Annotated in this window: 63 protein-coding genes (1 of these 63 only partly in view); 54 read left to right on the top strand and 9 right to left on the bottom strand. The window is 68.7% G+C overall.

Translation table 11 applies throughout. The features are described 5' to 3' along the window. The 36 genes from ACFVYS_RS31035 to ACFVYS_RS30860 form a co-directional block, all read left to right on the top strand. Positions 1 to 298, top strand: the 3' portion of a protein-coding gene (locus ACFVYS_RS31035) for a hypothetical protein (RefSeq protein WP_389507406.1). Its footprint begins 317 nt before the window's first position; 298 of the gene's 615 nt are visible here — the last part of the coding sequence; its start codon lies beyond the left edge, outside the window; its stop codon occupies positions 296 to 298. 35 nt (positions 299 to 333) lie between these two features. Further along, the gene (locus tag ACFVYS_RS31030) at positions 334 to 1,521 is read left to right on the top strand and encodes a hypothetical protein (RefSeq protein ID WP_389507404.1); all 1,188 of its coding nucleotides are present in this window, start codon (positions 334 to 336) and stop codon (positions 1,519 to 1,521) included. 18 nt (positions 1,522 to 1,539) lie between these two features. After that, positions 1,540 to 1,734 carry a hypothetical protein gene (locus ACFVYS_RS31025; protein ID WP_389507402.1) on the top strand — a complete coding sequence of 65 codons (195 nt, stop codon included), beginning with the start codon at positions 1,540 to 1,542 and terminating at the stop codon, positions 1,732 to 1,734. Between the two features lie 34 nt (positions 1,735 to 1,768). Further along, the gene (locus ACFVYS_RS31020; protein WP_389507400.1) at positions 1,769 to 2,281 is read left to right on the top strand and encodes a hypothetical protein; all 513 of its coding nucleotides are present in this window, start codon (positions 1,769 to 1,771) and stop codon (positions 2,279 to 2,281) included. A gap of 6 nt (positions 2,282 to 2,287) precedes the next feature. Next, on the top strand, positions 2,288 to 2,881 hold the full coding sequence (locus ACFVYS_RS31015) for a hypothetical protein (RefSeq protein ID WP_389507398.1): 594 nt from the start codon (positions 2,288 to 2,290) through the stop codon (positions 2,879 to 2,881). 126 nt (positions 2,882 to 3,007) lie between these two features. Further along, the gene (locus ACFVYS_RS31010; RefSeq protein ID WP_389507396.1) at positions 3,008 to 4,726 is read left to right on the top strand and encodes a hypothetical protein; all 1,719 of its coding nucleotides are present in this window, start codon (positions 3,008 to 3,010) and stop codon (positions 4,724 to 4,726) included. 22 nt (positions 4,727 to 4,748) lie between these two features. After that, positions 4,749 to 5,132, top strand: a complete 384-nt coding sequence (locus tag ACFVYS_RS31005; RefSeq protein WP_389507394.1) for a hypothetical protein — start codon at positions 4,749 to 4,751, stop codon at positions 5,130 to 5,132. 69 nt (positions 5,133 to 5,201) lie between these two features. Next, positions 5,202 to 7,544: a type IV secretory system conjugative DNA transfer family protein gene (locus ACFVYS_RS31000; protein WP_389507392.1), complete on the top strand. Its 2,343-nt coding sequence runs from the start codon at positions 5,202 to 5,204 to the stop codon at positions 7,542 to 7,544. Between the two features lie 651 nt (positions 7,545 to 8,195). Continuing rightward, positions 8,196 to 8,738, top strand: a complete 543-nt coding sequence (locus ACFVYS_RS30995) for a hypothetical protein (protein ID WP_389507390.1) — start codon at positions 8,196 to 8,198, stop codon at positions 8,736 to 8,738. Continuing rightward, positions 8,716 to 10,323: a terminase large subunit domain-containing protein gene (locus ACFVYS_RS30990; protein ID WP_389507388.1), complete on the top strand. Its 1,608-nt coding sequence runs from the start codon at positions 8,716 to 8,718 to the stop codon at positions 10,321 to 10,323. Before ACFVYS_RS30995 ends, ACFVYS_RS30990 begins: the two co-directional genes overlap by 23 nt. Before the next feature lie 702 nt (positions 10,324 to 11,025). Next, the gene (locus ACFVYS_RS30985) at positions 11,026 to 12,918 is read left to right on the top strand and encodes a hypothetical protein (RefSeq protein ID WP_389507386.1); all 1,893 of its coding nucleotides are present in this window, start codon (positions 11,026 to 11,028) and stop codon (positions 12,916 to 12,918) included. 65 nt (positions 12,919 to 12,983) lie between these two features. Continuing rightward, on the top strand, positions 12,984 to 13,817 hold the full coding sequence (locus ACFVYS_RS30980; protein WP_389507385.1) for a hypothetical protein: 834 nt from the start codon (positions 12,984 to 12,986) through the stop codon (positions 13,815 to 13,817). A 106-nt stretch (positions 13,818 to 13,923) separates the two neighbouring features. After that, positions 13,924 to 14,658 carry a hypothetical protein gene (locus ACFVYS_RS30975; protein WP_389507383.1) on the top strand — a complete coding sequence of 245 codons (735 nt, stop codon included), beginning with the start codon at positions 13,924 to 13,926 and terminating at the stop codon, positions 14,656 to 14,658. 15 nt (positions 14,659 to 14,673) lie between these two features. Continuing rightward, entirely contained in the window at positions 14,674 to 15,735 is a 1,062-nt protein-coding gene (locus tag ACFVYS_RS30970) for a major capsid protein (RefSeq protein WP_389507381.1), read from the top strand. 3 nt (positions 15,736 to 15,738) lie between these two features. Further along, positions 15,739 to 16,092 (top strand): hypothetical protein, encoded by a 354-nt coding sequence (locus tag ACFVYS_RS30965; protein ID WP_389507379.1) that lies wholly within the window; start codon positions 15,739 to 15,741, stop codon positions 16,090 to 16,092. 87 nt (positions 16,093 to 16,179) lie between these two features. Next, positions 16,180 to 16,518, top strand: coding sequence for a hypothetical protein (locus ACFVYS_RS30960; protein ID WP_389507377.1), 339 nt, complete (start codon positions 16,180 to 16,182; stop codon positions 16,516 to 16,518). Beyond that, on the top strand, positions 16,515 to 17,354 hold the full coding sequence (locus tag ACFVYS_RS30955) for a hypothetical protein (protein WP_389507375.1): 840 nt from the start codon (positions 16,515 to 16,517) through the stop codon (positions 17,352 to 17,354). Before ACFVYS_RS30960 ends, ACFVYS_RS30955 begins: the two co-directional genes overlap by 4 nt. Beyond that, the gene (locus tag ACFVYS_RS30950; RefSeq protein WP_389507373.1) at positions 17,351 to 17,737 is read left to right on the top strand and encodes a hypothetical protein; all 387 of its coding nucleotides are present in this window, start codon (positions 17,351 to 17,353) and stop codon (positions 17,735 to 17,737) included. The genes ACFVYS_RS30955 and ACFVYS_RS30950 overlap by 4 nt, the downstream gene beginning before the upstream one ends. Before the next feature lies 1 nt (position 17,738). Continuing rightward, entirely contained in the window at positions 17,739 to 18,182 is a 444-nt protein-coding gene (locus ACFVYS_RS30945; protein ID WP_389507372.1) for a DUF6093 family protein, read from the top strand. Between the two features lie 5 nt (positions 18,183 to 18,187). After that, positions 18,188 to 18,583, top strand: a complete 396-nt coding sequence (locus ACFVYS_RS30940) for an HK97 gp10 family phage protein (RefSeq protein ID WP_389507370.1) — start codon at positions 18,188 to 18,190, stop codon at positions 18,581 to 18,583. Then, a complete protein-coding gene (locus tag ACFVYS_RS30935; protein ID WP_389507369.1) occupies positions 18,583 to 19,053 on the top strand; it encodes a hypothetical protein in 471 nt (156 codons plus the stop codon). Before ACFVYS_RS30940 ends, ACFVYS_RS30935 begins: the two co-directional genes overlap by 1 nt. 124 nt (positions 19,054 to 19,177) lie before the next feature. Next, positions 19,178 to 19,966: a hypothetical protein gene (locus tag ACFVYS_RS30930; protein ID WP_389507367.1), complete on the top strand. Its 789-nt coding sequence runs from the start codon at positions 19,178 to 19,180 to the stop codon at positions 19,964 to 19,966. Between the two features lie 93 nt (positions 19,967 to 20,059). After that, positions 20,060 to 20,587: a hypothetical protein gene (locus tag ACFVYS_RS30925; protein WP_389507365.1), complete on the top strand. Its 528-nt coding sequence runs from the start codon at positions 20,060 to 20,062 to the stop codon at positions 20,585 to 20,587. A gap of 26 nt (positions 20,588 to 20,613) precedes the next feature. Next, positions 20,614 to 20,952, top strand: coding sequence for a hypothetical protein (locus ACFVYS_RS30920; RefSeq protein ID WP_389507363.1), 339 nt, complete (start codon positions 20,614 to 20,616; stop codon positions 20,950 to 20,952). 18 nt (positions 20,953 to 20,970) lie between these two features. Then, complete coding sequence (locus ACFVYS_RS30915) at positions 20,971 to 25,410, top strand: hypothetical protein (protein ID WP_389507361.1); 4,440 nt, start codon at positions 20,971 to 20,973, stop codon at positions 25,408 to 25,410. Then, entirely contained in the window at positions 25,397 to 26,299 is a 903-nt protein-coding gene (locus ACFVYS_RS30910; protein WP_389507360.1) for a phage distal tail protein, read from the top strand. Before ACFVYS_RS30915 ends, ACFVYS_RS30910 begins: the two co-directional genes overlap by 14 nt. Before the next feature lie 7 nt (positions 26,300 to 26,306). Then, positions 26,307 to 27,245 carry a hypothetical protein gene (locus tag ACFVYS_RS30905; RefSeq protein ID WP_389507358.1) on the top strand — a complete coding sequence of 313 codons (939 nt, stop codon included), beginning with the start codon at positions 26,307 to 26,309 and terminating at the stop codon, positions 27,243 to 27,245. Then, on the top strand, positions 27,242 to 28,348 hold the full coding sequence (locus tag ACFVYS_RS30900) for a hypothetical protein (protein WP_389507356.1): 1,107 nt from the start codon (positions 27,242 to 27,244) through the stop codon (positions 28,346 to 28,348). The genes ACFVYS_RS30905 and ACFVYS_RS30900 overlap by 4 nt, the downstream gene beginning before the upstream one ends. Continuing rightward, complete coding sequence (locus tag ACFVYS_RS30895) at positions 28,348 to 30,138, top strand: hypothetical protein (RefSeq protein ID WP_389507354.1); 1,791 nt, start codon at positions 28,348 to 28,350, stop codon at positions 30,136 to 30,138. Before ACFVYS_RS30900 ends, ACFVYS_RS30895 begins: the two co-directional genes overlap by 1 nt. Positions 30,139 to 30,465: 327 nt before the next feature. Beyond that, the gene (locus tag ACFVYS_RS30890) at positions 30,466 to 31,128 is read left to right on the top strand and encodes a hypothetical protein (RefSeq protein WP_389507352.1); all 663 of its coding nucleotides are present in this window, start codon (positions 30,466 to 30,468) and stop codon (positions 31,126 to 31,128) included. Between the two features lie 26 nt (positions 31,129 to 31,154). Further along, on the top strand, positions 31,155 to 32,441 hold the full coding sequence (locus ACFVYS_RS30885; RefSeq protein WP_389507350.1) for a peptidoglycan-binding protein: 1,287 nt from the start codon (positions 31,155 to 31,157) through the stop codon (positions 32,439 to 32,441). Between the two features lie 39 nt (positions 32,442 to 32,480). Beyond that, positions 32,481 to 32,798 carry a hypothetical protein gene (locus tag ACFVYS_RS30880; protein ID WP_389507348.1) on the top strand — a complete coding sequence of 106 codons (318 nt, stop codon included), beginning with the start codon at positions 32,481 to 32,483 and terminating at the stop codon, positions 32,796 to 32,798. 76 nt (positions 32,799 to 32,874) lie between these two features. After that, positions 32,875 to 33,210 (top strand): hypothetical protein, encoded by a 336-nt coding sequence (locus ACFVYS_RS30875; RefSeq protein WP_389507347.1) that lies wholly within the window; start codon positions 32,875 to 32,877, stop codon positions 33,208 to 33,210. A 195-nt stretch (positions 33,211 to 33,405) separates the two neighbouring features. Then, the gene (locus ACFVYS_RS30870; RefSeq protein WP_389507345.1) at positions 33,406 to 33,753 is read left to right on the top strand and encodes a hypothetical protein; all 348 of its coding nucleotides are present in this window, start codon (positions 33,406 to 33,408) and stop codon (positions 33,751 to 33,753) included. A 692-nt stretch (positions 33,754 to 34,445) separates the two neighbouring features. Beyond that, on the top strand, positions 34,446 to 35,492 hold the full coding sequence (locus ACFVYS_RS30865) for a collagen-like protein (RefSeq protein ID WP_389507343.1): 1,047 nt from the start codon (positions 34,446 to 34,448) through the stop codon (positions 35,490 to 35,492). A 514-nt stretch (positions 35,493 to 36,006) separates the two neighbouring features. Then, positions 36,007 to 36,270 (top strand): hypothetical protein, encoded by a 264-nt coding sequence (locus ACFVYS_RS30860; protein ID WP_389507341.1) that lies wholly within the window; start codon positions 36,007 to 36,009, stop codon positions 36,268 to 36,270. A gap of 54 nt (positions 36,271 to 36,324) precedes the next feature. Here the strand turns inward: ACFVYS_RS30860 and ACFVYS_RS30855 are convergent, their stop codons facing one another. Genes ACFVYS_RS30855 through ACFVYS_RS30845 form a run of 3 tightly spaced genes read right to left on the bottom strand, consistent with a single transcriptional unit; the run spans position 36,325 to position 37,852 of the window. Then, a complete protein-coding gene (locus ACFVYS_RS30855) occupies positions 36,325 to 36,783 on the bottom strand; it encodes a hypothetical protein (RefSeq protein WP_389507339.1) in 459 nt (152 codons plus the stop codon). An 11-nt stretch (positions 36,784 to 36,794) separates the two neighbouring features. Next, positions 36,795 to 37,196: a hypothetical protein gene (locus ACFVYS_RS30850; RefSeq protein ID WP_389507337.1), complete on the bottom strand. Its 402-nt coding sequence runs from the start codon at positions 37,194 to 37,196 to the stop codon at positions 36,795 to 36,797. Between the two features lie 11 nt (positions 37,197 to 37,207). Beyond that, positions 37,208 to 37,852, bottom strand: coding sequence for a hypothetical protein (locus ACFVYS_RS30845; RefSeq protein ID WP_389507335.1), 645 nt, complete (start codon positions 37,850 to 37,852; stop codon positions 37,208 to 37,210). A gap of 170 nt (positions 37,853 to 38,022) precedes the next feature. Between ACFVYS_RS30845 and ACFVYS_RS30840 the strand changes: the two genes are divergently transcribed. From ACFVYS_RS30840 to ACFVYS_RS30825, 4 genes are read left to right on the top strand one after another with little or no spacing between them, the layout of a single operon-like run. Beyond that, entirely contained in the window at positions 38,023 to 38,433 is a 411-nt protein-coding gene (locus ACFVYS_RS30840) for a DUF6221 family protein (RefSeq protein ID WP_389507333.1), read from the top strand. Then, a complete protein-coding gene (locus ACFVYS_RS30835) occupies positions 38,430 to 39,464 on the top strand; it encodes a site-specific integrase (RefSeq protein WP_389507331.1) in 1,035 nt (344 codons plus the stop codon). Before ACFVYS_RS30840 ends, ACFVYS_RS30835 begins: the two co-directional genes overlap by 4 nt. Further along, positions 39,461 to 40,108 carry a hypothetical protein gene (locus ACFVYS_RS30830; protein ID WP_389507329.1) on the top strand — a complete coding sequence of 216 codons (648 nt, stop codon included), beginning with the start codon at positions 39,461 to 39,463 and terminating at the stop codon, positions 40,106 to 40,108. Before ACFVYS_RS30835 ends, ACFVYS_RS30830 begins: the two co-directional genes overlap by 4 nt. Continuing rightward, the gene (locus tag ACFVYS_RS30825; protein ID WP_389507327.1) at positions 40,108 to 41,241 is read left to right on the top strand and encodes a hypothetical protein; all 1,134 of its coding nucleotides are present in this window, start codon (positions 40,108 to 40,110) and stop codon (positions 41,239 to 41,241) included. The genes ACFVYS_RS30830 and ACFVYS_RS30825 overlap by 1 nt, the downstream gene beginning before the upstream one ends. Here the strand turns inward: ACFVYS_RS30825 and ACFVYS_RS30820 are convergent. The 4 genes from ACFVYS_RS30820 to ACFVYS_RS30805 all read right to left on the bottom strand — a co-directional run bounded on the left by ACFVYS_RS30820 (position 41,235) and on the right by ACFVYS_RS30805 (position 42,888). Beyond that, the gene (locus tag ACFVYS_RS30820) at positions 41,235 to 41,768 is read right to left on the bottom strand and encodes a hypothetical protein (RefSeq protein WP_389507326.1); all 534 of its coding nucleotides are present in this window, start codon (positions 41,766 to 41,768) and stop codon (positions 41,235 to 41,237) included. The two genes, ACFVYS_RS30825 and ACFVYS_RS30820, sit on opposite strands and share 7 nt — an antisense overlap. Positions 41,769 to 41,787: 19 nt before the next feature. After that, the gene (locus ACFVYS_RS30815; protein WP_389507324.1) at positions 41,788 to 42,093 is read right to left on the bottom strand and encodes a hypothetical protein; all 306 of its coding nucleotides are present in this window, start codon (positions 42,091 to 42,093) and stop codon (positions 41,788 to 41,790) included. Positions 42,094 to 42,228: 135 nt separating this feature from the next. After that, entirely contained in the window at positions 42,229 to 42,378 is a 150-nt protein-coding gene (locus tag ACFVYS_RS30810; protein WP_389507322.1) for a hypothetical protein, read from the bottom strand. A 9-nt stretch (positions 42,379 to 42,387) separates the two neighbouring features. Continuing rightward, a complete protein-coding gene (locus ACFVYS_RS30805) occupies positions 42,388 to 42,888 on the bottom strand; it encodes a hypothetical protein (RefSeq protein WP_389507320.1) in 501 nt (166 codons plus the stop codon). Positions 42,889 to 43,107: 219 nt separating this feature from the next. On the opposite strand from ACFVYS_RS30805, the gene ACFVYS_RS30800 reads away from it, so the two are divergent. The 14 genes from ACFVYS_RS30800 (at position 43,108) to ACFVYS_RS30735 (ending at position 53,832) form a co-directional block, all read left to right on the top strand. Next, positions 43,108 to 43,983: a hypothetical protein gene (locus ACFVYS_RS30800; protein ID WP_389507318.1), complete on the top strand. Its 876-nt coding sequence runs from the start codon at positions 43,108 to 43,110 to the stop codon at positions 43,981 to 43,983. A gap of 82 nt (positions 43,984 to 44,065) precedes the next feature. Then, positions 44,066 to 45,034 (top strand): hypothetical protein, encoded by a 969-nt coding sequence (locus ACFVYS_RS30795; RefSeq protein ID WP_389507316.1) that lies wholly within the window; start codon positions 44,066 to 44,068, stop codon positions 45,032 to 45,034. Further along, the gene (locus tag ACFVYS_RS30790) at positions 45,034 to 46,518 is read left to right on the top strand and encodes a DNA cytosine methyltransferase (protein WP_389507315.1); all 1,485 of its coding nucleotides are present in this window, start codon (positions 45,034 to 45,036) and stop codon (positions 46,516 to 46,518) included. Before ACFVYS_RS30795 ends, ACFVYS_RS30790 begins: the two co-directional genes overlap by 1 nt. A gap of 95 nt (positions 46,519 to 46,613) precedes the next feature. Beyond that, positions 46,614 to 46,946, top strand: coding sequence for a hypothetical protein (locus tag ACFVYS_RS30785; RefSeq protein ID WP_389507313.1), 333 nt, complete (start codon positions 46,614 to 46,616; stop codon positions 46,944 to 46,946). A gap of 46 nt (positions 46,947 to 46,992) precedes the next feature. After that, a complete protein-coding gene (locus tag ACFVYS_RS30780; protein ID WP_389507311.1) occupies positions 46,993 to 47,262 on the top strand; it encodes a hypothetical protein in 270 nt (89 codons plus the stop codon). After that, positions 47,259 to 48,125 (top strand): WhiB family transcriptional regulator, encoded by an 867-nt coding sequence (locus tag ACFVYS_RS30775; RefSeq protein WP_389507310.1) that lies wholly within the window; start codon positions 47,259 to 47,261, stop codon positions 48,123 to 48,125. Before ACFVYS_RS30780 ends, ACFVYS_RS30775 begins: the two co-directional genes overlap by 4 nt. Continuing rightward, a complete protein-coding gene (locus tag ACFVYS_RS30770) occupies positions 48,122 to 48,547 on the top strand; it encodes a hypothetical protein (protein ID WP_389507308.1) in 426 nt (141 codons plus the stop codon). Before ACFVYS_RS30775 ends, ACFVYS_RS30770 begins: the two co-directional genes overlap by 4 nt. Beyond that, entirely contained in the window at positions 48,544 to 48,987 is a 444-nt protein-coding gene (locus ACFVYS_RS30765; protein WP_389507306.1) for a hypothetical protein, read from the top strand. The genes ACFVYS_RS30770 and ACFVYS_RS30765 overlap by 4 nt, the downstream gene beginning before the upstream one ends. 421 nt (positions 48,988 to 49,408) lie before the next feature. Next, positions 49,409 to 49,765 (top strand): hypothetical protein, encoded by a 357-nt coding sequence (locus ACFVYS_RS30760; RefSeq protein ID WP_389507304.1) that lies wholly within the window; start codon positions 49,409 to 49,411, stop codon positions 49,763 to 49,765. A 591-nt stretch (positions 49,766 to 50,356) separates the two neighbouring features. Beyond that, complete coding sequence (locus ACFVYS_RS30755; RefSeq protein WP_389507302.1) at positions 50,357 to 51,484, top strand: hypothetical protein; 1,128 nt, start codon at positions 50,357 to 50,359, stop codon at positions 51,482 to 51,484. Then, complete coding sequence (locus ACFVYS_RS30750) at positions 51,477 to 52,277, top strand: DciA family protein (protein WP_389507300.1); 801 nt, start codon at positions 51,477 to 51,479, stop codon at positions 52,275 to 52,277. The genes ACFVYS_RS30755 and ACFVYS_RS30750 overlap by 8 nt, the downstream gene beginning before the upstream one ends. Positions 52,278 to 52,360: 83 nt before the next feature. After that, positions 52,361 to 53,410, top strand: a complete 1,050-nt coding sequence (locus ACFVYS_RS30745) for a hypothetical protein (RefSeq protein WP_389507299.1) — start codon at positions 52,361 to 52,363, stop codon at positions 53,408 to 53,410. Positions 53,411 to 53,426: 16 nt separating this feature from the next. Next, the gene (locus ACFVYS_RS30740) at positions 53,427 to 53,663 is read left to right on the top strand and encodes a hypothetical protein (protein WP_389507297.1); all 237 of its coding nucleotides are present in this window, start codon (positions 53,427 to 53,429) and stop codon (positions 53,661 to 53,663) included. A gap of 10 nt (positions 53,664 to 53,673) precedes the next feature. Further along, on the top strand, positions 53,674 to 53,832 hold the full coding sequence (locus tag ACFVYS_RS30735) for a hypothetical protein (protein WP_389507295.1): 159 nt from the start codon (positions 53,674 to 53,676) through the stop codon (positions 53,830 to 53,832). 82 nt (positions 53,833 to 53,914) lie between these two features. Here the strand turns inward: ACFVYS_RS30735 and ACFVYS_RS30730 are convergent, their stop codons facing one another. Then, positions 53,915 to 54,571, bottom strand: coding sequence for a hypothetical protein (locus ACFVYS_RS30730; RefSeq protein WP_389507293.1), 657 nt, complete (start codon positions 54,569 to 54,571; stop codon positions 53,915 to 53,917). Positions 54,572 to 54,825: 254 nt separating this feature from the next. Beyond that, positions 54,826 to 55,971, bottom strand: a complete 1,146-nt coding sequence (locus tag ACFVYS_RS30725; RefSeq protein ID WP_389507291.1) for a ParA family protein — start codon at positions 55,969 to 55,971, stop codon at positions 54,826 to 54,828. Between the last annotated feature and the right edge of the window lie 303 nt (positions 55,972 to 56,274).

Below are 56,274 nucleotides of genomic sequence, written 5' to 3'. Positions count from 1 at the left end.
ACGCGCCGTCGACCGGTGGCTGCGCGAAGCCGGCCTGTGGACCCCCGAGCGGGCCGTCGCCGTAGAGGAAGGCGCCCACGGCGACCGGGCCTCTTTCCTGGCTATCAACCCGCACGTCGGGTTCGGCGACAGGGCAGTCGACTACCTCGTCGTCCACGACCTCGCCGACCAGGCCCTGAACACGTGCTGGGAGGCCGTCCTCACCGTCGCCCGCGCACTCCACCGCGACCAGTACCTGACCGGGGACGCCATCGCCGCCCTCGCCGGACTGCCCAACACCCCCCACTGCACCGCCTGACCCTCCACCCGATACGCCAGGAAGGAACCCCGCCCATGCTGTCCACAGTGCAGAACGCGGTCGAGCAGATGCCCGTAACGGCATGGGCCGCCCTGCTCGCCCTGACCACCCTCGGCTTCGGCTACCGCATGGCCGCGAAGTCCCGCACCACCAAGAAGACCCGCGACCCGCAGAAACGGCGCACCCTCACCGGCTTCCTCGGCATGGGCCTCGTCGTCCTCCTTGGCTTCGGTCTCTCCGCCAACACCTCGATCGTCTTTGCCGAAGCCCGCCTCCACATGGTCGCGCCCTGGACCCTCACCGTCGGCCTCGCGCTGGAGGGCATCGTCCTCGGACTCACCGTCTACTCGTGGGCCTTTGAGGACAAGGGCACCGCGCGCGCCGCCTACCTCCTCGTCTTCGCCCAGGCCATCGGCGCCTTCGAGGTCGTCCGGTTCCAGCAGGAAGACATCGGGACCGCGGTCGTCCGCATCGTCGGTCCCGTCATGCTCGCCTACGGCCTGCACAAGCTTCTCGGTCTGGAGACGAAGCTCAAGAAGATCGAGATCAAGTCGGACGGCATCCTGGCCCGCTGGTGGCGTGACCGCCTCAAGCGCTTCGAGAGCCAGCTCGGCATCGGGTCCCGCGGCGCTGACGCGCAGGCCATCAGCCGACGCAACGCCCAGGACAAACTCATCGCCCTGGCCACGCTCGGTAAGCCCTGGTACATGCGGCAGCGCACCTACGACAAGGCGCTGATGCGCGCCGGCGACGCCTCCTTCCACGGCCTCAACGACACCCTGGACGAACTCGGCACCGAGATGCGGATCACCACCCGCATCGACCGCATGGGCGCCTTCAAGTCCCTCCCGGACCGGTCCGAGGCCTACGCCCTGCGCTCCCTGCGCCCCACATTTCGAGGCGAGGGCGCAGTAGGCGAGGCGCCCGACGACATAAGCGGTCTGACCAGCGAGGGCGCAGCAGGGCGCACCACAGGGCCCATCGAGGGCGCGCCCCAGGCGAACCCCGGCGAGGCGCAGGCGCAGCAGAGGCCCGACATGGGCGAAGCCGACCGTCACAGGCTCGCTTACGACCTCTACTTCGACCTCCGCGGCACCGGCCCCGCCCCCTCCCAGAACGCCTTCGAGCGGGCCTGGCGCGACGCCAAGTACGGCCTCAAGACCGACGACATCCGAGCCCTCTACAAGGAAATCCACACCAAGGTCACCGGTAACAACCCGTAACCAGAAGGAGAACCACCGATGGATCAGCGCGTGTTCGGCCCGTACTACGGCACCCCGCCCGAGGGCCGCAGTCCCCGCTCCACGATCGTCATCGCCCCGCCCGCCCTGCCGCGCGCCACGACCAGACGGCAGGACCCGCGGATCACGAAGCGCCGCCTACTGCTTGCTGTACGGCAGCTGACGAAACGCACCGCACCACAGAACCGTCCCTGACCAGTACAAACACCCCACCAGAAGGGAGGCCGACATGGCCCTGGACCAGCAGATCGGACAGCGGACGGCGCCCGCCGGCTCCGCACCCGTACGCCCCGCACCCACCCCGACGCGCAGGCCGGCCCCGGCCTCCCGCCCCGCCCCCGTAGCCCCCGATTACCCCTCCCGCCTGCACCTCCTCATCCCCGCCGGCGTCCGCAACCAGATGGCCGCCCTCGGTCTGTGGCAGAACCCCATCCCGCTCATCCCCTCCGACCACCTCACCCAGACGTTGGCTGTCCTCGAGCGGTACGGCTGGGGACGGTCCCTGGACTTCTCCCCGACGGGACGGATGTGCATCCGCGGCGCCCAGACCCTCCTCGAGCGCACCGGACACGTCACCCCAGCCTCACGGAACCGGGCCGTCGACTACATGCAGCAGACCCTCCGCGAGCACGGCGTCCATGGGCCGTTCTTCGCCTGGAACGACCCGCCCGAGCGCACGTTCGCGCAGGTCAGCAACCTCATCACTTTGTCCGCGCACGCCGCCCGCAAGAACGGAGAATAAGCCCCCATGTCCCCCGAGGAATTCCACAACGAATTCGCCCCCGAATTCGCCACCGAGACCAGCGCATACGGCAACACCGTGTATCCGGTTAAGCCCGGCCTGACCAGGCGCGGAAAGGTTGCCCTGGCTGTCGGCGTCACCGTGATTGCGAGCGGAGGAATGCTGACCTGGCAGCACTACGCCGCGCAGGCCCAGGAGAACGGCCTGAAGTCCCAGGAACTCGCCCTGAAGCAGCAGGAATTGCGCATCCAGGAACTGAAGGAAATCAACAAGGCGACCGCTGCTCAGAGTAAGGAGCAGGAGGCCGAGGAAGCCGACCGGAAGAAGTTTGTCGACGCCTGTGTGCAGGCCGACAAGAGCCTGATCGGCAAGCAGATGGGCGTGAAGTACAGCTCGGTCGTGTCGGACTGCCAGGCCCAGTACCAGGGCGGCGGAAGCAGCGCGGCCGGGACCGACATGGCTTCGGTCGGGTCTGCCGAAGGCGCTGGCGGTGGTGGCGGCAGCAGCATCAACTCCACGGGCCTGCTGGCCATCACGGCCGGCGGCGGGATGCTCATCGCAGTGGCCGCACGCCGCACCAAGAAGGTCAACGCAAAGTAACCGTTGATGTTCATTCCTCACTCACTGACACCGCTGGATGCCCAGGATCCGGGTCTCGTATGACCGGTCGGCCGGGCATCCACGGCAGGAATGAATGAGGAATGAAGTGACAGAGAGTGAGGATTGATGGCGACCGACACGGTCCCCGCAGCGGTCCCCATGCCGCCCGAACCGCCGAACGGGACGCCTGCTGCCACCCACCACAACAACCCCGCCAAGGGGTTCCTCGCGTCGATGGTGGCCCCCGTGGAACCCGCCCGCCCCACCACCTTCGACCTCGCCCCCATCCCCGACACCACCGGCACCGACACAGGCGACCAGGTCGTGGACCGCTCCACCCCCGGCATGTCCTCCGCATCCTTCCGGGACGCCCAGGACGCAGCCCAAAATGACCCGTCCGGGGAAAAGCGGAAAGGCCAGGGATCCATTTGGAAAGCCTGGCTTCTGGCCGGAGCGCAGCGCTGGGCGAAGGGCGGCGGCACCGCCAACAAGCGCCTCGACATGCGCAAGGCGAGGGCCCAGTCACACCAGGTGAAAGAAGCCCGGACGACGACCGTCAACAAGTCCGGCGGATTCCCCATCCGTAATTCCGGTGGTGCCGGTGGCGGCGCGAAGGGAATCGACAGGAAGCCCGGCCCGAATAGCGGCGGAAAAGGACCGGTCAACGCATCGCCAAACCGTTCCGGTGGCGCAGGATCGGGCGGATCCGGAGGCGGCGCGGGTAAGCAGCACGGCACCCAGAAGACGCCCGCTGCGAAGCAGCAACCGGCCGCCAAGCACCAGGGGAAGGGCACGCCCGGCGCGGGCGGAGCTGGCTCCGCAGGCGGGAACTCCGGGACCGGCGCAGGCACGCCCCGTAGCGGCCACGACACCAAGACCAAGACCTCCGGCGGCAAGACCCCCGGGAAGACCCCCGGTGCTGGCAACGGCAACGGACCCCGCAACGGCGCTGGCGGTTCCGGGAAGCAGGGATCGTCCGGGAAGAACGGGACCGCGGGCAAGGACGGACAGTCCGGCACCACTGGATCCGGCAGCAGCCGAACCGCCGGCACCCAAGGCCAGGGCCAGGGCCAGGGCCACGACGCGGCCCTCCACAAGGGCAAGAAGAAGCCCGGCGAGCAGCACGACACCCGGACCCCGCTCGAGAAGACCCGCGAGGCCGGCCACAAGGACGGCAGCACCGTCCGCGACGTCGTTGACCACGTCATGGCCTACGTCGACGGAGGAGTCGACGGCTGGCACGACAAGAAAGACCAGAACGCCAAGGAACACGCCCGCCTCGACAAGGCCTACGACGACCACGCCAAGGGCGGCCGCACCCAGGCCGCCATCGCCGCCGACAAGGAGGACGACGGAGTGTCCACGGACATCAAGCCGCTCACCGTCAAGAAGATCGACGCCAACACCCTCACCCTGGGCACCGACGCCACCCGCCCCACCTACAGCCGCCGCGAGCTGCGCAACTTCAAGCAGTACGAACACAAGCTGGAAGCGAAGGAAGCCGACCTCCAGAAGATCGCCGAAGCGTGCACCCAGCTGAAGCACGAAGCGGAGAACGAGGCCAGGGAGTGCCAGTCCCTCGCCGAACAGGCCAAGAGCGTCGAAGGCGGCGAGAAGCTCCTCACCACCCTGAACCGGCTCGCCGAAGCCGCGAAGAACCAGGCCGCCGAAGCCGGCGAACTCACCAAGAAGGCCCAGCGCGCCGCGGAACTGTGCAAGACCGTCCTCACCAACATCCAGACCCGGTACACGCCGCTGTACAAGGCCGTCGTCGACTCCGACGAGACCAAGCCCGCAGAGCTCCGCTTCTACAACGACAAGGGCGTCTACGCCACCGCCGCCTGACCAGACCCAGGAGACCCCGAACATGTCGACAGACCTGACGTACAAGGCCCTGATGCGGGCCGTGCAGCAAAAGCAGCAGACCCTCGCCCGCAACGCAGAGAACGTCAAGCAGGCCGCGGACACCATCACCCAGCACGCCGACGACACCGCCAAGGACGCCGACATCCTGGGCGCCAAGTCCGTCGACCGCGACTCCGTCGCCGAATGCCAGGAACTCTCCAAGGCCATCCGCGGCGTCTCCGACACCGCCAACACCTACGCCGCGAAGGGCGTCGACACCGCCAAGGCGGCGAAGGCGGCCGCGGACCAGGCCCGCAGCACCCACGGCGGCTTCCAGGAGGCCTTCGACCGTTCCAGCATCACCGGCATCGAGGACGTCAGCCGCGACTGGTTCGAGCAGGAATAACCCCCCGCCCCTCCGGCGGCCCGGACACCCGGGCCGCCCCACCCCACTCGAAGACAAGGAGCCCCACCCGTGTCCACGAACACCCACTCCGCGCCCCGCACCGAACCTGCGGAGCGGGCCGCCGCCCTCGGCCAGACCCTCCTTCCGATCGCCGTCGGCGCCATCGCGCCGATGCTTGAGCCTTCCGCCGCCGCCCTCGCCGGCGGCGCCTACCTGGCCGGGGCAGCCCTCGTGTACGCCAACTTCACCGACCAGCTCGGCAGCTGGGCCGACGACCTCCCCGGCATCGACATCGCCCGCAAGCACCGCGACACCCTCGGCATCACCGCCATCACCACCGGCATGGCCCTCGGACTCGGCACCTTCGGCGGCCCCGAAGCCTCCGACCTCCTCATGGCCGGAGTCACACAAATCGCCACCCACCCCCTGCCCGGCATCCTGTCCCTCGGCTGGTGGGCAGGCGTCGCCCTGATCCCGGTCAAGCTCCGCAACGTCCTCGGACGCAAAAAGACCAAGGCCGCCCCCGCCGGGACCGCCGCATCCCTCAACCACGGGCCCGCCGCCCCCATCACCCTCGCCGACCAGATCATGGCCTCCTGGGACGCCCACATCTCCCACCCCGACAAGGGCACCCACCGCCACCAGATCCTCACCGACGTCACCGTGTACACAGACCGGTGGACCGGCCGCATCATCGCCCCGTCCGGCGCCTCAGTGAACGTCAGCAAAGACGCCGTCTCCTCCGTCTACAAGAAGAACGCCGGATGGATCACCATCCAGCACGGCGACCACGCAGGCGAAGCCCTCATCACCGTCTCCCACAACGCACCCGCCGACCTCGACCCGACCACCCTCGAAGGCGCGTGGAAGAAGCGCGTGGCCACCTCCGGCGGCGCCATGCCGAAAACCCACCTCGAGAAGGTCACCGACGACCCCAACACCGGTGGCAAAGCCGCCTGGGTCGTCGCCGACGACGACATGAAGGGCGCCCTCAAAGCCCCCGACCTCATCGACCTGGCGGGCGACCTCCGTAAATCCCCCCTGCTGATCTCCTACGAACCCAACTCCACAAATGTCCGCAAGGGGATCATCCGCGTCATGGATACCAACCCCCTCGAGACCGGTCACGCCTTCCAAGGCCTCGACTCCATGAAGGCCTCCGCCGGCGGCTGGTTCCCCGTCGGGAAAATCATCTCCGGCCACCCGGCACGCTTCCAAATGTTCGACCCCGCCCTCGGCGCACTCCACATCGTCATCGCCGGCACCACCGGCAGCGGCAAGGGCGGAGCCACCCAGGTCGTATGCCTCGGATACCACGCCAACGGTGCCGCCATTCTCTACGCCGACCCCAAGGGCGCATCCAACCCCGCCATCCCCAAGATGGCCGCCTACTCCGGCCTCCAAAAGCACGGCGCGCTCGGCGCCATGCGCCTGTCCTACTGGGTCCTCCAGCACCGCATCGAAGAGGCCGCCAAGTACGACCTGAAGAACTTCCAGCCCTCCGCCATGCGGCCCTGGTGCCCCACCGTCCTCGACGAAGCCCCCCAGATGCTCGCCCCCAAGGTCCCCAACCGGGCCGAGGCCGTCCACATCGTCAAAGCCGGCGCCGCCCTCGGCCGATCCATGGGCATGCCCTGGGCCCTCATCACCCAGACCATCAACTTGGACCAGATGGGCGGCGAACAGGCCATCCGCGCCAACCTCCTCGCCGGCGGCGCCTGGTTGATCCTGCGCACCGACTCCGACCAGGTCAACCTCGGCGACCTCCCCGACAACTTCAAGGGCATCGACCCCTCCAAGATCCCCGCGGTCTGGCCCACTGAGGACGAATCCCTCATCTACGACCCCGACATCCCCGAGAACGACCCCCGCCGTACCTTCGGCCTCGGCTACCTCGCTGCCCCCGGCGGCCGCCCCGGCATGATGCGCATCGACACTCTTGAAGACGCCACCCCCCACATCCGCCCCGACCTCGTCGCTGCCCCCGAGGACGTCCCCTGGTGGGGCGACGAGACCAAGATGGAGGAGCTCGCCTGCACGCCGCTGCCCGGGTTCGAGGAGAAGGGTGACGGAAGCGATGACGAGGACGCCGGCTCCCGCCAAGTCCTCGCCACCGGCATGACCTTTCAGAAGAAGGAACCCACCGCAGAAGAGAAGATCCTCACCGCGCTCCGCGACGAAGCCGACCCCATCCACCTCGACTACCTCAGCGGCGCCGCCGACATCGACCCCGACGACTTCGAGATCACCTACACAGACCGGCTCGCCCTCCTGACCACCACCGGCCTGAAGGAAGGCACCTTCGCCAACGCCCTCGGCAAGCTTGAGACCGCAGGAAAAATCCACCGGATCGCGGAAGGCAAGGCCGTCCGCGTTGCCCTCGGCCGCCCCATCGGCGACACAGCCGCGTAGCCAGCGACCGAAGCGACCCGCCCCCAGACACACCGGATTCTGGGGGCCGTTGCGTGCACAGGGGATACCAGCCCAGACAGACCCCCGGATCTACGGCAGCATCAGAACTGCACGGCCCGGACAACCGTCCTTGGTTAGCGTCCCCGCGCCCGCCGCAGAGGTTTCGCCCGGGCCGTGCACACCCCGCATATATGCACCCCCACCGGGCATCAGCCCCACACAGCTCGGGGACCCTCCCCCTGGACTCCGAGCACTCCGGCCCTCGCACACCGCCACCCCCCAGGCGGCATGCGAGGGCCGCCCCCATCTCAGCCGTAGTAGTCGTCCGTATACGTCGGACCCGACGGCTCGTCCTCACACCCCTCGGACCGATCCGGCGTCCCATGCATGACCACCAAGCTGTACCCCCGCGGCAGACCACACCCCTTATCCGCCCACTGCCCAGCCATCGCAGTCCACGCGATCAGCACCACCAGAACAGCCACGATCTTGAATGTGCGTGAGGGCCGCCAGCCCCGCTTCTCCGACTCCGTCATGCCGCGCAGCATCCCCCCACCCCCCAGGCAGGGGGAACGCTTCGGCCCAAATCGGCGATCATCTGTGACAAGGCGCGGGGCCTGACAACCACACACGAGCGGGAGCCCCACCGCCATGACCGCTTCCAAGCTGAAGCAAGACGAGACCACCGTCCGCCGCACCAAACTCCTCAAGCTGCGCCGTGAAGGCGTGCGCTACGACGACCAACGCATCCTGGACCTGGGCTACTCGGACAGCGGCAGCGCACGCAAAGACCTCGTACGCGCCCTCAAAGCCCACCGCGACGAGGAAGCAGCCGAAGTCGGCATCTACCGGCAGCAGGAGAACGAGCGCCTGGACGCCCTCCTCGAGGCCGCATGGCCGCGCGCCACCACGCCCAGCCCCGTCTTCGACAAGGAAGGCGACATCGTCGACCACGCCCTGGACATGCGGGCCGTCGACACCGTCCTTCGCCTCATGGACCGCCGCGCCAAACTCAACGGCCTGGACATGCCCGCCAAGGCCGAACTGTCCGGCCCGGGCGGGGGAGCCGTACCCATCGGCCCCGTTGGCATGACCGAACTGCGCAACCTGATCCGTACCGCTGGCGAACCCGACGACGACGTCGACGACCCAGACGACGGCGAGGACACGGATGACGACGGCAACCACGCCTGACCCCTTCCTCGAAGACGACGTCGCCCAGGAAGCCGAGGCCTACCTCCAACTCCGGGACGAATACCGGCGCCTCAACCGGGCCCAACGCTGGCGAATAGCCAGCCACGCCACCGCCGAAGTCCGTGCCGTCATCGCCCACATCGAACGCGAGATGGCCCTCGAACGGTCCCCGGGGTCCATGTCGGCGATCCTCACCGACGGCCGGGAGAAGCAAGCCGCGCACCTGGACCTGATCGACAGGGTGTTCCGCGACATCGCCCGCGGCCGCCCCCGCAAGGTACTCATCACCATGCCCCCGAGGCACGGAAAGAGCCGGCGTGCCGCCCGCTGGGCGCCCCTCTGGTACCTGTCCCGGCACCCCGACCACCGCGTGATGATCGCCTCCTACAGCGCCGACCTCGCAGACGACCACGGCCGATGGATCCGCGACGCCATCAACACCTACGGCCCCGCGATCGGGCTGTCCCTCCACGCCGGCTCTAAAGCAGCCAACCGCTTCGACCTCGCCAACCCCGAGACCGGGGAACGCCTCGAAGGCGGCCTCGTCACCGCTGGCGTCGGCGGCGGACTCACCGGCAAGGGCGCACACCTCGCAGTCGTCGACGACCCCATCAAAGACGCTGCGGACGCCGAATCCCCCACCATGCGGAAACGCCTGTGGGACTGGTGGACATCCGTCCTCAACACCCGCATCGAGCCCGGCGGCTCCATCATCGTCATCCAGACCAGATGGCACGAGGACGACCTTGCCGGACGGATCCTCGCAGGTGAAGACGCATCCGACTGGACAATCCTCGACCTGCCCGCCATCTGCGACAGCGAAGACGACCCCCTCGAACGCGAGATCGGCCGACCGCTGTGGCCGCTCCGCTACGGCATCAAGGCTCTCGAGAAGATCCGTCGCGCGGTCGGGGAACGTGTCTGGTGGTCCCTGTACCAGCAGAAGCCGCGCCCGCTCGAGGGCGGCGTGTGGAAGTGGCCGTGGATCACCGACAACCGGATCACGCCGATGGCGTTCCGCGGCATCGACCTCACCCGCACCATCGTCGCTGTCGACCAGGCCGGCGGTGCAGGCGACACCCACGACGAAACCGGCATCATCGGCGCCGGCCGCACCGACGACGGCAACGTGTACGTCCTCGCCGACCGCTCCGACAACATGGGCGCCGACACCTGGGGCCACGTCGCCTGCCGCCTCGCCATCGAGCTCCAGGCAGACGCCTTCGTCGTAGAGGACAACTTCGGCGGCGACCAATCCGCGCAGATCATCCGCCAGGCCTGGCGCGACCTTGAGCGCAGCGGCGAGACGCAGGGCCTGCTTATGCCGCGGATCATCCCTGTGCACGCCAAGCAGGGAAAGAAGCTACGGGCCGAACCGATCGCGCAGCTCGCCTCCCAGGCTTTGATCCACCACGTGGGCGAGTTCCCCCGCCTGGAAGGCCAGCTCGTCACGTGGATCCCCGGTATGGACTCCCCTGACCGTATGGACGCCTACGTCCACGCTTGCACCGAGCTTGCCGACCCCATGCAGGAAGGCTTGGGAACCCAGCACTACAGCGACCAGCGGCTGCGTGGGCGTAGGTGAAGTTGCCAACGTGGTGAAGTCAACTAGGAGTTGGGAGCGGCAAGTTGCGGGGTCCCAATTGGTATCCGCACTTTGCTCAGTCTGCGAAATGGCAGGTCAAAGCTTTGCAGTCATCGTTTGGCAGTGAAAGTTGCAGGCGTGATTTGGGCCCAGCCAGTTCGTCACCCTTACAAAACCGATGTACATTGGCTGCGTGCCAAAGCATCTCGAGATGCGATGCGCCACACAACGCAGAACCGCCCCCCTGGCTGGGAGGCGGTCCTGGTTTCTAGCGGGCTGCCGGATCTGGGACTAGTGGTGTACCGCCAACTGGAGGTAGAGGTCCAGGAGGCTGGTGATGAAGCACCAGAAGTTCCAGTCCGGCTGTTCGTTGTTCACGTATCGACCTCGCATACGGCCTGCGGATTTGTGATCCGGAGGGGCCGCTTCCTCCGGGCCGCGGCAAACCGGAGGGCCAGAGGGGTCGACGAACTTCGAACGCCTGGGGCTGAGTCTACGTGCTTCCGGCACCCTCTCCGGCACTCCAGGAACGCTGATACGGCCCAAAAGCCGCGTATGCGCCTGAAGATCACCGAAAATGTCCACGTGGAGTAACCCATAGGGGTGAAACCGTGTCCGGTATACGCGCACAGGGAACCATTTCCGCAGCCGCCCGTACCCTGATCTACAGGCGCGGGGCCTGGATCAGCGGAAGGACAGCTGGTGGGCCTCATCTCCGGCCTCAAGTCGGTCATCATCGACCGCTGGTCGACGTTCAACTACAAGACCATCTACAGCGACAGCCTCGGCATGCCCAACCGGCGGGCCTTCCCCGAAGCCGCCGCCACCTGGGTACCCGCCGCAGACGAGCGCCGCCTGGCCGCGTACAAGCTGCTCTCCGCGTACGACAACAACCAGGCTGCTGAGCTCGCCGCGATCCGTGACGGGGAAGACGCCCTCGAGCGCCGGGAGTTCGGCGACCCGTCGATGTTCATCGACACGATCACCTCCCACGTCCTCGGCGACGAGCAGACCCTCACCGTCCCCGGAGCCGAACAGGCCGGCGAGGACAACGCACCCCCCGAGGCCGCCGTCGCGGAACGCGTGCAGAACCTCCTACGGGAGTGGGCAGACGAGGAACTCCTGCCCATGCGCCTGCTCCAGACGGAACGCAAGGCCGTCTCCCTCGGCGACGGCGTCTGCCTGCTCTACTGGGACGCCGACAAGCAGCGCGTCCGGATGAAGACCTTCGACCCCGGCTTCTACTTCCCCATCGTGGGCGAGGACGACGACGGCTCCGACTACCCCGACCGCGTGCACTTTGCCTGGGAACTTCCCGAGGACAAGCAGCGCGACCTGCCGGCCCGGGTCCGCCGCATCACCTACCAACTCGACTGGATCCGACCCCAGACCGCCTCCGGAGTCGACCGCACCGGCCGCGCGGTCCGCGCCCCCGTCATGTCCGACCCCACCGACGACACGCCGGCCCAGCCCCTTCTGTCCCGCGGCGACACCGTCGCCCCGTCCGGCGCGATCACCCGCATGTACCCGTGGTCCGAGCAGCCGTCGTACAAGACCGTCTACCTGACCGACGCCACCTGGGAACTCGGCGACCTCAAGGGCGGCGTGGATGTCGACTCTCTGCCCCTGGACAAGGCCACCTTCGCCACCAACGGCCAGGGCGAAGTCCTCGACCACCTGGACATGCTGATCGATTTCATTCCGGTGCTGCACACGCCGAACACCGTCCCCGAACCCGGGGAGCACTGGGGGCTGTCCAGCCTGGGCAAGGTGATGCAAGTCTTCGACGAGCTGTCCGGCTCCGACACCGACTCCTCCCGCGCCTCCGCCACCACCGGAGCACCGATCCTCGCCATCTCCGGGAAGGCCATCAACGGCCAGCAGCAGTACAGCGTGGCCCCGGGCATGGTGTTCACCCTGGGCGAGGGCGGATCCATGGCGTCCGTCGACACCAGCACCAACCTCGCCGAACTCCGCAACCACATCCACGACCTCCAGGACCGCGCCTCCTCCATCGCCCGCCTCCCCGCCGTGTCCATGGGCACCGCGGACGCCTCCAAGTTCACCTCCGGCTACCAGCTCGAGCTGGCCCTGGGCCCGCTGGACTCCCTCATCTCCGCGATGCGCCTGGCCCGTGACCACGTCGACCGGCTCCTGCCGAAGTTCGTGCAGCGCCTGTTCCAGGCCGGCCAGCACCCGGACTGGATCGGGCTGCCAGTTCTGCCGGCCCGGCTGACGCGTGGCTCCTACACCCCCACCGACAAGGCCGCCGGCCTTCAGGAAGTCATTGACGCCCGCAGTGCGGGCCTGGTGTCCCTGGAGACGGCGATCCGTCGCCTGCAAGAGCTGGGCTGGCCTATCGAGGACGCGGAGGACGAGATCCGCCGCATCGACGCCCGGTCCTTCGAGGACGCCCGCCTCCTTGCCGACGCCCTCAACAACCCCGCCGAAACCGCCGCCTTCCTCGGCCGTGAAGCCCCCGATACGCCCGAAGCCCCGGCCATCGTCCTCCCGGAAACCGCGGACGGCGACACCGTGGAAGACCCCGCGACTCCCCCCGCGGCGGGGGCGCAGGGAAGCAGGGGCAACACGTGACGGGAACTGTGCTCAACTTGGATCTAGGCGCGGGGCCTGGACAGTCCATGGGAGGACTTGCACTCATGCGTCGCCCCGCGCAGCAGAACCTCGGACCGGTCGCCGCCACGGCCTGGGCCCACCCCTACCGCGGTGTGGCCGCCCACAGCGTGTTCTACAACTCCGGCGCCACCACCGTCGACCCGAGCACGGCGCCCGCCCCGGTGCCGTCCCCGGCCGACCTCGCCGCCCGCACCGGGCAGCAGCCTCCCAACCCGGCCACCCCGCCCGCCGCGCCGGGCACCGACCCGGATGACGACAAGGTCGCCTTCACCCAGCGCCGCCTGAACAAAATGATGGCCGAGGAGAAGGAAGAAGGCCGCCGCGCCGCGTACCGCGCCGTCGCCGAAGCCGTCGGCGTGGACCCCGATGCCTTCGACCCCGCCCAGTTCGGTGAGATCTTCAAGCAGGCCGAACAGGCCCGCCAGGAGAAGCTGTCTGACGAGCAGCGCCGCGCGGAGGAACTCCAGCGCCGCGAGCAGGCCATCCAGGCCCGCGAAGCCGCGGCCGTGCAGCGGGAGAAGGAAGCAGCCGACCGCGACCGCGCCACCCGCATCCGGGCCGCCCTCGTCACCCTCGGTGCCACCGGCGCCGACCTTGAGGACGCCGCCGCCCTGCTGCGTGTAGCAGACGACGCCGACGACGCGGCCATCCTGACCGCCGCCGAAGAGCTCAAGGGCCGCCGCGGCGAGATGTTCGGCGCCGGGCCCACACCGCAGACCCTTCCCCCTGCCCCGTCCGGCGGCCCGGCCGGCGGCAACGCGCCCCGCCAGCCCATCGCCGAAAAGGACGCCGTACACAAGGCCGCCCGCAAGAGGGCCGAAGACATGGGCCTGCGCCGCGCCGACCCCGCAGCCTGACCCGACAGACCAGCACCACCGAGGGACCACGCCCTAACCCCCGTGGACGGCACCACACCAGGTGCCCTCACCACACACCCGCGTATTTCGCGAAAGGGGCTACGGCGTGGACATCCAGCCGTACACCAGCACCGAGACGCTCGCCGTCGGCCGCCCGTGGCTCATGAGCATGCTCGGTATCGAAGCCAACGTCTCCGTCACTCTCGACCTCACCGCCTTCGACGAGACCCTCCACTGGACGGAGGCGTCCGCCTACCAGCCCGACCGCAAGCTGAAGTCGGGCATCCCCCTCGGCAAGAACACGACGACCGGCCTGTACGAGCCGTATGCCGCCGTCACCAACGAGGTCCAGACCGCCACGATCACCGGCGGCCCGACGGGCGGCACGTTCACCCTGACCTTCTCCGGCCAGACCACCGCGGCGATCGCCTACAACGCCACCGCAGCCACCGTGCAGACCGCCCTGGAGAACCTGTCCAACGTCAACCCGGGCGACATCAAGGTCACCGGCAACGCCGGCGGCCCCTACACGCTCACCTTCGGCGGCCAGTACCTCGGCGACAACGTCGCCTCGGCCACCGCCACCGCATCTCTCACCGGCGGCACTACTCCCGGCGTCACCATGGCCACCACCACCGCCGGCGGCACCGCCACCGCATCCGACGGCACCCAGACCTTCCGCGGCTTCCTCTTCACCGAGATCGCCTTCCACCTGGGAGCCACCAAGGCCGCCGCCCCGCTCATGGTCCACGGCCAGATCGACGTCGCCAAGCTCCCGGTGGCGTTCGACCCCGCCGACCTTCCGGCCGGCTCCAACTCCCAGTTCGTCTACAAGGTCTGATCAGGAGACACCGACATGCCGAACGACATGCTGGAGCTCCTGCTCCGCGACATCAGCCCGACCGAGATTCAGGCCTTCGCCCGCGCGATCCAGACCCCGGCCGACTACGCACTGACCCTGTCGGTGATGCCGGAGCGGACCATCAACTCCGTCCGCTGGGAGACCCGCGGCACCCGCCGACGGGTCGCCGCCGCCTCCTACCGGGCGTGGGACGCCCAGACGAAGGTCGCCACGCGTGAGATCACGCAGTTCGCGACCTCCGGCAAGCTCCTGCCGCTCGGCCAGAAGTACATCGTGGGCGAGTTCGAGACCATCCTCGAGAGCCTCGACCGCGGCATGGACTCCCGTGACCTGGTCAACGCCGTCTACGACGACGTCGCAGCCCACGTCCTGTCCATCAAGAAGCGCCTCGAGCTCGCCGTGGGCGACCTTCTCGTCGACGGCAAGTTCTCCCTCGTCGGCGAGAACGGCCTCACCCTTGAGGCGGACTACGCCGTCCCGGCGGCGAACATGCCGACCGCGCCCACCGCGTGGACGAACCCGGCCGCGGACATCCTCGGTGACGAGATGCGATGGATCGAGGTCCTGCGCGCCTCCGGTGCCCCGGCCCCGTCCCGCGCCCTCACCTCGTACAAGACCGCGGCTCTGATGATGGGCAACGACTCCTACCGCGCCGCCTACTACGGCTCGGTGTCGGCAGGTACGACGCCCACCGCGGTCCTCGCACCCAACGAGGTCAACGTCGTCCGCGCCCGCTACGACCTCCCGCCGATCGAGAAGTACGACGTCAAGATCGAGCTGGACAACGGCACCGACGTCCGCGCGCTGCCGGAGAACATGTTCTTCCTGCTGCCGCCGAACCCCGCCCAGTGGGCGGAGACCCAGTACGGTCTCACCGCCGACGGCCTGATCCTCTCCTCCGGCGGCAACCCCGCCATCGTCCGGGAAGAGGCCCCCGGCATCGTCGTCACCCGCGGCTACCAGGACGACCCGCCGCAGGTGTGGACGAAGGGCTCTGCGGCCGCGCTGCCGGTCATGTACGTCCCGGACATCCACGTCGCAGCGACGGTGTGGTGACCCATGGCCCAGCTCAACAGCACGGTGTACGTGCAGGACCCGCACAGCCACCAGACGGTCGAACTGGCGGCGGGAACGTCGCCCGAGGCACGTCTGGCGGCCCTGGTGACGAACCCCGCCGCGTGGGTCGACGGCAAGCTTCCCCGCCTCCCGAAGGCGAAGACGGACAGCAAGCAGGAGGGGGACGGGGACCCTACCGGCGACGGCCAGGACGACGCCTCTGGCGACAACTCCGAAGCCTCCGCCGACGCTGACCAGGCCGACCCTCCGGCCAAGAAGACCGCCGCACGCAAGACCGCGGCCAACAAGCCGGCCCGGGGCCGGGACGCCGCTGCGGAGGGCACCAGCGGCGACTAGCGGCGTGCGGGCCCGCCCCCAGTGGTGGGGGCGCCAACCGGGCGGGCCCGCACCCGCACCACCCTTCACCGCCCCCAGGAGGGCCCCGTGGACACAGCCATCCAGGCCTGGCTGGTCTCCCAGCTCGGCACCACCACCGACCTCACCGACCTCGAAACCCGCTACGCCCGCCTCGGTACCGCCCGCGCCGTAGCCATCGAGGTCCTCAATCAGCGTCTCGCTGACCTGCGCGCCCAGGCGTCCACGGTCAACCTGTCCGGCGCCGTCAGTGTCTCCTTTGTAGAGAACATCAAGTCCTACGAGCGGAAGATCGCCCTCCTCGAGACCGGCGAACCCCCCGCCCCCGACGAACCCGCCACCGGCACCGACGACGACGGCACCGTCCTCCTTGGCACATTCCAGCTGGTCGAACGGCGACGCCGATGACCACCCCCGTACGGCGTGGACGCACCCTTCGCGCCCGCCTCCTCGCCTACATCACCTCCGGCGTCGACCGGCTCACCGCGGCCTGGCGGATCCTCACCACCGCCCAGACCAGCCTCCTCAACGCGCTCGCTTCTATCCGGCCCGGCCGCAGCGCCGCCACCGGAGCCCGCCTGCGCGCCGCCATCGCCGTCTTCAACACTTCCCTGGCCGCCTTCAGCCGGGCGGCGATGGTCTTCGCCGAGACGTGGGCGGCCACCGACCTGCCGGTCATCTACCGCGAGGGCGCCTGGACGCTCCTGGATAACGCGGACCGCCGCCAGGCCACGTTCACCTGGACGTCTCGCCACCAGGCCGCCGTGACCACGCTGTCCGCGCAGTACTTCGCCGACATCACCAGCCGTATCCAGGAAGCCGTTCGCCGCGGCCGCGCCTTCCTGCGCGCAGCCCAGGACGCCGCCCGCGCCGACACCAACCGGCTCGACACCGACGCCCTGCGCCGCGACCACCCCCTCGAGACGGTCATCTACCAGCGCAACGCCCGCCACCCCGTGGACGCGTGGGCGCGCGCCGCGATCACCTGGCAGGCCGTCACCACCGCCAACACCGCAGCCGCCCGCACCAGCCTGGACGAGCTCGAAGTGTCGTACGTAGAGATCCGCGACGGCGCGGACTGCGGATGGACCTCCCACGACGACCCCGACCGCGCCAACCGCACCCTGCGCACCGTCCAGGACGCCCTCGCCCACCCCACCAGCCACCCCCACTGCGTACGCGAACTCCTTCCCCGCCTGGACCTGCGCGGCCGCGACGACATCCTCTCTGGAGCCCTGCTGTGACCGACCAGCCCACCGAGCCGGAGGCGCACAGCGTTCGTATCGCCGCGCAGCCCGGGCACGCCACCATCACCGTCGACGGCACCCCGCTTCCCGCAGGCACGGTCACCGGATACACCCTCCAGCACGACATCGCTGGCCAGCTCCCGGTCCTCGTCCTGCACACCCGGCAGCCCGACGGCGTCGCCTTTGAAGGCCTCGCCCGCGTCGCTGTCGGCGTCCAGCGCAGCCCGGGCGAGATCGTCGCCGCGTTCCTCGCCGAAGTCGACCCCGTCCTCCTCGACCAGGAGGCGCTGAACCGGTCCGACTACGGCGGCGGGCCCGGCGCCACCGCCCGCGCCATGCTCCAGACCCTGACCGAATACGCCAAGGGCACGGGGGGCTGACATGGCCGGACTCGACCTCTCCGGAGTCGCCGCCTTCCTCGAAGGCTTCATCCTCCTGGACACCCTGCGCTTCTCCCAGCCCGGCAGCGGCCAGCCCGTCTTCAACGACACCACCGGCCTCTACGAGTACCCGGACCTGGACCCCTTCTGGGAAGGGACCGGCGCTGTGTTTCCCGCCGCCACCACCGGCGGCGTGACCGGTCTGCCGGTGGCGAGCATGCCGTGGGTCGACGAGACCCGGTCCCGATACCGGGCCTTCACCCCGCTCGCCGCGCCCGTCGCGGAACGCGGAATGATCGTCACCGTGGTCCAGGTCCACCCTGGCGGAGACCTGCAACTCCTCAACCGGCAGTGGACCGTGCAGGACCCGTCCGCCGCCGGAACCGTCGGAGCACTGCGCATCACTGGCATGGACCAGGTGCAGCAGACCCGAGAGACCGGGTGACCACCGTGGACCTCGCAGACCTCGCCAGCCGGCTGGACCGGGCAGCCGACCGCGTCGGCCCGGAAATCGACCGCACCATCCAGCAGCAGGGCCGCCTCCTGCGCGCCCTCATCATGGAACGCGCCTCCGGCCGGCCCGGCCCGAACGTCATCACCGACCAGTACCGGCCCTCGTGGAAGCCGGAACCCTTCGGGGTCCCTGACGGCGGAGGAGTAGAAGTCGGCACCCGCAAGCCGCAGGGCCGCCGCCTGGAGTTCGGCTTCTACGACATGACCGACAGCATCGGACGACACTACTTCCAGCCGCCGTTCCCGCACGTCGGACCAGCCGTGAACGAACTCGAAGACGACTGGCCGGTCCCGTTCAAAGCCGCCTGCGACCGAATCTTCGGGGGTGCCTGATGATCGCCCGGAAGCCGGTCACCGCAGCCGTCAAGGCACTGCTGGAGTCCCTCACCACGTTCCCCGTCGGGGTGCGTACCGTGCCCATCGACCCGGACACCAGCAAACCCATATCTCCGCCGTACACGCTGCTGTACCCCCTGGACCACACCATCAACGACGCGACCCTGGCCGACCGGCACACCACCGCGGTCTCCGAGTACCAGGCCACCTTCGTCTCCGGCACCACCCCCGGCATCCCCACCAGCCTCGGAGGAGACGAGCAGGCGCAGTGGCTCGCCGACCGCGGCCGCAAAGTCATTGCCCGGCCAGCCGACGGCAGCCCCGGCTACGCCCACCCCCTCACCATCCCCGGCGTCGGCTGCTACCAGCGCGAGGCCCGCGAGGCAGGGGGAACACAAAACGCTGAGGATGCCATCATCACCAGTGTGATCCGTTTCCGGTTCTTCCTCGAAGAGACCGGCGCCTGACCCCCGGTCAGGGATTCACCGCACCGCGGCGGGACCCCACGCGGACGCCACCATCCAGGTGGCCGCCACACCGACACACGTGTAGCAGGGGTCCCCATCGGCCCCTATCCGCGAGGGGCCATTCATGAGGTTCAACCGCAAGGGCGTTACGAAGATCAAGTTCGTGCCGACGATCGCATCGGATGCGCTGATCCCGACGCGCTCCGAGATCAGCGCAGGGACAGACCTGACCGACGGGGTCCGTTCCATCGACGGATGGAGCCTGGAGAACCAGCCCATCGAGACCCCCGACATGGGCTCCACCTTCGTCTCCAAGATCGACGGCGACGACAGTGCGGCCGACAGCTCCCTCGGCTTCTACGAGGACAGCACCGTCGACGACATCGAGACCGACCTCGCCAAGGGGACCACGGGCTTCATCTGCATCTTCTCCAAGGGCGACGTCCCCGCCGGGAAGGGCCTCGACGTCTACCCGGTCAAGGTCGCCTCCAACTCGAAGGCGTACAGCACGGACAACGAGGCCGCGCAGATCAACGTGGCTTTCGTCATCACCGACCGGCCGGCCTTCAACCAGACCGTTCCGGCCGCGGGCACCGACGAGGTCCAGACCGTCACCATCACCGGCAGCCCCACCGGCGGCACGTACACGCTCACCTTCAGCGGGCAGACCACCTCCGGGATCGTCTACAACGCCACCTCCGGCCAGGTCCAATCCGCCCTCGAGGCCCTGTCCAACATCGCGTCCGGTGACGTGGTGTGCGCCGGCGGCCCCCACCCGGGAACCCCGGTCACCGTCACGTTCGGCGGCGACTACGACGGTGAGGACGTCCCGCAGATGACCGCGTCCGCCGCGTCCCTGACCGGCGGCACCTCCCCGGCCGTCAACGTCACCACCACCACACCCGGCGGCTGACGCTCAACCATCCCCTAGCCCCCGGCCGGGCCCCGGTGTACTTGGGAAGGGCGCCGCGCGCGCCCGGCCGGGCCTTCCCACACGGAGACCCGAATGAGCAGCAACACCTGGGACGAACTCGCCAAGCGACTGGACGCCGTCCCCAAGCCCGTCCAGGAACTGCGCCTGTGCCCCGACCCCGAGGTCCGCGACCGCTACCTGACGGCCAAGAAGGACCACGAGCAGGCCGACAACTACCTCAAGCAGATGGGCAAGGACGCCGACCCTGAGGCCCTCGCCCACGTGCAGAAGGAAGCCCAGGCCGCTGCCGAGGAACTCGCGGCCGCCAAGAGCGCCTACGACAAGGTCACCATCGTTCTGAAGTTCAAGGCCCTCCCGCGCGGCGAACTGGAGAAGCTCCAGAACGCGCACCCCGCCGGCGAGCAGGACGAAGCCAAGGGCGAGGACTACGCCTTCGAGACGTTCGCACCCGCCCTCATCTCCGCCGCGTCGATGAACGAGATGCCCGTCGACTACGCCGCCAAGGCCCTCGACCAGTGGGCTCCCGGTGACGCCCGCGACCTGTGGAACGCCGCCTGGTCCATCCAGCACGCCCGCAGGACCGACCTGGGAAAAGGCTGATCGATGACACCCGGTTTCGTGCCGAGATGGACCTCTGCCGTCAGTACCGCATCCCGCACAGCCACTTTCGCGGCCACGGCGACGGCACCTGGACCGATCTCGACCGGCGCAAAGCCCTCGCCTACGAGGCCTACCTCAAGCAGGTCTGCCCCGGCTGCGGCACCCGGCCCGAGGAATGGGACGAGGTCATGGGCGGCGACGAGGACGCCTACCGGGCCATCACCCACCGGTGCATCGGCTGCGAACTCATCGCCGACAAGACCAAGACCGTCCCCGAAGGCGACGAAGGACACGGCGTGAAAGTCGCCCTGATCCCCGCCAGCGTCCACGCCGCCCTGCAACTTCAGCGCAGCCACCAGCACTAGAACAGAAGGGAGCCCGCGGTGTCCGAGTGGAACCTGTCCGTACGGCTGACCGGCCAGGGCTCCGGACTCGCCCGCACCCTTCGCGACCTGTCCCGCGACGCCGACCGCGCCTCCACCCGCGTCAACGCCCTGCGCCGCGACATCGACCGACTGCGCGCCGACACACGTAACCCGATCCGCGTCCGCATCGACGTCGACGCAGGCCACCTCCGCTCCGACGTTCGAGCAGCACTCACCAGCGCCGGAGCCGGGCAGGGCTTGCGCGTCCGCCTGGACCTCGACGCCGACCACCTGCGCGGCGAAGTCCGCGCCGCGCTGACCACCGCGGGCGCCGGTCAGGGCATGTCTGTCAACCTGCGCCTCGGAAACTCGATGCAGCTGCGCCGCGAAGTGGAAGCCGCGGTCCGCTGGGCGGCGTGGGGCCACCGCATCGAGATCCCCATCGGGCTCGCCGACCCCATGCAGCTGCGCCGCGACGTCTCCGCCGCAGTGCGGTGGGCGTCGATGAACCAGACCGTGCGCGTACGCGTCGTAGCAGACACCAGTGCGCTCACCACTCTGGGAAGCACTGTCGGGGGAGGCAGCAGCAACAAGGCGGACTTCGGACTGAACGGCCTCCTGGGACTGGCCACCGCCGCCATTCCCCTTGTCGCCGGACTGTCCACCAGCCTGGCGCCGTTGCCCGGGATGTTCGCAGCCGGCGGGACCGCGGCCGCCGCGTTCGGCATCGCCATCGCCGGGCAGATCGAACCGCTGTCGCAGGTCGCCGACGCACAGAAAAAGTACGAGGAAGCCGTTCGCGACAACGGCCGCTCCTCCAAAGAGGCGATGCAGGCGCAGCTCGCCTACCAGAAGATGCTGACCGCCCTGCCGCCCGCGACGCAGTCCGCAGCAATCGCTCTGGCAGGTCTGAAGCAGGACTTCAGCGAGTGGTCGGATTCGATGGCCGGATTCACGATGGTCCCGGTCACCAAGGGCATCACCATCCTGGACACGCTCATTCCGCGTCTCACCCCGCACGTGCAGTCCGCGTCCAGCCAGCTCGACAGGCTGCTGACCGTGGCGGGCGGCGCCGTGAACACGCCCGGCTTCGACGCCATGGCCAAGCGCTTCGAGACGTTCAGCGGTCGGCAGCTGGACGAGATGACCGACAAGGTCATTCACTTCATGCGTGTCCTGTCCGAGGGCGACGTAGGCGGCGGCGGGGCCATCCAGGAGTTCATGGCCTATGCCAAGGAGAACGGGCCAGCCGCACGCGAAGCGATCAGTGCGATCTCTGCCGCGCTCGTCACTCTCCTGCGGGGTGCTGCGGAGGCCGGCCCGAGCATGCTGACCCTGGTCACCGCGGCCGCCAAGCTGGTGTCCGCGCTGCCCCCGGAGTTGGTCGGGATCATCATCCAGGTCGCGACCGCGCTGAAGCTCCTCCAGCTGTCCGGCGCCGGCATGGCCGCCCTCGCAGGTGGCGTCGCCGCGGTGTCCACCCGCATCACCGCCCTGACGGCCGTGTCCACGGCAGCGGGTGGCGGCCTCGCCGGGCTCCGCGCCGCGTTCATGTCCCTGGGCGTCGCCGCCCGGACCATGCTCATCGGCTCCGGCATCGGGATCCTGCTGGTAGTCCTGTCGCAGCTGTCGGAGATGAGCAAGAAGGCTCCGCCAGACGTCGACAAACTCACCACGTCGATGCGCTCCCTCGCGTCCACAGGGCAGGCGAGCGGCGAAGCGGCCCGCGTGTTCGGCAAGGACCTGTCCGGGCTCGCCGACGCCTTGCAGAAGGTGAAGGACCCGAAGGGCTTGGACCAGGTCCAGCAGTCCATCGTAAGCTTCTTCGGCACCGACTCCACCCCTATTGCGGACGCCAAGAAGGACATCGACGCCCTCGACAAGAGCCTCGCCGGGCTGGTGAAGAACGGTCAGGCGGACCTGGCGGCGGCCTCCCTGGAGCAGATCACCCAGAGGCTGAAGAAGCAGGGACACTCCGCCAAGGAGATCAAATCCCAACTGGACGACTACAAGTCCGCGCTCGCCGACGCCGCCTTCGAGCAGGAAATGGCAGCCGAAGCCATGGGCGTCTTCGGCTCAGCGGCACAGGACACCCAGTCAAAGCTCGACGCCCAGAAGGCCTCCGCCGACGGCCTCCGCCAGAGCATCCAGGCCCTGAACGACGTCAACCGAGCCGCCGGCAGCGCCATGAGCGCCTTCGAAGAGTCCGTCGACAACGCCATCGCAGCTGCCAAAGACCACGCCGGCACGCTCAAAATGACCAACGGCGAACTCAACCTGGGATCAGAGAAGGCCCGCGAGTCGGAGAAGGCCCTGTCCGACCTGGCCGCCGACACCGACGCCGCGGCAGCAGCGGCCCGGGAGCAGGGCAAGTCGTGGGGCTACGTGCAGGGCATCATGACCCGCGGCCAGAAGACCTTCTCGGACGCGGCACAGAAGATGGGCCTCACAAAGGAACAGGCCGACGCCCTCGCCCAGTCCTACATCTCCATCCCCGACAGCAAGACCACGCTGGTGGAGATGCGCACCGAGGACGCCATCTCCGGCCTCACCTCGGTCATCGAGGCCATCCAGAAGACCCCGGACGCCAAGTCCGTCACGGTCAAGGCCCTCACCGACGACGCGATCCTCCAGCTGACCGAGCTCGGCTTCTCGGTCACCACCCTGAAGGACGGCTCCTTCAAGGTCACCGCGAACACGGCCACCGCGCAGGAAGGCCTGACGTCTCTTCAAGCCGTCCGTGACGGCCTCAAAGACAAGACGATCAAGCTGGACACGCAGACCGCCGACGCGATCACCGATCTCGAGGCAGTCCAGGCGAAGGTCAAGGGCACCAACGGCAAGACCATCACGATGAAGGCGCCGACCGCAGCCGCGCGGGAGCAGCTCACCCTCCTCGGATTCAAGATCAAGGACACCAAGGGCAAGAACGTCCAGATCACCGTCCCGACCGGCACGCAGCGCGCCAACGTGGGCGCCCTCGCCGCCACCATCGCTGGCCTGCGGGACCGCTCGATCACCATCACCACCAGCTACGTCATCAAGGGCAACCCGAACGTCGCCTCCGGCACCTACCTTGGCTCCACCGCAGGCCGATCGGCCGACGGAAACATCTACGCCGGCGCGCGTGTGCAGCGCTTCGCCTCGGGCGGGATGCGCGAAAACCACGTCGCGCAGATCGCCCGCCCACAGCCTGACCTGCGGATATGGGCGGAGCCGGAGACTCAGGGCGAGGCCTACGTTCCTTTCGCCCCGTCGAAGCGGGTCCGCTCCCGCGCCATCACCGAGGAAGTCGTCCGGCGACTGGGGGGCGACCCGGCCAGCATCCAGTGGAACGCCAACGGCTCCGTCACCGACTGGCGCTACGACCCCCAGACCGGCTCCCTGTACTCCCCGTCCGACGCCGGCCAGGCCGGAAACAAGACGCGCAAGGTCAAGGGCAAAGAGGTCGCCTACTTCGATATCGGCGCCGTCGAAAAGAAGATCAAGTCTGCGTCGATGGCCACCAACGCCTGGAACAAGGACCTCGAGAAGGTCGCCGACCGGGTCGGTGGTGACGTTGCCGAGGCTCTCGCCTCCATGGGGGAGGAAGGCCGCAAGCTCGCCGACAAGATGGCCAACGGCTCCACCAAGTACATCAACGACATGGCGTCCGCTCTGCGCAACCTTCAGTCCACGGCCAAAGCCTCCCTGACGGACTACACGCGCCAGTTGACCAAGGCGAACACCCTCAACAAGACGTTCTCCGACAACCTCGCCACCCTCGCCGCGCAGGGCTTCGGCGACCTTGCCGGACAGCTCGCCTCCCAGAACGACGAAGCCGCCCAGCAGCTCGCCGCGGCCGCCGTGAAGGACAAGGGCAAGGCGACGTCCGCAAACGCGCAGGCCAAGGCCGCCAACACGGCCCTTACCTCCGAGCAGGTGTCCGAACTCGTGCAGATCATCGCGGCGATCAGCACCAGCACGACCGGCATCCACGATGTGGCCGGGAAGACGGGTCTGGGCGAAGACGAGATCATCTCGGTCGCCACCAAGGCCAAAACACAGATCACCAAGTCCCTCGGCTCGAGGGCCACCAAGTTCCTCACCGACCTGGGCCGGGCCGGGCAGGGCCTGTCCTACGCCAACGGCGGCATCCGCGCCGGCATGTACGCCACCCAGGGCGGCATCATCCGCTTCGCCGAACCCGAGACCCACGGCGAGGCACTGATCCCCCTCGGGCCGAACAAGCGCCGCGCTGCGATGCCCGTCCTGGCCGACGTCGCCCACCGGTTCGGAGTCGGCATCACGGACGCCGCCGCATCCCGCCCGGTCGTCATCGTCCAGGGGTCCGGCGACACCCACGTCAGCGTCACCGCGGTCCGCTCCGGCGCCACCGCATCAGACATCGGATCGCAGGTCGGACGGTCCGTCCGCCGTGCCCGCAGGGGAGGGGTGGCAGCCCGTGCCGGATCCTGAGCTCGCAGACTGGCAGTACGACCTGGGTGGCGTCGTCATCGGGACGGGCACCAATGTCAACGTCATCGAGACCACCGGCCTGGGCCGTCCACCGGTCCGGGACAACGACGCCGACCAGCCGTCCATGGACGGGATGTTCGCCGGCCCGGACTACTGGGCCGGCCGCCAGGTCCAGATCGATGCCGCCATCAACACGCCCGGACAGCCGGACGCCTGCCACGACGTGATCGCCGCCCTCCAGGCCGCCGCCGATACGGCCGCGGTACGTCTGGTCGGCGGCCAGGGCATGACGTTCCGGCTGAAGCGGCCCGGCCGGCCCGTGAAGCGGCTGACCGGCCGGATGCGGAAGCTCGACCCCGAGTTCAGCCGGGCCATCCACGGCTACGTCCCCCTCGACATCGAGCTTCTGGCCCACGACCCCACGTTCTACGCCGACACCGAGACCACCACCGAACTCCCCCTCGGATGGCTCACCGGCGGCGGCTTCGCCGCACCGATCGTCGCCCCCATCTTCGTGCAGGACGGAACCGTCGCCGCCGACCGGCCCGGCTGGGTCACCAACTTGGGGGACGCCGAGGCCTGGCCAGTCATCCGCATCACCGGCCCCTGCGCCAACGTGACCATCACCAACGTCGCGTCGGGCCGCACCCTTGCCCTGCCCACGCTGGAACTGGACGCCGACCAGTGGGTGGAGATCGACACCCGGCCCGGCTACCGGACCGTCACCTGGGACAACGGCGGCAACGCATCCACCTACCTCAGTCCGGGCTCCCGCCTCGACCTTTTCTCCCTGCCGCCCGGCCAGTCCGAGATGCGCTGGACCGCTTTCGATGCCACCAACACCGCCCGCCTCCGCCTGACCTGGCGCGACGCCTACATCGCCCTGTGAGGACGACATGACCCTCTACCCGGTGCCGATCCTCACCAACGGGGCAACGCACTCAGCCGAACAGTTCCGCGCCATGGTCCAGGACCTCGCCCGCGGCAGCGAGGGAATCACCGCAGGCACCGACCTGAAGGTCACCCAGCTCGGGACCCCGGGCGGGGGCGTGCAGATCGCCGAAGGATCCGCCGTCGTCCGCGGCCGCGTCAGCGCCTTCCAGGGCAGCTACTCCGCCCGCAACCAGGGATCCTCCACCGTCAGCATCGCTGCCCAGGGCGCCGGCTCCGGCCGCTCCGACATGGTCATCCTGCGCGTAGAGGACCCCGAGTACGAGGGAACCCTCGACCCGGCCACCCAGGCGATCAACTACTTCCAGGTCCTCTCCAACGTCTCTTCCAGCGCCACCACCATCCCCGGCGGCCTCACCGGGATCCCTCTGGCCCGCATCGACATTCCCGCGTCCACATCGACCATCACCAACGCGATGATCGTGGACCTGCGGCAGATCGCGAACCCCCGCCGGGATCGCACCCAGTACATTCACTCGCCTACCGGCACTTCCACCGCCATCAGCAACACCAACGGATCCTTCAGCTATTTCTCCAGCGAGGCCGGCTGGAACGTTGCCGTACCGGCGTGGGCGTCCAAGGCCGTCATCACCGTCGATATTGCCCAGCTTCGCTATTCGTCCAACCAGTTCACTGGCTACCTGCGCGCGAACTTCGGCTCCTCGCTCAGCCTCCAGCAGGTGATCCTGGACGACAACCAGACGGGCGTCCGCCGGGCCGCCATGTTCGTCGCCGACACGCTGACACTGCCCGACGCCTACCGCGGCACCACCCAGCTCCTGCGCGCGCAAGCCACCGGCACCACCGGCAACGTCGGCACCGTCACCGTCGACGTCTCCACGACGTTCCGCTACGACGTCGAATTCCAAGAGGCCCCCAGGTGACCGTCACCCCGCCCGTCCGGGTCCTCACCCAGCACGCCCTTACCGGCGAATGGCTGTCCAACAGCCTCCCCGTCATCGACCTGGAGTACGGGCCCGAACTCTCCGGACCGGGCAACCTGTCCGGGAAGCTGTCGCCGCGGCTGGTGTCGTCCAATCCGTCACTGGCCGACCCCGGCACCACCTGCATCTACGTGGAGTCCTCCGACGGCGAAATCCAGTGGGGCGGTCTGGTCTGGCACGGCGAAATCCAGGGGGGCGCCTTCTCCTTCGAGGCAGCGTCCTGGTCGTCCTACTTGCAAAAGCGCTTCGACCTGGACGGAGAACACGGCGGACGCGGCCCCTACGTCAACGCCGACCGATGCGACGTCATCCGCAACGCCTGGGAGTACGCGCAGTCCATCCCCGACGGAGACCTGGGAGTCATCGTCGACGACACCGTCTCCACCTCCACGATCGGCACCCCGGCAGAGCCCTACCACTCCTACTGGTACGACCTGAAGTCCCTGGGCTCCCAAGTCGACGAGATGGTCACCGACCAGGCCACCCCCGAATACACGTGTACCACCACCTGGAACAGCGACAAGAGCGACGTCGTCAAACGGATCCGACTGGGCTGGCCACGCCTGGGACGCCGGCGCACGGACATCCAGTTCGCCTCCGGAATCAACATCATCGAAGACCCCTCCAAGACGATGGCAGGCGACGACTACGCCCAGGTCGTCATCGGAACCGGAGCCGGTGACGGCAGCGCCAAACTGCGGCAGATCTCCGCCGTCCGTAACGGCCGCCTCCGCCTTGAGGCCGGGGCTTCCTTCCCCGAACTGAACGGCAACGACACCCTCGCCCGGCGCACCGACTGGGAACGCGCCTGGCGGCAGTCCATGGGATCGGTCGGACAGGTAACCCTCCGCAACACCGACACGGCCCCCTACGGGTCGTGGCAGGTCGGAGACGACGTCTACACCCGGGTCCACAACGACTGGACCGACTACTCCGGCTGGTGCCGTGTCATCGGCTGGACCATCAAGCCCGCCACGACGGGAGGCCCGCAGGCCGTGATCGACCTGAAACCGTCCGAGATGTACCAGTACGGAGGCGTGTGATGGACATCGGCCGTGAACTCCAGCAGCTACGGGCCAAGCTGGAGGCGATCGAACGCTCCGCCCGGCTCTCCCACGCCTCCCTCGACAACACGGCCATCACCGTGAAGGACGGCACCGGCACAGTCCGGGGAGCGATCGGCATGCAGCCCGACGGAACCATCGGCCTCATCGCCGTCGACGGCCCCCCGCCCGGCGCCCCCACCGCACCGATCGTCACCCCGTCGATCGGTGGCCTGCGCATCGTCTGGGACGGCGCACTCGCCGACGGCACCCCGCTGCCCGCCGACTTCGACCACGTCGCCGTCCACGTCTCCACCAGCCCCGGCTACACCCCCTCCGCGGCCACATTCGTCGGGACCATCACCCGCTCCGGCACCGGCGGTATGCTCCCCGTCACACCCCTGCCGTACGTGGCGCACTACGTCGTCCTGACCGCAGTGAACTCCTCCGGCATTGCAGGCGCAGCATCCGCCGAGACCGCGGCCACTCCGGTCCAGGTTGAAGGGCCCGACCTCACCGCAGGATCCGTCACCGCAGCCGCCATCGAAGCCGGGGCCATCACCGCGGAGAAACTCGAGGCCATCCTCCAGCTCGCCACCCGCATCGTCGCCGGCAACCCATCCGGGGCCCGAGTCGAACTGAACGAGGACGGCCTGCGCGTCTACGACGGTTCGAACGTCCTCGTCATCCAGTTCAACTCCGCCGACGGGTCCGCGGTGTTCACCGGCGACATCACCGGCTCCGACATCAGCGGCTCCACCGTCACCGGAGGTCTGTTCCAGACCGACACCACCGGCGAACGTGTCGTCATCAACGAAGGCGACAACAACGACATCCGCATCTACAACGCCGCCAACACCCTGGTCGGCGTGTTCAGTAAGGACGGCGTTGGATGGAAAGGCACCAACGGATCCGTACTCAGTCTCAACGCGAACGCAACCCTTCCGAACCTCCTCTGGCGCAACTCCACCCTCACCAAGTCGGCTACCATCCAAGCTTTCCAAGACGGCAGCGGAAACATTGCGCTGGAGACGGTGACCAGCAAGTTCGCCGACGGCGGCCCCTACACTGACCTGATCTGGCACCAGTACATGGGCAAGGACGTGGCGTTCATCGAACGCATGCGCGACGACGGCGCTTTCACCACCTACATCGGCGGCGCCCTCTCCCTCGCGCCCGGGTATGCCCGGCTACAACTCAACAACACCGACAGCCCCACGCAGACAAGCAAGTTGTCGATGGAACCCGCCCTCGGGTACGTCGACAACGCCCGCTTCCAGGTCCTCGCCCCCGCATCCAGCAACACCGCTCTGTACGCCCAGGCAGCTACCGGACACACCGGGAACCTGCTTCGTCTCTACCGGGACGCCGATAAGTTCACCGTGGATACCAACGGCAATACCGTCGTCGCGGGCACCGTCCTACGCGAAACAGCCTGGAGCAGCCTCTCCTACGCCACCGGCTGGGCCGGATACGGCAGCCCCTACGGCAGCGGCCGCTACCGCCTCAACACCCGCGGCGGCGTCGACCTCCGCGACCTGATCCGACGCACCGCAGCCACCACCATCGCCAACGGCGAGACCGTCGCCACCCTCCCCGTCGGATACCGGCCCACCACCACCATCCAGTGGAAGCAGCTCGCCGGCGACGCAGGAGGCGTCGTCTCCGTCAACGTCGCAACCACCGGCGCCATCACCCTGACCGGCATGAACGCCGCAGCCATCACCTACCTCAGCACCGGCTCCGGATTCCTCTCCCTGAACAACCACGCCTTCCCCCTGGACGCCTGATCCCGCAAGCCCGCCAATACCAGGGGCAACACGCCGCCCGCACGCCCGTACCCTGATCAGCAGGGCGACCCTCCGCCCTGCACCACCCCCGAGGGACGACCACACCACAGTGGTCCGCAACGCTTCAGACGGCTCTGGGCGCGGGGAGTGCAGGAGTCCGGGCGAGTGCCCGATCTCGACATCAGACGGTATGACGTGACCGGCCCATTCGGCCGGCACCTCGTGCTGGACCCGCGCAGCCTGGCTTACCGGCCGCGCCCTGCCGGCCGCCGTCTACACCCCACCGAGTGGGCACCCAAAATCCCAGTCCTGAATCAGCAGAGCCTGTTGTCCCAGGGCATCCACACCAGCCGCCGGTACATCGGCGTCGATGACCTAGATGCCCTCGGATCCTGCACCGGCAACGCCGCCACCGCCGCCGTATCGATCCTCCACGACACCGCCACCCTCGAGGCCGCCGACCTCGGCACCACCGACCCGGCGGCCGCAGAGCTGTGGGCGATCGACCTGTACGCCGAAGCCACCACCCACGACCAGTGGCACGACCAAACCTGGCCGTCCGTGGACTGCGGATCCTCCGGCCTCGGCGTCGCCAAGGCACTCAAAGCCCGCGGCCTGATCGACTCATACCGGCACGCCACCACCGCAGAGGAGCTCTGCACCCTCCTCCAGACCGGGCCCGTCCTGATGGGGATGCCGTGGCACGAAGACTTCTTCGACCCGCCCGGCCGGACCGCGCTCCTGGACGACCTCCCCAACTGGCAGAACTCTCCCATCGCCGGCGGCCACGAAGTCTGCATCACCGCCCTCGAGCACCTCACCTACACCGCGGACGGCGGGCTCGACTACCCCCACACCATCCTGCGGGTCGTCAACTCCTGGTCAGCGGCCTGGGGCGACCACGGCTTCTTCCGCCTCTCCCTCGCCGCATACCGCGAGCTTCGCAACCAGATCGACCTCATCCAACCCCGCCTCACCAGCAACCGCTGACCGGCGCCCCACGAAGGAGACCCACGATGGGCGAGCCCCGACCCCTCGAGGACGACATAAGCCAGGACCGGCAAGCCGCCCTCCTGACCGCCACCGGCAACGGCCCCACCGTCCGCAACGAAGAAGAGCTCCTGGCCGACAAGTACGGTCCGGCCGACTCCCACGGCGTATACGGACTCCCCGCCGACGACGACGGCGACGAGGTCACGGGCGACCCGCTGGACGACCAGCCGCGGCGGCTCGGCGGAAACACCGGCGGCCTCGAGAAGATGGTCTCCGCCATGGAGACGTGGCTCGGCCTGGGCGAGCCTAACGTCATCCAGGAGTGGTACCGCCAGCGCAACGGCAACGCCTACGCCGGGAACTTCGCCTGGTGCAACGCCACCATCACCCGCGCCGCCTACGACTCCGACAACTACACAGCCGTCTGCTTCGGCATGGACTGGGCGTACACCGTCGCCCATGCGGCCCGCTTCAACACGGACAAGCAGTGGACCGCGATGACCAACGGCATCCTGAAGTCCGGGATTCGCCGCGGCGACATCGTCTTCTTCGACTGGGACGGCACATCCGAGATCGGCAAGATCGACCACGTCGGCATCGTTACCAGCGTTTCCAGCGACGGCAAGTACGTGTACACGATCGAGGGCAACACGGCGAACGTGTGCGCCCGCCGCGTCCGCGTCGTCGCCGACATCGCAGGCTTCGGCCGCCCCAAGTACCCGACCCCCGGCCCCGTAACAGCGGCCACCCCGGCCCGCTACAAGGTCACCATCAACGGCCTCGAATACGGATACGGAGCCAAGGGAGACCACATCACCAAGGTCGGCCAGGCGCTGGTGAAGGCCGGATTCGGCAAGCACTACACCGAAGGACCCGGATCGGCCTGGTCCGACGCCGACACCCGCAACTTCAGCGACTTCCAGAAGTCCCTGGGATACAAGGGCACCGCGGCCGGACAGGACGCCGACGGCATCCCGGGATCGTCCAGCCTGAAGAAGCTCCTCGGCACCCTTCCGGTCAAGCCCGCCGCCCCGGCACCGGCCAAGCCGACCGCTCCGATCTACCAGCCGTACCCCGGCAAGGCCTTCTTCCACGCCGGCCGCTACTCGCCGATCATCACCGCCCTCGGCCGACGCCTGGTCGCCCTCGGCTACGGCCGCCACTACTCCACCGGACCTGGACCGAACTGGACCAACGCCGACCGGTGGAACGTCCGCGACTACCAGCGCGCACAGGGCTGGACCGGCGACGACGCCGACGGCTACCCGGGCCCCGAGACGTGGAAGCGCCTCAAGGTTCCCAAGATCTGACCACCCCCCTCCACCACCCACCCACCGAAGGAACCCGACATGCAGCCCACCCTCGACGCCTCCTACTGGCTCGGCCTCGCCGTCAGCTTCGTCCTGCCGGTCCTCGTCGGCCTCGTCACCACCCGCGTCACCCACCCCGGCGCAAAGGCCGTCATCCTGCTCTTCCTCACCGCCCTCAACGGCTTCCTCGTCGAACTCGGCAACGGCGGCGACGACTACAGCGTCGGATCCGCCGTGATCCTGTCGGCTGTGTCCTTCGTGATCTCCGTGGCATCGCACTTCGGCCTGTGGAAGCCGTCCGGCGTCAGCGGCAAGGCCCAGGACGTCGGTGCCCGCAGCGTCAGAAGCGCGGCCTGACCGTGACCACCCGGCACGCCTGCCGTCGTCTGGCAGCGGCGCAGGCGTGCCCCACCACCAGCAAGGAGCGGCACCGGTGAACGAGCTGTCGGGCGTGACCCTGCTGATGCAGGGCGGGGCCTGGACCATCGTTGCCTTCGTGGTGCTGCTCGTCTTCCGGGGCAATCTCGTACCCCGGGCCGTCCTCGAGGACGTCCGTAAGGACCGCGACGCTCGCGTCGCTGAAGCCCTCGCAGAGCGGGACATCTGGCGTGAAGCCCACAAGGAGAGCGAAGCCGCACGACTGGACGCGCAAGGACAGGCCGGTGAGCTGCTGGAACTCTCCCGCACCGCCTACACGGTCCTGCGCGCGATACGGGGGGAGGTGCCAGGGGATGCGATGGATTCGCCGGTTGCTGCGCCGCCGTCCTGAGCCCGCCCCCCAGCGCCCGGACACGCCTGGCCAGAAGGCCGCAGAGAAGGCGCTCACACGGGCCCAGATGGCCCGCCGGGAAGTTCAAGCCCAGCGGTCGGCGGTATCGCAGGTCGCGTCGCGCCTGGCACGAGAGCGGGAGCGCAACCATTTCGCGGAAATGTTCCGCGACGCCTTCGGAGGGAGGGCTAGCTGATGGAAATGGACTCCGCGCAACTCGCGAACGTCTGCGCCTCGGGGCTGGTCGCCCTGTGCTGCACCATCTTCGCCATCGTCTACCACCTGCACGCGCCCTGGCAGTCCACGCCCGTGGGCCGGCACGTCATGACGTTCACGCTCGCCATAGGGGCACTGGCCGCATACACGGTGCTGGTGTCGGTATGGCCGGACGGCGTGGTCGCCACCGTGATGCGCGTCGCCCGCGTCCTGCTGCTCCTGGCCATCGCAGCGCTGGTGATCCAGCGCACCCGCATGGTTTTGACCGCCCAGCACAACGGCGTCCTCCTCGCCGAGAACGAAACACGCGACGACTCTGCGACCTGAACGGGAGCACGACCATGACCACGGTGACTGGGAAGCTGATCGGAGCCACTGCCGGGCAGCGTACGGAGATGAAGGCCACCCTGGTCGACGTGACGGGCAAGCCGGCCGTCGGTTACGTGGAGAGTGTGCCCGGCGAGGTCGTACGGCCCGTGGTCATCACTCCGGATCCCGATGGGGACTGGACGGTCGAACTCACCCCGAACGAGCTCATCCAGTCCGATGCCGGGGACACTCTGTGGGCGATCCAGGAGGGCCGCGCCACGGACGGCACGCCCATCCGCACGTACGTGTCCGTCCCCGCCACCGGAAGCTACTGGGCCGGATCCATCCGCGCCGACCTCTCCGACACCCAGACCGGTCAGAGCGCCGTCGTCTTCCTCGCCGGGCAATCGGGCCCCTCCGGCCCCCAGGGTGAACCTGGCCCCGCTGGTGAGACCGGTCCCGCCGGACCAACGGGAGCCCAGGGGCCGAAGGGCGACCCCGGAGACCAGGGCCCCGCAGGAGCCACCGGTGCTACAGGCCCGGCCGGGACCACCGGCGCCCAAGGGCCCAAAGGAGACACGGGAGACCCCGGCCCGCAAGGTCCCGCAGGAGCCACCGGCCCGCAAGGACCGACCGGACTGACCGGAGACACCGGCCCCACGGGCTCGCAAGGACCTAAGGGCGACACCGGCGCGACCGGACCGCAGGGGATGACCGGCCTGACCGGCGCTACCGGTGATCCCGGCCCCCAGGGACCCGCAGGAGCCACCGGGCCCCAAGGACCGACCGGCCCGCAACCGGCCCTTGGCGCGGCCGGCGCCGGCGACACCATCGCCCTGAAGTCCACCGACCCGACCACCACCAATGCGCGCACCCCGACCGCCCACGCCAGCAGCCACGCATCCGGCGGATCTGACCCGGTCGCCGTCGCCCAATCCCAAGTGACCGGCCTGACCACCGCGCTCGCCAGCCTTCTGCCGCTTGCCGGCGGCACCATGACCGGCACCCAGAACGCCACCCTGGCCAGCTCAACAACAGTTGCACAGGCCTCCCTTTCCTCCGGCGACACCTTCGACCGGTACCGGCGCGACACCTCGGGACGGCAAGAATGGGGGTCTGGCAGCGCGGCAAGGGACACCAATCTGTACCGATCCGCCGCCGACACCCTCGCCACCGACGACAGCCTCAACGTGGGCGCCAATCTGGCTGTGACGGGCTACGCGCTGGGGCAGGACACTCCCGCAGCTCACGGGGTCGCTGCTTGGTGCTATGACCCGGCGTTGGCGGTCAACTCGACGTCGCTGACCAGCGGCACCCTGTACCTCGTGCGCGTCAACGTCGCTGCCGCCGTCACCGCCACGAAGCTCTACTGGTGGGCGGGGAATTCCGGGTCAGGCGCCGTCGCCAGCCAGAACGTGGTCGGCCTGTACAACTCGAGCGGCACGCTCCTGGCTTCGACGAACGTGGACTCCGCGATCTCGTCGGCCGGTCTGAAGACGACAACGATCACTGGGCAGGCGCTGACAGCCGGGTCGTACTACTGGGTGGCCCTGCTGTTCAACGCTTCGGTGCCGCCGACGCTGACCAGGGCTTCTGGTTGGACCGGTGTGGACGCGGCCGCGAACCTGGGCCTGAGTGCGGCGGGGTTCCGGTTCGCGACGAACGGGACTGGCAGGACGGCACTGCCTTCGACGATCACCCCGGCATCGAATGTGGGGACGGACTTCGCCGGGCCGTGGGCTGCGGTGGGCGCGTGACCGCCTCACGGGTGGGATGACCTGGGGGTCTGTCCTACAACTTTGGGAATCAAATAACTTGATCAAGCTCACGCTTGCGACCTGGGGAAACGTCCCTGGCTGAGGCTGTCCCGCACCCCCGGCAACACTGCTCAACAGGCCTCTCGCACCTGGAAAAGATCTACAGACTCCCGGCCGCCGATCCCTGCCCGGTCGGGCTGGCCGACGGTACGTACGATGGGCTGGTGAACCAGTCGATGCCGGTCCCGCCCGCTCCCGTGTGTCCGCCGGCGCAGGTCGGTCCGTGTACGGGGTGCGGCCATCCCACGCACCGGTACGGGCCGGGCGGGTGCCCGCTGTGCGTGCTGTGCCTCGCGCGGGTGGAGGCGGGGCGGGCGAAGAAGCAGGCTGCGGTCTAAGTCTGCTGCCCCCGGTTGTCGGTGGGGCCGGGTAGCGTTGTCGTGAGTTCGGATCACCCGCAGGCCCAGAGTGCCCGCGAACCCGCCTGGGTGGTCCCGGCACGATGGAGGCCTCTGTGGCCAAATCCAACTTCAACTTCGACGACCGCGCCCTGAAGAAGGCCGTCGCCGATGGCGTTCGCAAGATGGCATCTGATCTGACCAAGGGTCTGAACGCTCTGACCGCTCAGTACCAGGGCAGGCCGCTGGCGGAGATAAAGCCGCAGATCCAGCGAGTGTGGGCGAAGCACTCCGGCGGAGGGAAGGTCACGGATCCGGAGCTGACGCAGTTCGCGGAGCAGATCCAGGCTGGCGGCCGGGTCGAAGTCCGCATGAAGTAGCGTGCGTAATGGTGCCCCGGCCTGCTTTCCTCAGGCCGGGGCACCGTTGTCTGCTCACTCGGTGGTGAGGGTCTGCATGGGGTAGTTCACGGCCCGGGTAGGCGGCGGGTAGTCGGCGTCGGCTCCACCGGTGAGCAGGGCCAGGGACCAAGTGGTCGTGACGTGCTCGAAGGCTTGCCGGGTTCGGTGGTAGTCGTCCGCTGCGGCCTTGATGTATCGGGCGGCGGCTGTGCTGTATCGGGTGACCTCGCTGGTGCAGGTAAGGATGTCGCCGAGCAGCGAGTCGACGGCCAGGTACCACTGGTTGAACATCTGGGCATGTTCGCGAAGCATGTCGCGGGTCATGTCCTGCCCGAACTCGGTCTCGTGCCACCGGACGTGCTCGATGGCCAGGGCGTCGAAGCAGTCGCGGAGGCCGCTGTCGTGGACGGCGGCTTCGTAATCGGAGATGGCGCGAGTCTCGCTGGGCGTGAATGCCTCGGTGCCGTACTCGTAGATGTCCAGGTCGGCCATGGCTGGTGTCCTCACTGCTCGGTGGCTCGGTCGGTCGGCTCCTGGTTGGCGCGCATGGCGGCTTCCTGCCGGGCCCTCGCGTCGCGAAGGGGGGCATCGTCCAGGGGCTCGGGCCGGTTGTTGCGGATGGACTTGCGGAGTTCGTTGACCCTGGCGGAGCGAAGGGCGTCCAGGCGGTTGGCCTCAAACTCATCCGACCGCTTCTTGGTGGCCTCGTCGGCCGGGTCCAGGGCGAGGTTGATGGATCCTTCGGTGCCGTCCGTGTACGCGGTGTACGTGACTTCCGTGACGTCCCAGCTGGTGTCGCCGATATCGGGATCCGCGAACTCGACCCGGTCGCCCTTCCGTGGCACGGCGGGCATTTGCACGGTCCAGTCGACGTGGGGGAAGTGCAGGTTGATTTCGTAGCTCACGGCCGGTGTCCTTACTTCTCGGTGGTCTCGTAGATGGCCCGGGTCTGGGATGTACGGGTCAGGATTCCTGTGGCAGCAATCCTGCGCAGGACGGCGCGAGCCCGCTTGTCGTCCACGCCGTGCCCGGCCAAGCCCAGCGTGGTGACCGTTCGGGTGGCGTCCCACACGCCGCCCTCCTCCTTGACCGCCTTCGTCACGATCTGCTGATGCGTCATCTGGACACGGGTCTTCCGTATCGTCTCCGCCAGATCCTCGACGGCTTTCCGCATCCGCTCCGTCTGTTCCGGGGAGAACGCCCCTTCGTTGATCTGCTTCTCGAGGCTCTCGCTCACCTGCTTGAGCCGGTCGACGTCTGGCAGGGCCTGCGGCTCCGACGGAACGATCATGTGCGGGTATGCGGCGTTGAGGGCTGCGATCACGCGTCGGCGGGCCTCGCCGAGACTGATGCCTTCGGGCAGTCCGGGCCAGGCGGCGTCGAATGCGGCGTCGATGGCTTCGTCGGGGAGGCTGGCCGCTTTCACGCCGGCCGGGACGATGGAGGCGAGGCGGCGGCCGCGGCGGGTGATGTGGGTGATGGTGCCTTCGTAGTGGGCGTCGTCGACCAGGTCGCCGAGTTGGGCTCGGACGTCTTCGATGCCGAGTTCGTTCTCTGCCATGCCCGAACCTTAAGGTTCGCAAGGTTATGGGCGCAAGGGGTTCGCCGGACCTCGGCCCTTTGATGTCGGGCGAGGCCTTCGCGCGGAGAATGGCTCCTGACGAAGAATCTGACGGTCCATGAGGCGCGATAAGCTCACATATCACCAGGGAAGATCAGTAGAATGTGACCATGACTCAGACCGGTGACGACCTGGTGCAGTTCCTGCGCGCCCGCCTGGATGAAGACGAGCAACTCGCCCAAGCAGCCACGCCAGGACCATGGACGCAGTCCGGGATCGGCGACTACGGCTGGACCGTCAGCTTCAGCCAGCCAGGCTCCGGGGTGGAGACCGCCGACAGCGACCAGGGCCGCGCCGACGCCGACTTCATCGCCTCCCACGATCCGGCGCGCGTGCTGGCTGAGATCGCCTCCAAGATGAGCATCCTCACCGACTACACCAAAGAGCAGTGGGTGATGGAGCAGGGCCACCGCACCGGCTGGACCGAAGGCGGCCAGTCCGTACGGGAGTACCTCATCAAGGGGTGGGCCGCGCTCTACGAGAGTCACCCCGACTACCGTCAGGAGTGGCGGCGACCGTGAGCACCGACCGCCTGCCCGCCAGACCCGACGAACCGCTGCTGCTGCCCGAGCAGTTCGACGACGACCTCCGCGCCCGCATCGCCGCCCTCGACGCCGCATCTGACGGACACGCGGCCGACCAGCGCCCCGACAACACCACCCGCGCCTACGAGGGCGACTGGAAGACCTGGACCGCATTCTGCTCCCAGCTCCAGATCCCGCCCACCGCAGCCACCCGCGGCACGCTGCGCGCCTTCGTCGACTACCTGTGGAACCGGGAGAAGCGCGCGTACTCCACCATCGACCGCAAGCTGGCCGGAGTCGTCGTGACGCTGCGGCGGCCGCCGTACAACGTCCTCGTCGACCCCGACGCAACCAGGGCGGCCCGCGAACTCCTGAAGGACTACCGGAAGAAGGCCGACGCAGCGGAGGAACCCACGCGCGGCCGCGGGAAGGCACCCGCCATGCGCCTGGTCGACCTCCGGCTGATCGTGTCCAAATGCGACACCGACATCTTCGGCCTCCGCGACCGGGCAATGATCCTGCTCGGGTTCTCCATCGCCGCCCGACGTGCCGAGTTGGCCGGCCTGCGGCTGCGGAACATCCGCGACGACGAACGCGGCCTCCTGGTCGACGTCCGCGTCTCCAAGACGGAGCCGCGCACCGTTGCCGTGCCGTACGGGCAGAACGTGGCGACCTGCCCCGTGAAGGCCTGGAACGCCTGGCGGGACGCCGCCTGCATCGTCGACCCTGACCGGCACGCCTTCCGCCGCATCCACCACACCGGATCCGTGCAGCCCCAAGGCCTCACCCCGCAGCGCGCTGGCGACCTCATCACCGCGGCCGGCCTGCGCGCCGGGTTCCAAGAACTCTTCACCGGGCACTCCGTGCGCTCCGGGATGGCCACCGAGGCACGCCGTGCCGGAAAGGACCGGAAGGCCATCGCAGCCGTAACCGGGCACGCGGATGGCTCAAAGGTCCTGGACGGCTACATGCAGATCGTCGACCAGTGGGATCCTGACGACAACGCCCTGATTGGAATCGGACTGTGAGCGATGCGCGCACGCTGCACGAGGAATTGGCTCAGGACCTGCTGGACGACATCACGGCCAGCCCGGCGGCAGCCGCCGTGTTCGCCGGTTGGCGTCGCCGATTCAAGGAGGGTGACTACGACCCCGCGTATGTCGCCCGGATCGGTCAGACACAGCGCGATCCTGCCTACTGGCCGCTGGAACAGGTGGCCGCATTCGTGGCCATCCACGCTGGCTTGATGGCCGGCCGGTTCGCTCACGTCGAAGTGGACGTCGGTCACTCTCCAGGACCAGACGCTGATCGGTCGGGCAACGCGGTAAAGCTTCAGGAAGCGCACCCTCTGTTCCACGCGGATCTGGACATGCACCAGAACGGGGCTGACTGCGACGGTTGGCTTTCCTGGGAGGAACCGATTGCCGTCAACAAGTCCAGCGGCCTAGGCCTGGTGACAGGGTGCGGCACCAGCCCGGTGGAAGTCATCATGCACGTGGATTCGCACGGCGTTCCTCTAGAAGTCGGTAGTTCCAAGGCGAGCCGGACCTACCTGCACCTGCTTCAGGAGGACGGCGTAGCCCGCTGGGCATACGGAGACGACCGCATCTACCTGCTGCTGAACGTGCAGCGCGTCCAGGCATGGGCCCGTGGCGCTCAGCAGGCTGCCTGATGAGCGGCCAGCAGTACAGCACGCCGTCGGTGCGGCAGTTGGCGTCGGTGGTGGAGCGCGTCGCGCCGCGGGATCCGGCGAAGTGGGACGGCAGGGAGAAGGCTCCGGGCGCGGGCGGCATCCCGGTCCAGGTGTCGGAGCAGCGGGCCCGGCAGCTGTGGATGGTGGTCGGCATGTACGGGCGGGCGGTGGGCCGGGAGGAGATGCCGAAGCGGGCGTCGCGGGAGTTGGCCCAGCTGTTCACGCCGCCGGCGCTGCGCGCGTTCTGGGCTCTGGCGGTGGCCGGGCAGTTGCGGCACTGGGAGAAGGACGTCGGCAAGGAGTTGCCAGTGGCGTCGCAGCGGGCGGTGCGGGACTGCCTGAAGGTGCTCGCCTCCTTGTCGGTGCCGGATCGCCTGGTGAAGTTGCCGCGGGTGGAGGAGCCGGGGCTGAAGCCGACGGTGGATCCACGGCAGTTGACGGCTGTGTACCGGGAGCTCGTCGACCTGGCGGGGAGCAGTCCGTTGGAGCGGGACGGGCGGGGTATTCGGGCGCAGGAGCGGGCCCGGCTGCTTGCGATGGTGTCGGTGGTGCTGGATACGGGGGCGCGGGTGGGGGAGTTGGAGCGGATGAACGTCGACGACCTGGGCCCGGGTCTGGGGATGGTGCGGGTGGTGCGGCGGCCGCAGCGTGCTGGGAAGGGGTATGAGGAGGTGGCGTTCCGGCTGGGGATCGCGCAGTCGACGGTGTCGAAGGTGATGGCGGGGCAGGATGCGCGGGCGTCGCATCAGCTGGCGCACGACATCCGTAGGGAGGTGGAGGAGGTGCAGGGGGCGGGTCCGCGGGTGGAGCGGTATGAGCTGTCGCATGCGGCCCGGGTGGCGTTGGAACGGTGGCTGGACGTCCGGCAGAGCCTGGTGGCGGACATCGAGGGCGGGAAGTCCGCTCTGTGGGTGACGGTGTTGCAGTCGAAGGCCGGACCGCCGGGGATCCGGATCCGTGCGCAGGGGTTGGGGCAGTCATACGCGCGAGGGGTGAACGTCCTGAACTGGCTGATGGCGGGCCAGCCGGGCTGGGAGCCGCTGCCAGTACGGATGGAGCAGCTCCGGCGTGCGGTCGACCCGATGCCGCTGGAGGACGAAGAGGGTCAGTAGTCCCCGTCGTAGCCGTACATATCGGGGGTATCTCCGCAGCAGGCCGGGCACATGCAGCAGCAGGAATTCTCCCGACCCGTGCATGGACCCGGAAGGTTCACGGCGAACCCGCTGCCGTCCTCGTGCGCCATCCGGCCGGGGCAGTACGGGCCGGGGTCGACGCATTCGCTGATCGCTCGCCGATGCGGTTCGCACCACGTGCGCATCGCCGTGTCCAGTTGCACGTCACCCCAGGCACCGCGATACAGCTGCGCGCGGTCGTCCCACGGGCACAGCGCTTCCACGCCGGGCAGCGGACACGAAGGCGGCCCGACGTATCCGTCGCGGGCGTCGGTGTACCAGGTGCGGCCGTCGGGTGCCCGCCAGTCGATCCACCGTCGTTTCTCGTACCTGGACTGCGCGTTGAACCAGTGCGCCGCCTTCACTCCGCACCGCTGGCACGTCCAGTTCCGCATGATCTCGTCCTGGTGCCCGGCCACCATGTGGTGGTCGCCCAGAAGCCCTTCCAGTTCCGCGGTCACGTACACGATGCTCCTGTAGTAAGGGCTAGCCGTGGGGGTGGCTGGTGGACACGTTCCGCATCCCGCAGACGCCGTTCTCCCAGAAGAGGACCGTTCCGCACACGGGGCAGTGGGGCTCGGGGGTGAGCGGTCCGTATGCGGCTTCCACGCTGGGCCTGGTGGCGGGTCGCATGTCGCCGGCGAACGGGAGGAGTACCACGTCTCCTGCGTAGGTGTAGGGGGTCTCTGCCCACGTCTCGGCGTCCTGGGTGCTGACCCACGGCCAGGGGTTCGGGTTCTCGTGTCCGATCTCGGTGGCAAGGTCGTCTGGTACTTCGACGAGCTGAGGCATGTGGTGCTCCTGGTCTGCGGTTTCAACTGAGGGTAGACCTGTGGTGAGTTGATCGGCTACGCTGCGCGTGCGCGTTCAGAGTGTTTTGAGGCCACTACCCCCAACCCGGGGCAGTGGCCTTCGTCGTACCCGGGGTCAGGTGCTACGAGGCTGCCAGTGCTTGGGATCGTTGCCGGTTCCGCAGCAGGTCGGGCAGTTCCCGGTGTCCGGGTCGCAGTTGGCGCAGCCGCTTCCGTTGCAGTCGGGGTGGGCGCCGTCGCCCTTGCAGGTTCGGCAGTCATACATGGGCGTCTCCTAGGCGGCGAGGTCAGTGTCTTCGGTGGTCAGCTTGCGTCGGGGGCGGTAGTCGGCGTCGTCCTGGTCGCGCTCCAGCTCGAACCAGATGAGGGCGGTCTCGTTGTGGTTGGGGGCGGTCGGGGTGGGCTCGTAGGTGGTGTTGGTCGGGCGGGTGAGGACGTAGCCGATCCTGTGGACCGTGTAACTGAGGATGTCCGACAGGAGGAACTTGCGTGCTGCCGTCATGCCCGTGGTGTCCTCGCCGGCGGCCTTCTTCTGGTCGATCTCGGCGGCGCGCAGGCGGCACATGGCGTGGACTTCGATGTCTCCGCCGCTGATCTGGCCGGTCTTGGAGATTTTCACGGCGGTGGTGCGGAGGTCGCTGATCTCGATGGTCCGCACGATGGGCTCGGTCTCGCCGGGCTTGAGGTGGGTGATGGTGACGGCGTGCTGCCGGTCGATGGCGCGGTACAGGTCAGCGAGGGTCTTGGTGCGGCTCTGGTTCTGGGTGAGCTTCATTGTGGTGCCCCCTCGCTGTGGTGTGGTTCCACCATAAGACATCAACCATTGCAATGCAATGGCGATGCGGGTAGTCTAGTTCCTGTTGGGGCGACGCCCCGGCCGCCAGCCACCATGGCGTTGCAATGAAAACTGGAGGAGACTGGCGTGGAAAACGCCCCCACGCGTCGCCCACCCACCACCACGGGCAAGCGGCGCCCACCGAGAGGACCACGCCACGTGCCCCGGCCCATCCGAGAGCGCCTGAAGACTGCCGCCGACCTGCTCCAGCAGACCGGCCACGACGACGAGGCAGCCGACGTCCGCGCAATCCTGGCCCCAGGAGGCTGGTCACTGCTGCGCGCACAGACCGCCGAACTCGGCAGCGCCTCCAACCTGCCCATCTACATGCCGAAGTCCCTCAAGGGCGCCCTCGTGGCGGCCGCAGCGGACCTGGGTGTGTCCCTGTCCGCCGTGGTCCGCGACGGCTTCCAGGCGGTGGTTGACGGGCAGTGGGTTCCGCCGAAGACGCCCCTCAACCGCGGCCGGGACCGCAAGCCGGCCGGGCCGTCGGCGAATCTGAACGTGCGGGTCCCGGATGCACTGCGCCAGCAGGTTGAGCCCATGCTGCCGAGCCTGAAGTCCGAACTCGGCTACCGCGTCTCTCTGGCCAGCATCGCCATCTCGTGGATGTGTGACGAGCTGGGGGTGGAGCGGACGTCCGAGGCCGACTCGGAGACGCTGAAGGTCGTCACGGACCGGCGGCTGGTGGACCACGTGGTGGCTGTCGCCGCCGAGCGGGGTGTCAGCCTCCAGAGCGTCATCGACGCGGGCATCCGGGCTCTGCTGGATGGTTCGTGGTCGCCGCAGGTCCCGGAGTGGCTGGCTGTGTCTGAGCGTCCCCGTGAGGGCGGCGTGTGGGCGGCCGATCCGGAGCAGGGTCCCCGTGGTCCGGTGCCCAAGGCGAAGGTGTCGATCGCGGTCGACGAGCGGCTGCTGTCGGGGCTTCGGGACTGGTGCGCGGAGCAGTCGGAGCAGTCTGAGCTGCCGTACTACCCGGGCATGGTTGCCGTCGCGATTTTGAAGGACCGTCTGGGCGAGCCGCCCAACCAGTAACCAGGCGGGCGGGGCCGGCCTGGACGCCGACAACCAGACCGGACCCCGCCCCCGATCGCACAACCCCCATAGGAGACCTCACGTGGCATCCGCCATCGAGGCCCCCGCCAGCACGACGGCGGAGGGCCCCACCTCGCACACCCAAAGCCAGCTGACCGCCCTCGCGCAGCTGCGGGAGCCGTTCCAGGCCAACCAGATCTCCAAGCTTCCGAAGATCACGTGCAACAAGTGCAGCAAGGCTCCGTACAAGGAGTGCGAGCACCACAAGAAGCAGAAGTGCGACGTCTGCAACAGCAAGATCACCACCGCGCACATGCACCTGGACTACGTGGGGCACGCCGAGCTGACCGGCCGGCTCCTCGCGGCCGATCCGCTGTGGACGTGGGAGCCACTGGCATTCGACACAGACGGGCTGCCGAAGTTCGACCACAACGGCGGTCTATGGATCCGCCTGACGGTCGCAGGACACGAACGGCTGGGCTACGGCGACGCACAGGGCAAGACCGGCCCGAACGCTGTGAAGGAAGCGATCGGGGACGCACTGCGGAACGCCGGCATGCGCTTCGGAGCCGCGCTGAACCTGTGGTCCAAGACCGAAATGGATGAGGCGACCGCCGAGAAGCACAACCTGGAGGCGCAGCCGTCACGCGAAGACCGGCTGGAAGACCTGTACGCGCTGATGCAGAAGCGATGGGGTCACCTCGAAGGGCTGCGGGCCGTAAAGGTCCAGGTCGGTGAGGAGTCCTTCCACGAATCGCAGGTCCAGGACGTCAACGGAAAAATCCGGCTGTTCGGAGAGCTGATCGACGAACGAATCCGGCAGCTTGTCCAGGAAGAGAAGGAGCAAGAGTTCCTGCGCCGGATGCGCAACGGATGGGACACCGTCAACGGCAACGAAGCCAGCCTGGCCGAGGCCAGGGCCAAGAACCTCCTGAACCTGGAGATCCCCGCGGGCCCGGACAAGGTGCCCACGCGCATCGAGACGCTCCTGACGGAGCGGATTGCGGAGTTGAAGTCGGCTCCCGGTCACGCCGAGAGGAGCGCCGCCTGATGGCCGGGCCCCGGATCGGTTCCCTCTTCTCCGGTACCGGCGCCCTGGACCTGGCCGTCATGGACGTCTTCGGCGGCCAGGTGGTGTGGCACTCGCAGTACGAGCCTCCGGACAAGAACGGCAAGGAAGACACCAACCAGTACGCCGCGAAGATCCTCGACCGGCACTGGCCCGACGTCCCGAACCTCGGCGACATCACGAAAGTCGATTGGCAGGCCGTCACCGACGCCCACGGGCCGATCGACATCCTCACCGGCGGCTTCCCCTGCACCGACGTCTCCTCAGCTGGCAAACGCGCCGGCCTCACACCCGACACCCGCTCCGGGCTGTGGAACCACATGGCGCACGCCATAGCAGTCCTCGAACCCCGATTGGTGATCATCGAAAATGTCGAAGGGCTCCTCTCGGCACCGGCTGACCGTGGACTGGGACTCGACGCTGAGGCTCTGGAAGAAGAGGCCCGAGCAGGACGGATTCTTCGAGCTGTTGGAGCCGTTCTCGGAGACCTGGCCAGCCTCGGGTTCCATGCGGAATGGGCACGCGTGGCAGCGTCGGAGGTCGGCGCTCCCCACGCCCGTAAGCGAGTCTTCGTCTATGCCTGGCCGGCTGATGCCGACGCCGCGGACCTCGGACACGAACGGGGCTGGGACACACGGGGACGGGGGCATGGACCTGCGGACGGCGATCCGCTTGTTGCCGACACCGAACGCTTCGGACGACAAGGGCAGCGGCGCCACGCAGGGGCGGAGCAGGGATGGCAAGCCGCGTCCACCCTCGGATGTGGACCTGCCGGAAGCCGTGAAGCTGCTGCCGACACCGTTGGCTGGGGACGCGAAGGGCACCCGGAACGCGACGGCGGGCCGGAAGACGGACAACCCGAACGTGAACCCGGGCTGGACGCTGTCGGACGTGGTGTTCAGCGGCCGGCTCCTGCCGACGCCCAGGGCGTCGGACGGGGAGAAGGGCGGCCCGAACCAGCGCGGCAGCAAGGGCGATCTGATGCTGCCGAGCGCGGCGGCGAAGCTTCTGCCGACCCCGCGGGCCTCGGACACGGGCACGCCCGGCCGACGGGCCAGCGAGGGCTTCCGGCCTCCTCTCTCGCAGGTGCTGATCCCGCTGGCGGAGGGGCAACTCCTTCCGACGCCGACGAGTTCGGACGGCGAGCAGACCTCCTCCAGCTACGGCCGGGGCAACCCGACCTTGACTGGGGCGATTACGGACCCGCCATCCGCCGCTGGGAAGCCGTCCTCGGACGGCCCGCCCCCTGGCCCACCGACGCTCTGGGACGACTGAGCCCCGTCTTCACCGAATGGCTCATGGGCCTGCCCGACGGCTGGGTGACCTGCACCCCCGGCCTCACCCGGTCGGCCATGCTCCGCGCCCTGGGCAACGGCGTCGTCTGGCTCCAGGCCTCTGCCGCGCTCCGGCTGCTCCATCAGCGTGCGGTCGTCGATGACCCCAGCGCGGCGTCCTACGCCGCATGAACCACCCGGCCCGCCACCGCGCGGGCCGCGCCCCTTCCCCGCCCGCCCTGGGCACCACCCCCATCCCCCGGCCGACTGCCGAACGGAGTTCCGTTATGTCCTCTTCTCTCTGGGCCGTCCTCCTCTTCATCGGGGTGTCTGCGGTGTACACGGCCGTGGACTGGTGGTGGGGGCGTTGGCTGCGGCGCCGGCACGGGTTCGTGTCGCCGCGGCGGCCGAAGATCTACCACCAGCTCGCCCGGGAAGCCCAGGAGCGCCAGGTACGGCTCGAAGGGCTGGGCCGGTCGGTGAACGAGGTCCTGGCCCCTGCCGTGGACCGGGTGGCCAGCCTCTACGACCCCACCACGCTGACTGAGCCTCCGGTGGATCCGTGGGGTGAGGCCCTGCTTGAGGACGTCGCCCGCCGGCACACCCTGCACCACCGCTGAAACCGCAGTCCCTGCGTCTGGCACACCCCGGTTGGAGGTGAGCGTCGTGCCAGCACCCCCCATCCGCTACCTGGCCGCGCTCGCCACCACCACCGTGGCAGCAGCCGGCCTCTACCACCTGCACCGTCTGCGGCGCGCTCTCGATGCGGAGCGCGCCGCGCGCCGTCTCACCAGCAGTCTCCACACCCGCGACATGGACGCCTTCACCCACCGCCTCACCCAGGCCGTACACGCCCACCACACCGTCACCGAAGCCGACCTCGTCCTCACCAAAGCGCTCGCCGCACACCACAACCCGGAAGGGGGAACCCGATGAACCAGCCGATACGTCTGGACGTCACGACCGCCCACCAAGCCTTCACCGAGCACCCCCACTTCCGCTACCGCGGCTGCGCCCCCGACCCCGACCAGCCGCACCTCGCCGCCGGCGACCACTCCGTGCCCGTCACCTCGTGGGAAGCCCCCGACCTGGACGGCGGTGAAGACCCTGCTACCCGTACCGCCCGCGAGAAGGCCGCGGTGGAAGTGTGCGTGGACTGCCCGGTGATGGTGCAGTGCCTGGCCTACGGGGCGTCCCTCACCCGTGACGGGAAGCTCGCCGAACCGTACGCGGTCCTCGGGGGGATGACGCCGCTGGAGCGGCACCGGGCGTTCGTCGCCTACAAGGAAACCCTTCAGGAGGCGCCGCAGCCTGCGCCCGCCCGGCAGCTGCACACCGAGCAGAAGCTGATCGTGCTGCGGGCCCTGGCCGCGCACAGCAGCCCCGACGATGTGGCCCGGGCCGCGGGCACGGATGTGCGGACCGCGAACTGGCAGCGGTCCATCCTCGTCGGCAAACTCGGGCTGGCCCGGCCGGCGACGCGGATGCAGCTCCTCACGGCGGCCGCCGAACGCGGCCTCCTCGACGGCGTGCAGGTCGTGCCGGACGACGGGAGCGTGCCCGCCGTACCCCGCCCCCCGCACCGCCCCCGCAAACCCCGCCCCCGCCCTACTGCCCGGCTCACCGTGGTGGCGCTGCCCGAACCCGGACCGTACGAACCGGCCCGCGTCCCCAGCCTGCGCCGCAGCCGCTTCACCGACATCGCCGGCCAACTCGCCTTCGACGACCTCACCCCCGACGCCACCATCCGCAACCTCCCCACCCCCACCCGCGCCCGCGTCCTGGAGGCCGCAGCATGACCCCACCCGCCCCCGCGGCCCCCACCCTCCACGGCATCAACCCCACCGTCGACCAAGCCCTCGCCGACACCGCCGTCACCAGCGGCGCCTACCTGGCCGGGCTTATTGCCTGCGCCATGCTCGACACCGCCGGCCGCCCCGACAAACTCCCCGAGTACCTGTTCCCCGACCTGGACCCGGCCGACGTACGCAGGGTGTGGCAGGCCGCCCTCGCCGTGGGCCTGCGCGCGGGGCGCCTCTCCAACTCGCCCCGCTTCCACCGCGACACCCTCGCCCGGTTGCAGGCCCTCCTCGCCGACGCCGGCTGGACGGCCATGGCCCACACCGCCCACCACGCCGCCCGTACCGCAGCCACCGAACCCGAACCCGACCACGAACGCACCCCCACCAGCAGCGACGAAACCCGCGGCGGACACTGGTGAGCCCCCGCACCCGGCCAGTCCCCGGACGCGGCCGCGGACGCCCCCTCCTCTTCGACGACGCCCAGAAGAAGACGTACCTCAAGCACGTCACCGCAGGCCTCACGTTGAACGAGGCCGCGGCCGCCGTCGGCATCGACCGACGCACCGTCAACCACCACGCCACCACCGACCCCCACTTCCGCGAAGCCCGCGAACAGGCCAAGCAGGCCGGGCGGGCCGCCCGTTGGGACGACAAGCCCCACAACGAATACCGCTACATCCACGGCGGCTGCCGCTGCCCCCAATGCACCACCGCCGCATCCTCCGCCCGCGCCGCACGACGCGCCGAACCCCCGCCACCCGCCGCCGACACCTCCAGACATGCCCCCACCGTCATCCCGCTGCCCAACCGCGACATCCGCCCCGACCAGCACCTTCCGCCCCTCGCCGCCGTCTCTTGAGGCCTCCGGCAGGGGCGTGGGCATGATCAAGTTATTTGGTTCCCAAATGTGTAGGACAGAACCGCAGGCCCGCACGCCCGTGCGATGACCTGGATATCTGACGACAAGTCTGATCAAAAACGCGCAGCAAGGAATGGAGACAGATGGTGCGTCCAACGAGTAGGCTGAGCCCTGCGTCAGACGTGCAGTCAGCTACTGAACTGGACGGCCGGCGCACACAGACAAAGGAACGGCCCCGCAGTAGTCCCAGTGTTAGCAGCACTAGGTGCGGGGCCGGGCCGACACACAACCACTACGAAGGTGTCGACGTGACGAAGCGTACCCGCAGTCCCGGGCTATCAGACAGTGGAACCCCAGCCAGCACCGTGAAGATCACACCGGCGCGCGAGCAGGGCCCTGTCACCACTACCCCCGCCGTCGCATGACCGCCCAGGGCGAGGACATCCCCGCCTGGCTGGACAACGCCATCACCAAGGCCGCATCGGACGCCGCAAGGTGGCACGACACCGAGTGCTCGTTCCACGGCACCACCATCATCGACCTGACCGTGCTCCAAGGCGGCGCGCCGTTGTGCGACTGCGATGGGCCTACGGCCATCACACGCCGTTGCGCCGCCGACCGAAAGCTGCTGGATCTGCACGCCGGGAACATGCACAGCTGCCCGGCCAAGGACGAGACCGGCTACCTCGACGAGTGGACCCACTTCGGGTACGAAGACACCTGCCCGGTCGTACAGGGCCTCGCCGATGGCTACGGCTGGACGGAGGGCCAGCGATGATCGCTGCTTCTCACGACCACGACGCCACAACCACGTTCGACCCCACATGCCAGCGGTGCCGCGATGGATGGCAGTCCGCTTTTGACCAAGCCCAGTGCGACTACCTGGAACCCCAGTTCGTCGTTGGGCAGACCTCACCCAGTAAGGGAGATCAGGTGACGTAGCGACTTCCTCAGCGGGAGGTCCTGGGCCCCTTGGCGGGGGCACTTCCTCTACCGCTGGCCGCTGGTGTTGGCGCACCGTGCGCGGCCTCGTGCAACGGCTCGGTTTGGCGACCGAGCTAAGGCCCGAACTTCGATCCGGTTTGGCGACCGGCCCGAGATCGAGCGAGTTCAGGTTCTGGGAGGAACCACCTTCACCACCGAGCGGGCTTTTTCATGTCCGCAGGACGGCAGGTACATAGTGCAGCACTCAGCACCCTCTTGTCAGCTTGGCGACGCCCCAAAGGGCGATTCGCGAGGAATGTCCCCCCGCGCGGGCGACACCCAGTGCCCCGAGACGTCACGCGACACGCACACCCCCAACATCGAATCCGAACGCGCGTTCGACTACAGTGCAGGGCAGGCCCACGTCCGAGGAGCCGCCCAAGAGGTGGCGAACACTGCCTCGAGGCGGACGGGCCCGCGTCGGTGGCTTCGCGCAGTCGAGTGGCTGATCGCAGCCGGCCTCCACGGCCGCGCGAACGCCACCACGCTCAAAGTCGCCGAGGACCTGGCCGCCCGCATGGACTACACCACCGGGCACGCCCGCTACTGCCTCGACGAGATGGTTGCCCGGCTCGGTATCTCTCGCGCGTCCATCGCCCGGCACGTCTCCTACCTCCGTGAGCTCGGAGCGCTCGCCTGGGTTCAGCACGGCTCCCGTACCAACCTGCGCCGCCTGATGGGTCTCAAGGGCTACGAGGGCACCGCCACCATCTACGCCGCGGTCATCCCCCCGGTCTTCGACCACGCCATGGGCCACCGGATCATCGGCACCGGCTACACGGCGCGCATCGTCGTCGACCTCCGGGACCGGCAGAACCCTGTGGATAACCCGCCTGTGGATAACCCCATGCTGGAGGCCCTTGAGACCCCTTCCCTAACGGTGGTTAAAGAAGAGAGTCAGGTTGATCTAGTGGGTGGTTTTAACTACACCTCGCCCACGAGGCCGACCAAGACCCCGATCCCCCACCAGAGCAGCAACATCGGCGGACGCCGCCGCACCGCAGCCGACGTCCAGAAAGCCAGCCAGGAGGTCCGGCTGGTGCGGGCCCTCGTCAACTGGACCCAGCCGGTACCGCTGCGCCGCCTCGAGTACGTGCTCCGCCCGTGGACCGACCAAGGCTGGGACGCCTTCCGCATCGTCGACGAGCTGACCGGCATGTGCTCCGGGATGCGCTGGAAGCCGAAGAACCCGGTGGCGTTCATCCGCGCCCGTATCGCCGCAGGCACCGCGCAGCAGGAGGAGCTGGCGCAGGCCGTCGCCCCCGAAGACAGCACCGCCGCGAAGAACCGGGCCTCCCTGGTAGCCCTCTTCGGCATTACCCCCACCGCCCAGCCGGAGCCGCAGCGCACGGAGGAAGACCGGCAGTACGCCCGGCTCTACGGCTGGACCGAGTGGGAGGAAGTCGCCGCCCACCTCGCCGACGACCAGGACGACGCCATCGACCTGTACGGCGTGGAAATCTGCAAGTTCGCCATCAATCAGCAGGCCCGGATGGAGAAGACGTATGCCTGAGACCACTCGTGGCGCTGGCGCCGATCTTGCCCGCCAGGCCTTGGCAGCTGCCCGCGCCGCCGCCAAAACCGCCCCAACGGCCAACCCGAAGAAGCCCCGCCGCACCATGCGCCCGCACCGCGGCGAAGGACGCGACCCTCAAGGCCTTGGCACCCTCCTTGGCAAGCTCCAGGCCGAACAGGGCTGGGAGGCCAGCCTGGACGGCGGCAGCCTTATCGACCAGTGGGCGAAGATCTGCCCCACCGAGCTCGCCGACAGCGTCCGGCCCACCGCATACGACCCAGACCGCGGCCTCCTCACCCTCCAGCCCGACACCGCATCCCGCGGCGCACACCTGCGCATGTCCCAGCAGCTGCTGATGCGGCACCTCAACAACGCGTTGGGCAAGCCTGCGGTCCGTACGATCCGCGTTCTGCCCCCTGGCGGCCGCCGCGACGGCGCCCCCGACCCGGCGCCGCAGCAGGCTGCGCCCAAGCCCGAGGCACCAGTGAAGACCCGGGAGACCGCCCACCCCGGCTACCGGCACACGCTCGCTCTCGCGCTCGACAACCGGCTCACCCTTCCCCCGGAGACCTCCTACGAGGAAGAAGCCCGGCGACGGCAGGAGGCCGCCCTCCGCGCCAACCGGCTTCCGGAGAGCGAGGACCGGGAGGCGTACTGGGCGCAGCAGGACGCAGTCGAGAGCGCCGGCCCGGAGCCGGGCAGCATGGCAGCCTCTGAGGCCGCCGCCCGCGCGTACGCACGCAGCCAGGCCGCTGGCCGCACCCCACGCCGCGCCTTCGACGTCGCATGAGCAGGGGCAACACGATCTGGAATCTGCGAGACGGTTTACCGCGGTAAACCACACCGCCCCCACCCCAGTTGCCGGGAGCCGCCGTGCACTTCTTCACCATCGACCGCGCCAAGGACCGCCCCGACCCCCGCGTCCTGATGCACCGGTCCTTCTACGCCAGCAGCCTGCCCCGCGTCATGGCCGTCTGTCGCCTGTTCGGGCACAAGCCCGTCGTCGACGGCTACGACTCCCAGTACGGGCCCGAGAACCGGCGCCACGCCCGGTGGGTGGCCTGCGAGCGATGCGGTGTCCGCCCCGACCCGCAGGGCAACCTGAACGCCGACCGGTGGCAGCTGGGCCAGCCCTACCCCGGCCCGTTCAACGGCCGCCACTTCCCCAAGGAGGCGGCACACCAGCTGGCGAAGCGCGGGATCCCCTACCAGACCCCCACGCAGCCCGGGCCCTGGCCGGCGCAGCCCACCGGCACCCTTGCCGCTGAAGTCGTCGTCGGCCGCGCCCACTCCACCGGCATCGGCGTGAAGGTCGGCAACCCCGGCGACGAACACACCCTCCAGGCCCACCTAGGTCTCGGCCCCCTCGGAGCCTGCTACCTAACCAGCGAACGGTTCGGGACGTGGGTGCAGCGACGCCTCAACAACGAGGGCTTCCAGACCCGGGAGATAGACCTCAGCATCCACTCCGGCCGCCTGTGGTGGAAGGTGTGGGCCCGCGAGAACGAACACCACGCCAGCGACCCCAAGTGGATGGACGGCAACGTCCACATCGACCCCCGCCACCACCTGCTGGGCCCGCGCCGCAACCGCAAGATCTCCGAGACCGACCGGATGCCCGTCACCGTCTACATGCCCGAAGGCGACACCCACCAGGCCACCGTCCACCTCGAGCAGTGGCAATCCCGCCGCACCCGCGGCCGCGCCACCACCTACTGGATGGCGCAGTGGGACTGCGAGGCCGGCATCCCCGTCCGCAACCACGAGTGGAAGGGAGACCACACCTACTCGTGCGCGTGGCAGATCGAGCACGTCACACCGGACACGGAGCGCTGGCCGTACATCCTCGCCGCGAAGGCCGCCGAACAGTGCACCCGCGACCGCGCCCACTACGGCTACCGCGCACCCGAGCCCGCAGCCTGACGAAACGGAGACTGCATTGCCCACACCCCTCGCCGCCGCACCGGCCACGGCGCCAGCCGCCGTACACGCCATGTGCCTCCTCCACGGCGACTACCACCCCATGACTGGGCGCTGCTGGACGGCCACCGCCGAGTTCTTCTTCGACCGCCAGGACCTGCCCGAGCATCAGGCCCGCGACCAGTACCAGCTCGAGGTGGAGCGGCTGATGCTGGACAAGCACATCCGCCGCCACCTCGCCGGACCCACCCCCTGAAGGACGCGCCATGCCCACACCCGTACCGCCCCCGCGCCCCCGCATACCGGCACAACGGCCGCCCACCGTCTGGGAGACCGACCAGCTGTTCCGCCAGCCCGAGTACACCGACGGCTCCCCTTGGATCAGCAGTGAGGACAGCGAAGACGAGGAAGAAGGGAAGTGGTGACCATTGGTCACCACCTTTGGGTCAGATAGACGACAAGGTGGTGACCAATGGTCACCACCTTGCACTGTCTCTCGAGGCGAGTTCACTGTTCCAAGTTGCCGGCCAGTTCCTCAAGGAGTTCCCGCACCGCACTCTCCAGCGCCTCCGCCTCACGGCGGGCCAGATCGAGATCCTTCTCCGCGAGAACCCGGATCCGCGCCACGGCCCGCTGCGACTCACTCGGTCGAACCGCGGACTTCTGCTCCACTGCCTTCCGCTCCTCTGGAACTGGCAGCTGCTCCTTCGGCGGGGCGTAGCCCAGGAAGTTGGCCGCATCCTTCAGCGCAGTGTCGGAGACATTGCCATGCCGGGCCGCCTCCTCCCATGTCTCCCGAACTGCCTGCGCTCCATGGGTGTCCAGGACCGGCACGAGGACCCGCAGGGGGCGTTCCTTCAGTTCCTGGGTGGTGATGTCCTCGAGCGCCTGGGCCACGCCCAACACGCGGATGATGTTGTTGGCCTGGTGCTTCTTGATGCCGAACCGGGCCTCGGTCAGGTCCCCGAACGTGTCGAACCCCGCGGTCTTGTGGAGCTCTTCCTCCTTCACGGCTTGCAGACGCAGTCCCAGACCGATCAGCTTCTGCTGCTCCGCACGCTCATGGTTGGCGCGGGCCGCGTACTGCACGGCGAGGATGCCCCGGGAGTAGAACTCCAGGCGGGCAGCCGGGTCGCTGCTGTCGGGCTCGGTGAACTCCGGCATGGGGAGGTAGCCCGTAGCTCCTGCTGGGACCGGAACATCCGGCGTAACCACAACGGCAGCCGGCGGAGCGGGCGGCGGCTCCTGCGAAGGCACTGGAACAAGAGTGGGAACCGGCGGGGTGGCGGTCTGCTGCTCGCGCTGACGCCGCTGAGCCTCCTCCCACTCCCGCAGCTGGTCCTCTCGCGTGCTGTCCCCCGAACCCTGAGGACCACCCACGACCGGGATGACGGGCGGGACCTTCCTCCTGCTGCCGCTCACGCTGCGAGCTCCTTCGCCAGAGACCGCATCACTTCAGCCTGCCCGGACTCCGGAGCATGCTCGAGCAGCGGCACCTGGTAGTCGGACGCCTCACGTCCCTCGATCGCGTCCTTCAGCGTGGCCAGGACACCCGGCGTCGTCAGCTCGTTCCATCCGTCATAGAAGGAGCGGGTCACCACGCCCTTGCGGGAGTCGTAGGCGTTGACGACGAACCCCAGCTGGTCCACCACGGCCCCTGTCATCCGGCAGTGCGTGCCGATCTGCTCGTTGAGCATCTCGTAGGCGTCGAACGAGGACCGGTCCGACCACACGGGCATGAGGATCCCGGAGTGGTCGATCAACTCGCCCGGGCGGCGCTGTACGTAGTTGATGGCGAGGTCTATGGCCAGGCCCAGGTTCGGGGGGCCGTCCAGGACGATGGCGTCGTAGGAGTCCTCGAGCGGGCTGAGCGCCCGTGCCAGGCAGGTGTCGCGGCCGACCTGGAGCAGGGCCAGCTTGGCGTCCATGAGGAAGGCATCCTTGGAGGCGGGCAGGACGTGCAGGCGGCCACCGAACCGTTCGTGCGGGAGTGACACCAGGGAGCGGGCCAGGTGCCGGTCGGCTTCACCCAGCATGTGCTTGAGGAGGCTGTCGGCGCCCTCGGGCAGGCCGGGGATTTGCAGGCGGCTGGTGAGGTGCCCCTGGGGGTCGTAGTCGACGAGGAGGACGCGCAGGCCGGCCTCGGCCATGGCCTGGGCCAGACCAGATGCGACGAACGTCTTGCCGACGCCGCCCTTCTGGTTGCCGACCAGGATCCGCTTGACGGGTTGCGAGACCAGGCGGGTGGCGGGGGAGGGGTGGGTCTCGAGCCACAGGGTGATGGCCTGCGCCATGCCCTGAACCTTTGTCAGGCTGCGGGTGTCGCACTCCTGCGCGAATCGGGTGGGGCCCCCGGTGGGCAGGAAGACTCCCCACGACTTGGAGCCTTTGGTGTCCACCTTGACGGTGGTGGGCGTCTCCAGCCACAGGCCGATCGCGGATGCGGCGGCGTCCTGCATGTTGAGGCCGTGCTCAGCGGCTCGGATGCGGAGGTCTCTGCGGAGTTCGGGCGTGAGGTTGACGAGCAATTTTTCGCGTGCTTCGTCCGCGCTGGGGTGGGTCATGGCGAGCAAATTACCAGGCGATCATTCCATGGTGGGGTAGCCGGGCCCGGGTTCGGCGGAAGATGCAGCGACCGAGTGGCCCACAGAGTTGAACACCGGTCAGTTTTAGGGTGGGTTGCCGGGGTTTTGTATCGCCCGGACGAGTGATCCACCCGCAGGGGTCTTCCCAACGCATATATCCACGTGAACGGATGGGCGCACTGCCAGTTCTGGGGAACTGGCGGACGTACGGCCGGGAGCGGTGTGCGTGGATCGCAGCCCACACTGGGCGTTCCCGGCCCGCGCGCCACCCCCCACACCCCC

Origin of the sequence: Streptomyces sp. NPDC058295 (assembly GCF_042880655.1) — a bacterium.
Lineage (GTDB): Bacteria > Actinomycetota > Actinomycetes > Streptomycetales > Streptomycetaceae > Streptomyces > Streptomyces coriariae.
Note: the sequence above shows the minus strand (reverse complement) of the source record. Positions and strands in the feature narration are given on the sequence as shown.

Bases quoted from the DNA above. Each gene is read 5' to 3' on its own strand.
- ACFVYS_RS30930 (WP_389507367.1), top strand. From the start codon at position 19,178: ATGAGGTTCAACCGCAAGGGCGTTACGAAGATCAAGTTCGTGCCGACG.
- ACFVYS_RS30735 (WP_389507295.1), top strand. From the start codon at position 53,674: ATGCCCACACCCGTACCGCCCCCGCGCCCCCGCATACCGGCACAACGG.
- ACFVYS_RS30990 (WP_389507388.1), top strand. From the start codon at position 8,716: ATGACGACGGCAACCACGCCTGACCCCTTCCTCGAAGACGACGTCGCC.
- ACFVYS_RS30955 (WP_389507375.1), top strand. From the start codon at position 16,515: ATGACCACCCCCGTACGGCGTGGACGCACCCTTCGCGCCCGCCTCCTC.
- ACFVYS_RS31030 (WP_389507404.1), top strand. From the start codon at position 334: ATGCTGTCCACAGTGCAGAACGCGGTCGAGCAGATGCCCGTAACGGCA.
- ACFVYS_RS30905 (WP_389507358.1), top strand. From the start codon at position 26,307: ATGACCCTCTACCCGGTGCCGATCCTCACCAACGGGGCAACGCACTCA.
- ACFVYS_RS31005 (WP_389507394.1), top strand. From the start codon at position 4,749: ATGTCGACAGACCTGACGTACAAGGCCCTGATGCGGGCCGTGCAGCAA.
- ACFVYS_RS30805 (WP_389507320.1), bottom strand. From the start codon at position 42,888: ATGAAGCTCACCCAGAACCAGAGCCGCACCAAGACCCTCGCTGACCTG.
- ACFVYS_RS30760 (WP_389507304.1), top strand. From the start codon at position 49,409: ATGACCGCCCAGGGCGAGGACATCCCCGCCTGGCTGGACAACGCCATC.
- ACFVYS_RS31020 (WP_389507400.1), top strand. From the start codon at position 1,769: ATGGCCCTGGACCAGCAGATCGGACAGCGGACGGCGCCCGCCGGCTCC.
- ACFVYS_RS30970 (WP_389507381.1), top strand. From the start codon at position 14,674: ATGCCGAACGACATGCTGGAGCTCCTGCTCCGCGACATCAGCCCGACC.
- ACFVYS_RS30995 (WP_389507390.1), top strand. From the start codon at position 8,196: ATGACCGCTTCCAAGCTGAAGCAAGACGAGACCACCGTCCGCCGCACC.
- ACFVYS_RS30920 (WP_389507363.1), top strand. From the start codon at position 20,614: ATGGACCTCTGCCGTCAGTACCGCATCCCGCACAGCCACTTTCGCGGC.
- ACFVYS_RS30775 (WP_389507310.1), top strand. From the start codon at position 47,259: ATGAACCAGCCGATACGTCTGGACGTCACGACCGCCCACCAAGCCTTC.
- ACFVYS_RS30810 (WP_389507322.1), bottom strand. From the start codon at position 42,378: ATGTATGACTGCCGAACCTGCAAGGGCGACGGCGCCCACCCCGACTGC.
- ACFVYS_RS30935 (WP_389507369.1), top strand. From the start codon at position 18,583: ATGATCGCCCGGAAGCCGGTCACCGCAGCCGTCAAGGCACTGCTGGAG.
- ACFVYS_RS30815 (WP_389507324.1), bottom strand. From the start codon at position 42,093: ATGCCTCAGCTCGTCGAAGTACCAGACGACCTTGCCACCGAGATCGGA.
- ACFVYS_RS30730 (WP_389507293.1), bottom strand. From the start codon at position 54,571: ATGCCGGAGTTCACCGAGCCCGACAGCAGCGACCCGGCTGCCCGCCTG.
- ACFVYS_RS30925 (WP_389507365.1), top strand. From the start codon at position 20,060: ATGAGCAGCAACACCTGGGACGAACTCGCCAAGCGACTGGACGCCGTC.
- ACFVYS_RS30855 (WP_389507339.1), bottom strand. From the start codon at position 36,783: ATGGCCGACCTGGACATCTACGAGTACGGCACCGAGGCATTCACGCCC.
- ACFVYS_RS30790 (WP_389507315.1), top strand. From the start codon at position 45,034: ATGGCCGGGCCCCGGATCGGTTCCCTCTTCTCCGGTACCGGCGCCCTG.
- ACFVYS_RS30880 (WP_389507348.1), top strand. From the start codon at position 32,481: ATGCAGCCCACCCTCGACGCCTCCTACTGGCTCGGCCTCGCCGTCAGC.
- ACFVYS_RS30785 (WP_389507313.1), top strand. From the start codon at position 46,614: ATGTCCTCTTCTCTCTGGGCCGTCCTCCTCTTCATCGGGGTGTCTGCG.
- ACFVYS_RS31025 (WP_389507402.1), top strand. From the start codon at position 1,540: ATGGATCAGCGCGTGTTCGGCCCGTACTACGGCACCCCGCCCGAGGGC.
- ACFVYS_RS30945 (WP_389507372.1), top strand. From the start codon at position 17,739: ATGGCCGGACTCGACCTCTCCGGAGTCGCCGCCTTCCTCGAAGGCTTC.
- ACFVYS_RS30770 (WP_389507308.1), top strand. From the start codon at position 48,122: ATGACCCCACCCGCCCCCGCGGCCCCCACCCTCCACGGCATCAACCCC.
- ACFVYS_RS30825 (WP_389507327.1), top strand. From the start codon at position 40,108: ATGAGCGGCCAGCAGTACAGCACGCCGTCGGTGCGGCAGTTGGCGTCG.
- ACFVYS_RS30870 (WP_389507345.1), top strand. From the start codon at position 33,406: ATGGAAATGGACTCCGCGCAACTCGCGAACGTCTGCGCCTCGGGGCTG.
- ACFVYS_RS30885 (WP_389507350.1), top strand. From the start codon at position 31,155: ATGGGCGAGCCCCGACCCCTCGAGGACGACATAAGCCAGGACCGGCAA.
- ACFVYS_RS31010 (WP_389507396.1), top strand. From the start codon at position 3,008: ATGGCGACCGACACGGTCCCCGCAGCGGTCCCCATGCCGCCCGAACCG.
- ACFVYS_RS31015 (WP_389507398.1), top strand. From the start codon at position 2,288: ATGTCCCCCGAGGAATTCCACAACGAATTCGCCCCCGAATTCGCCACC.
- ACFVYS_RS30980 (WP_389507385.1), top strand. From the start codon at position 12,984: ATGCGTCGCCCCGCGCAGCAGAACCTCGGACCGGTCGCCGCCACGGCC.
- ACFVYS_RS30725 (WP_389507291.1), bottom strand. From the start codon at position 55,971: ATGACCCACCCCAGCGCGGACGAAGCACGCGAAAAATTGCTCGTCAAC.
- ACFVYS_RS30845 (WP_389507335.1), bottom strand. From the start codon at position 37,852: ATGGCAGAGAACGAACTCGGCATCGAAGACGTCCGAGCCCAACTCGGC.
- ACFVYS_RS30865 (WP_389507343.1), top strand. From the start codon at position 34,446: ATGACCGGCCTGACCGGCGCTACCGGTGATCCCGGCCCCCAGGGACCC.
- ACFVYS_RS30750 (WP_389507300.1), top strand. From the start codon at position 51,477: ATGCCTGAGACCACTCGTGGCGCTGGCGCCGATCTTGCCCGCCAGGCC.
- ACFVYS_RS30965 (WP_389507379.1), top strand. From the start codon at position 15,739: ATGGCCCAGCTCAACAGCACGGTGTACGTGCAGGACCCGCACAGCCAC.
- ACFVYS_RS30895 (WP_389507354.1), top strand. From the start codon at position 28,348: ATGGACATCGGCCGTGAACTCCAGCAGCTACGGGCCAAGCTGGAGGCG.
- ACFVYS_RS30840 (WP_389507333.1), top strand. From the start codon at position 38,023: ATGACTCAGACCGGTGACGACCTGGTGCAGTTCCTGCGCGCCCGCCTG.